This window comes from Streptomyces sp. NPDC014882 (genome assembly GCF_043081325.1).
Classification (GTDB): domain Bacteria; phylum Actinomycetota; class Actinomycetes; order Streptomycetales; family Streptomycetaceae; genus Streptomyces.
This window is the reverse complement of sequence record NZ_JBIBWL010000010.1, coordinates 138,867-186,897: the sequence shown is the minus strand read 5'-3', so window position 1 is coordinate 186,897 and position 48,031 is coordinate 138,867. Positions and strand designations below refer to the sequence as shown.

Genomic DNA, 48,031 nt, shown 5'->3' with positions numbered 1-48,031 from the left:
CCGGGGGGCGGCGGTGTGGTGGGCGGCCCCCGCCCCCCCCCCCCCCGGGGGCGGGGCCCCCGCCCCCCCGGGTGGGGGGGGGGGGGGGGGCGCGCCCCCCCCCCCCCCGCCGCCCCGGGAAGAACCCGGGGCGCCGCCACGCCCCGGGGGACCCACGCATGTCCGACACGGCCCGCTCCCAGCTCGCCGACGCCCGTCTCTACCTCTGCACGGACGCCCGTGAGCGCCAGGGCGACCTTCCGGAGTTCCTGGACGCGGTCCTCGCGGGCGGCGTCGACATCGTGCAGCTGCGCGACAAGGGCATGGAGGCGGCGGCGGAACTGGAGCACCTCGAGGTGTTCGCCGACGCCTGCGCACGCCACGGCAGGCTGCTCGCGGTCAACGACCGGGCGGACGTCGCCCACGCCGCCGGCTCCCAGGTCCTCCACCTCGGCCAGGGCGACCTGCCGGTCCCCGCCGCCCGCGCCCTCCTCGGCGACGACGTGCTGATCGGCCGCTCCACGCACAGCGCGGCGGAGGCGGACGCCGCGGCCGTCCAGGACGGCGTCGACTACTTCTGCACGGGCCCCTGCTGGCCCACCCCCACCAAGCCCGGCCGCCCGGCCCCCGGCCTCGGCCTGGTCCGTCACACGGCGGCGCTGGGCACCGGGCGTCCCTGGTTCGCGATCGGCGGCGTCGACCTCGGCAACCTCGACGAGGTGTTGGAGGCGGGCGCCCGTCGCGTCGTGGTCGTCCGGGCCCTCACGGAGGCCGACGATCCGGGGGCCGCGGCGGCGGAGTTCGCCAAGCGGCTGCGCGCGGTCTGAGCCGAAGCCCGGACGGCGGCCCGTTCACCCGTCCGGCCCCCTTCCCCCGGCCCCTTTCCCCGAGTCGCCCCGCCTGTCCAAGGGGTGGACAACAAGCCGACAATTCGGGCAAATTTCCGGGTTTCGGTTGGGGGAGGTCCCTGCCCTGGTTAACCTGCGGGTATGGCCCTCGGAACCGCCTCCACCAGGACCGACCGCGCCCGCACCGTGCGCGACATCCTGGCCGCAGGCAAGACGACGTACTCGTTCGAGTTCTACGCGCCGAAGACCGTCCAGGGCGAGCGGAACCTGTGGAACGCGCTCCGGCGGGTCGAGGCCGTCGCCCCCGACTTCGTCTCCGTCACCTACGGCGCCGGCGGCACCACGCGGGCGACCACGGTCAAGGAGACCCAGCAGATCGTCGTCGACACCACCCTCACCCCGGTCGCGCACCTCACGGCCGTGGACCACTCCGTCGCCGAACTCCGCAACATCATCGGGCAGTACGCCGACGCCGGGATCCGCAACATGCTCGCCGTGCGCGGCGACCCGCCGGGCGACCCCATGGGGGAGTGGGTGCCGCACCCGCAGGGCCTCACCTACGCCGCCGAACTCGTCCAGCTGATCAAGGAGTCGGGCGACTTCTGCGTCGGCGTCGCCGCCTTCCCCGAGATGCACCCGCGTTCCAGCGACTGGGACACCGACGTCGCGCGCTTCGTCGACAAGTGCCGGGCCGGCGCCGACTACGCCATCACGCAGATGTTCTTCGAGCCCGACTCCTACCTGCGGCTGCGGGACCGGGTGTCGGCGGCCGGCTGCGCGACCCCGGTGATCCCCGAGATCCTGCCGGTGACGAGTGTGAAGATGCTGGAGAGGCTGCCCAAGCTCAGCAACGCCCGCTTCCCGGCGGCGCTGAAAGAGCGGATCCTCACAGCCAAAGACGACGCGGCCGCTGTACGCTCCATTGGCATCGACTTCGCCACGGAGTTCTGCGCTCGGCTGCTCGCCGAGGGAGTGCCAGGACTGCACTTCATCACGCTCAACAACTCCACGGCGACGCTGGAAATCTACGAGAACCTGGGCCTGCACCACCCACCGCGGGCCTAGACCGGTCGCCACGCCTTACGGAACACTGCGCAGCGGCCGAGGGGAGAGGGGCGTACATGGGCTGGACGGTCCTCTACATCGCGTTCGGCATCGTCGCGCTGTGGCTGCTCGGTGAGGTGCTGCTGCAGTACAAGGCACGGCTGCGCTGGCGGCTGCTCGCCTTCGGCGGCTTCCTCGGCGTGGTGGTCGGTGTCCTGATCCCGTCCGTCGTCGTCATCGGTGTGGGGGCGGCCGCCTTCGCGGTCGGCCAGACCTACGTCACGCTGTCGTTCCGCCGCGGCTTCGCCGAGGGCTGGGCCGTCGGGCGCCCCGGCGCCGAGGACACCAAGCGCCGCCGCGGCAGGGGCGAGCGCCGGGACCCGGCCCTGGAGGTCTCCGGCCTGGAGGAGAACGGGGACGGCCCCGGCCCGTACGGCGGGGACGCGGGCACGCCGTACGGCGGCGGCGACGTCGCGTACGGCCGGGACGAGAGCGCCTACGGCGACGACGACCGCGACGACGTGTTCACGCCCCCCGCGCGCGGCGCCGACGCCACGGCGGCCGCCTCCGTCTACGAGCCGCAGCCCCTGCCCGACGACACCGGCTCCTACGGCGTGTACAGCGACACCGCCTACGCGTCCGCCACCCAGCCCCAGCCTCAGGACCAGTACGCGGGCGCCGCCCAGGGCACCGACCAGGGATACGGCTACGACGGCTACTCCGGATACGGCCAGCAGCAGTACGGCTACGACGCCTCCGGAGAGCAGCAGTACGCGGCCTACTCCGACCCCTACATCGGCACCCAGACCTACGGCGGCGGCTCCTACGACGCCGGGTACGACCAGCAGCAGTACCCGCAGCAGGGCTACGGCCAGGACCAGTACGGCACCGGCGGCCACGACGGGACCCCGGCCGGCGGCGTCTGGGTCCCGCAGCAGCGCAGCACCGACGACCCGCTCGCCGGCGAACTCCCGCCCGAGCAGCCGTATCCCCACCAGGGCGACGGACAGCGGCAGGGCAACGGCTACGACGAGCAGTACCGCTTCTGACGGACGCTCACGACCGCCGCCGCCCCGAGCGGCGGCACGGGCGGTGGCATCACGGACGGTGACGGCACCGGCGGTGGCGCGGGTGGCGGTGGCGCAAGCGACGGCAGGGGCTCACTGCGAGCCGCGGAACCCCGGCCCCTCCACGATGAGTCCGGACACCAGCGCGCCCGACATGCCCGCGTGGGGAAGCCCGCCGCCCGGATGCGCCCAGCCGCCCGCGGTGAACAGGCCCGCCAGAGCGGTCGAGTTGGCCGGGTGCAGCAGCCGGCCCCCCGCCGCCGCCAGCGCCGGAGCCGGGACGGACCCGCCCTCCGCGCCGGTCTCCCGCGCGATGTCCGCCGGGGTGCGCACCTCCCGCCACAGGACGCGGTCCCGCAGACCCGGCAGGGCGCGCTCGGCGACGTCGAGCACCGCCTCCACCAGGTCGGTCCCCGGCTCGGTCCCGGCCGGGACGACGGCACTCAGGGTGACCGCCTCGTGGTCGGGGTCCGGGACGAGACCCGGGTCCCCGGGCCGCAGCACCGTGACCGTCGGATCGGCGGCCGGCGCGGGCGCCGTACCGAACAGGGCCTCCAGCTCGCCCTCGCGGTCCCGCGCGTGCACCACCGTCCGGTGCGCGGTCCCCTCCGGACGCCCGCCGCGCAGTGCGAGCAGCACGGTGAGCCGGCTCGGCAGGCCCCGCTGGGGCACGACCTCGCCCGGGCCGCGCGGCGGCAGCCCCCCGAAGCCGCCGGCCCCCGGCGCGACCACGAAGTCCGCCTCCGCCACACCGCCCCCGGCCGGCTCCACGCCCGCCACCCGGCCGTCCTTCTCCACGATCCGGATGACCTCGGCACCGAACTCGAACACGACCCGGCGGTCCAGGCACCTCTCGTACACCGCGCGGGCCAGCTCGCGCACGCCCCTGCGCACGGACCACGTGCCGAAGGCGTGCTCCATGTACGGCAGCACGGCCGCGCTCGCCGGGGTGACCCGTGGATCGAGGCCGTGGGCGAGCGCGTGGCTCTCCAGGAGGGCGGCGAGCCGGGGGTCGCGCAGTTCCCAGGCGCCGACCTCGGCGAGCGTGCCGGCCCGCCGGGTGCGCAGCAGGCGCTTGTGCGGCACCGCCGGGTAGGGCTCGCGGTCGGCGAGCACCGTCCAGTCCGGCCACAGCGGCTCCTCCAGGAGCGGGCGGCGCGTGCGGTCCCAGGCCTCGCGGGCCCGGACCAGGAAGTCGCCCCACCGCCCGCCGGCCCCCGGGCCCAGCGCCCCGTCCAGGGCGGCGACGACACCCGCGCGTGAGGCGTTCGGCAGCACGGCCTCGGTGCCGTCGGCGAACACGTGCCGCGCCGACGGGTCGACCTGGACCAGCTCGATACGGTCCTCCAGCGGTTCCCTGCCGGTCTTGACGAAGAGGTCGCGCCAGACCGCGGGCAGGGTCAGCAGGCCGGGGCCCGTGTCGAAGCGGAACCCGTCCCGCTCGAAGCGGCGCACCGCGCCCCCGTACGTCTCCGTCCGCTCGTACACCGTCACCCGGTGGCCCGCGACGGCCAGCCGGGCGGCAGCCGCCAGCGCGCCCATCCCGGCGCCGATCACCGCAATCCGTGCCATGCCCGCGACTTTATCGGCCGCCACCGGCGGTGACGGCGCGGGCCCGGCCGCCCGGCTGCCCGGCTGCCCGGCTGCCCGGCCGCCCGGCCGCCTGGCGGCCTGGGGCCGGGCACCCAGGGTCTGAGTAGCCGTACCTAGCCGCCGAGATGAGTACGCGCGCGGATGGGCCGCGACCCGGGCGGACGGAAGAGTGGAGCTCACGGAAAGGGGCCCGGCACCGCACCGCCGACACGGGGCGGCGGAACGGTGCCGGTCCTGGACCGCTCCTTCCGCCGGCCCGGCCGGCGGAGGCGAGGCACGGGGGCTGTCCGGGAACGACCGGACGGGGGAACACGGGGGAGTACGGGGGAAGTACCAGGGAGCGCCGGTCCGCGGTGGCACACGGGGGACGTGGCCACCGCGGACCGGCGCTCCCGTGTCCGCTCCGGCGGCCGGTCGCGCCACCTCCCGCGGAGTGCTCAGCGCCCGCTGACCCGGCCCTGGAGCAGCCGGGACAGGGCCGCGTGGACGTCGTCCAGGGACCGCTCCGGCTGGAAGGCCTGCCAGTCCAGGGCGGCCACCAGGACCATGCCGACCAGCGCGGCCGCGGTCAGCGGGACGTCGATCTCGTCGCTGAACTCGCCGTGTTCGATGCCCTCGCGCAGCACGCCCTCGACGACGGCCACCGCCTGCTGCCGCACCACCATGAGCGTGGCCTGCCAGGCCCGGTTGGTGCGCCAGAGCTCGGCCACGTAGAGCTGGGTGAACGCCGGGTAGCGGTCGATGAAGACCAGGCCCGCGCGGATCATCGCGTCCAGCGCGTCGACCCGGCTGCCGCCGCGGCGCTCCGTGCTCTCGGCGGCCTCCCGGAGGGACGCCGTGAGCAGCCCCACGCCGTGCCGCAGCAACTCCTCGAAGAGGACCGACTTGCTCGCGAAGTTGTAGTAGACCGTTCCCTTCGCGACGCCCGCCCGCTCGGCGATCTCGTCCACGGTGGTCGCGGAGAAGCCCTGCTCGGCGATGAGCGTGACGGCTGCCTCGTAGAGCTTCTGCCGGGTGGCCTCGCGGCGGGTGCGGCCGGTCGGCGTGGTGGTGCTGTCCATGCCCCCGATTGTCACAGGAAGCCGCCCCGCCGAAGGCCCCGGCCGCCCGGTCGCAGGGTCAGCTCCGGGTGCAGCCGGTCCGGCGTCCCCACCTGGCGGCGGCGAGCGGACAGCGAGGTCGGCGCCGGGGCGCCCGCCGTGAAGGCGGTCAGCGCACCGGGCACGCGTGCGACACCGGTTCCAGGCCGCCGCCCGTGACGAGCCGGCGCGGCGCCTCGGCGACGTGGCTCGTCGGCAGGAAGGGGTGCAGGACGTCGAAGAGGCCCGGACCCGTCTGCACCGGGTAGGTGCCGCCCGCCGACGTGCGGTGCCGACGGCCGCCGTGCCCTCGGTGGCCCTCGTCCGGCCGGTGAGCGCGAGCAGCAGGCCCCTCCGGCCGGAGCCGGAGGGGCCCTCGGCCGCGATCAGCGAGCCGGGCCCCGCGTCGAGACCGACGTCCCGGAAGGCCCGGCCGCGCGGCCCCCGCAGCCCGAAGCCCTCGGCGGTGACGGTGGCTCCGCGCACGGTTCCCCACCGTGGCAATTTTTGAACTGACTGGTCAGTGCAAAAAATAACTCGAACTTTCGATCGAGGCAAAAGCCCAGGTCGCAACGGATTGTCAGTGGTATGGCGCACGATGAGCGCATACGGCACCACCGGACAGGATCGTGCCGTCACCCAGACGACAGGAGGTTCGTCATGGCCAACTCCCACGCAGCAGCCGCACGTCGGCGACGCGCCACCGGCCCTGCCCCCTCACTGACCGGCCCGGCGAGCGACGTGCACCCCGTGCTGCGCCGGACCACGGCCCCGCCCGCCGCCCTCGACCTGCTCGCCCAGGCCCACGCCGGGCTGGACGAGGCCACCGTCCTCGACGCCCCCAACGAGCGGTACGCCACGGCCCACCTCGCCGCGCTGCGCACCGCCGCCGCGGTCCTCGCGGCCCGGGGACGCCCGGAGACCACTCCCCGGCGCCGGGCCCGGATCAGGAGCGCGTGGGAGGTGCTCCCCGAGATAGCGCCCGAACTGGCGGAGTGGAGCGCGCTGTTCGCCTCCGGGGCCGGGCGCCGCGCCCGTGCCGAGGCAGGCATCCGGGGCGCGGCCAGTCGGCGCGACGCCGACGACCTGATACGCGACGTGGCCATGTTCCTCCGCCTCGTCGAACGCATGCTGGTCCTCCAGCCCGTCCTGCCTCCGCCCCGCCAGGAGGGCGCCGCGGCGGACGGCCCGAGCGCGGGGGCGGACATGCCGGACGCGGGATGAGCCCCGCCGCCGGCGGGACCGGCCGGGCCGACGCTCGAGCCGTCCTGGCCGGCGGGCACCCGCCGGGTCGGCGGGCCGCCCGTTCGGGAGGCGCGCACGGGCGGCCCGGTGAGGGCGGTGGACCCCGCTGCCCAGGCGGGCCTCGGTGACCGGGCAGGCCTTGGTGACCGGGCGTACCGCGGTGACCAGGTGCGCCACGGTGACCGGGCGTGCCGGGGCGACCGGGCGCGGGGGCGGAGTCAATGCGGTGGAGGCAATAGGGTGGACAGCGCCTGAAGCCTTCCCCCGCCGTCGTCCTGGCCGGGAAGGCGCCCCGTTCGCTCCGCCGCGCCAGAGGCGGTGCCGCGCCGAGGAGTCAACTGCCGTGCCGGACCCCATGCGCCCGTCCGTCTCCCACCGCCACTCCCACACGGCGTCGCTGCGTTCCGGCCCCTCCCGCCCCCGCGCCTCGCTCCGCACCGCCGTGGTCTGGGAGGTCCTCCAGGACGCCCTCGACCGCCAGGTCAAGGTCACCGGGCGCGAGTCCCTGGACGTGCTGGACACCGGGGGCGGCAGCGGCAACTTCGCGGTGCCGGTCGCCCGCCTCGGGCACCGGGTCACCGTCGTCGACCCCAGCCCCAACGCGCTGTTCGCGCTGGAGCGCCGCGCCGCCGAGGCCGGAGTCGCCGACCGCGTGCAGGGCGTCCAGGGCGACGCCCACGGCCTCTTCGACGTGGTCCGGCGCGACGGCTACGACGCCGTCCTGTGCCACGGCGTCCTGGAGTACGTCGACGACCCCGCCGAAGGCCTCCGCAACGTGGTGGCCGCGCTGCGCTCCGAGGGGGTCCTCAGCCTGCTCGCCGCCGGCCTCGGCGGCGCCGTCCTGGCCCGCGCGCTCGCCGGACACTTCACGGAGGCCCACCAGGCCCTCACCGACCCGGACGGCCGCTGGGGCGAGGGCGACCCCGTGCCGCACCGTTTCACCGCCGACCAGCTCACCGCGCTGGTCGAGGGCGCCGGCCTGCGGGTGGGCGCCGTGCACGGGGTGCGGGTCTTCGCCGACCTCGTGCCCGGCGTGCTCGTGGACACCGAGCCCGGCGCCCTGGAGGCACTGCTGAAGCTGGAGGAGGCGGCGGCCGAACTGCCCGCCTTCCACTCCGTGGCGACACAGCTCCACGTGCTCGGCGAGACCCGCGGTCCCGATGAGGCCGCCGCCCACTCCTGAGGCGCGCCGCTGATCAGGCGCGCGGCCGCACATGGAGTACGCCACAGGCCCCCCGTTCGGCCGAAGCGCGCCGTATGATCGAGGGAGACCGCCCGGCATGACGGGTCGGCCGCCGGGGAATGGAACCCCCAGCGGACCCGAGACGCTCATGGCGGGCTCCGGTTGGCCAATTGGCGCAGAGGGGCGGGTTTCACGGGGGCGATTCCCTGCCTATCCTGAAGGGACCCCCCGGGTCGCCCCGGCGACTGCACGATGAGGAGGACTCCGTGCCGCTCTCTGAGCACGAGCAGCGCATGCTCGAGCAGATGGAGCGAGCGCTGTACGCCGAAGATCCTAAATTCGCGTCGGCGCTTGAGGGAAGCGGGCTGCGTACGTACACCCGGCGCCGGGTCTACCAGGCCGTCGCGGGCTTCCTCGTGGGTATCGCGCTCCTCATGGCGGGTATGGTCGCCAAGCAGGTCTGGCTCAGCGTGGTGGGCTTCCTCGTCATGCTCGGGTGCGCGGTCCTCGCGGTCACCGGCTGGCGCAAGGCCCCCAAGCCGGGCGAACAGCCGGCCGGCACCCCCCGGGCGGGCAGGCAGGGACGGCCGAAGCGCTCGGTGATGGACCGGATCGAGGAGCGCTGGCAGCGCCGCCGCGACGAGCAGGGCGGCGCACCGGGCCACTGAGGCACCACCGGGGCTGTGCCGGGCCCGCGCCCGGCCGGTGGCCGGTGAGACGCCGGAGCCGCACAAAGACGTGGTGAGGGGGTGACCGCCCGACCGGGTGGTCACCCCCTCACACATGCCCTCTCACGGCACCTCCGCGCGCGGAGGGGATGCTCCCGCCGACCCGCCGACCCGCCGACCCGCCACGGAACAGCGATCGACCCCCGCTGCGGGATCTCTCCCGAGCGGGGGCCACACGCGTCGTCACCGGCCGCACAGCGCCGGCCCTGCGGGAGCCTTGCCGGGGCCTTGCCGAGTGGCAGCGGCCTCGGTGGCCGGACGGAGTCCGAGCCGCGTCGCCCGTCGCGGCCCCGGACGCCGTCCGGGCCTCAGCCGCCTGTCCGGGCGCCGGCCGCACGGCCGCCCGGTCGTACCCGACGGGCCAGGGCCGCCAGGCGGGCCGAGCAGGTCGCCCTGGCCGCCGTCGAGCGGTCGCTGAGGTCCCACACCACGCGGACGGCCGAACGCGGTGCCACGACCGCGCGCAGCCGGGCCCGCCGGCCGACCCGCGCCCGCAGGGCCACTCGCACCGTGCGCACCTCCTCGGCCAGCCCGGCCTCGGCCCGCGGCCGCGGGGCGAACAGGACCTGCTCCACGGCGCCCGCCACCCGGTGCACGGATCCGGCCGCCGCCGGGTCCAGCTCGCCGAGCCGGACGATCCGGGCAGCCGCCCGGCGGGGCGTCAGCGCGTCGTCGGGCGGAATCCCGTAGTCCCACGCCGTGTCGGTCAGCTCGCGCCACACCCCCAGGACGTGGGCCACGGCAGCCTCGGTGACCTCCTCCGGCGGCGGGTCCAGCAGCACCGCGGGACCGGAGACGTCCGCCGGCCGCGCGACGCTCGTCCGGCCCGCCGCCGCGGAACCGGTGTGCCGGGCCGAGGCCAGCCGCACCGACCGCCGTCTCAGCCGCCACACCATCGGCAGCAGGGGCAGCACCAGCACCACGAGCCCCAGGGCCGTCCAGCCGGCGATCCGGTACCAGGGCGGGCCGCCGCCGCCCTGATCCGCCCGGTCCAGCGGCAGCGCGTCGTCGCAGACCTGGAGCCTCTTGTCCTCCGCGGTGCAGCTCGTACTCGCCGACGGCTCGGCCGACGGCGCCGCGCCCGCCGACCGCGAAGCCTGCGGCAGGTCCGGGACGGCGCTGCCCGAGGTCTCCGGCACCGTGTACGGGGGCGTCGTCCCCCGGGTCGGGGTCGGCTCGAAACGGGTCCAGCCCACGCCCTCGAAATACAGTTCCGGCCAGGCGTGCGCGTCCTTCAGGCTCACCGCCACCGAACCGTCGGACTGCGGGGAACCGGGCGCGAAGCCCACCGCCACCCGGGCCGGAACGCCCAGCGTGCGGGCCATCGCCGCCATCGCGAACGAGAAGTGCACGCAGAAGCCCTGCTTGTCCCGCAGGAAGCGGGCGAGCGCGTCCTTCCCGCTGCCGACCTCGACCTCGGTGTCGTACTCGAAGCCGCCCGTCACCGCGAACCAGTCCTGGAGCTTCACCGCCCGCTCGTAGTCGTTCGACGAGCCTGCGGTGATCTCGCGGGCCGTCCGCGCCACCACCGTCGGCAGCGTGTCCGGCACCTCCGTGTACTCCTCGCGCAGCGAACCGCGGGCCTCCGGGGCGGCGGCCAGCTGTTTCGCGGTCGGCCGCACCTGGAGGCTGTTCACCTCGTAGGTCTTGCCGCGGGTGGTCTGGCGGTGGTCGCCGACCACGGTCATGCCGACCGGCTCGTACCGCCACCTGCCGCTGACCTGCACACCGCTCGGCGGGTACGGCATCGGCAGCCAGTCCTGGGCGTACCAGTCGGCGGCGGACACCCGGGTGGTGATCTCCGCGCGCCGCACCCCCGGACTCAGGCCGGGCGGGGTGGGCAGCTCGTCGGGCACGGCGACGACGCCGCGCTTCGAGGGCTTCCACGTGGTGCCGTCGAAGTCGTCCAGGGAGACGATCCGCAGGTACAGGTCCGAGATGTCGCCGCTGTTCGTGCGCAGGGTCAGGACCGTGCGGTCCTCGTTCACGTTCAGGCTGTCGCGCAGCGACACCAGGGGGTTGACCGCGGAGATCGTGCCCCCGCCGCCGGTGCCCTGGCCGACCCCGGCGCCCGCGTCGCCCAGCAGACCGCCGTCGATCGCGGGCAGCGGCAGCAACGGCACCGCGAGCGCCACGCCCAGGGCTGCCGCACCGATGCGCCGCCCGGTGCGCACCGGGGCCACCGGGCCGGACCGCTCGCCCGGGGCGCCCGGGCCGCGCGGGGCGCCTCCGAAGACGCGGCCCCACTGCGAGAGCCGCTCCCGGCCCTCGGCGAGCAGCAGCATCAGGTAGCCGCCGCCGGCCACCAGGAACCAGAGCCAGTCGGTCCCGGCGTCGGAGAGTCCCGCGGCGACCGAGTACAGCGCCAGCAGGGGCAGGCCGGCCGGCGCGGCGTTGCGGTAGGTCACCGCGAGGGTGTCCACCGCGAGCCCGATCAGCAGCACACCGCCGACCATCATCAGCCGGATGCCGTCGGAGAGCGGCGCCGGTATCGCGTACCGCCCCACGTCGTCGGTGCCCGCGCGGAGCAGGTCGGCGAAGTGCTGGAAGGCCTGCGGGCCGGGGACCAGCCCGACGAGGGCCTGCTCCCGGGCGAAGACCAGGGTGAGCAGCATCAGCGTGACCAGGGCCTGGGCCAGCACGGTCAGCGGCCGGGCCAGCGGCACCCGCCGGGTGGCCGCGCCGACCCCGCACTGGACGGCCAGCAGGACGGCCGCCGTCAGGATCCACGAGATCTGCTCGACCAGGGGCAGCAGGGCGGAGGCGGCCATCAGCGTGGCCGCCGCGGCGCACAGCGTCAGCCGGGCCCGACCGCTCATGATCCCGTCCCCCTTCCGCTCGGTCCGCCGGCCGTCACGACCCCCGAACGCTCCCGGTCCGCCTGCCGCCACAGCTCCTCCAGCGAAGCGCCCCGCGGCACGCTCACGGCCGTCCAGCCCGCCTCGCGCAGCATCCGCAGCCGCTCTTGGTGCCTGTTCATCGGATGAGGCACGTCATTCGGTTCACGCACCCAGCTGTCCCCGTCCAGGAGGAAGGCGACGGCGGCCCCGCTGCGCCGGCGCATCTTGGCGATCACCGCCGCCTCCTCCTCGTCGAGGTCGCCGAGGAAGGCCACCAGCAGCCCCTCGTTGCCCCCGCGCAGCACGTCGTGGGCCGGCGACAGGCTCGTGCCGTCGGAGTGGTCGATCACCGCGAGGGTGTCCATCATCAGCCCGGCCGCGTCGGCCGATCCCTGGCCGGACCCGGCGAAACCCTCGGTGCCCTCGCCCGGCACCGAGCTGCCGGTGTCCGTCAGCAGCCGGACGGAGAAGCCCCGCTCCAGCAGGTGCACCAGGACGGACGCGGCGCCCGAGACCGCCCACTCGAAGGCCGAGTCGGGGCCCGCGCCCCGGTGGGCGGGTCCGCGGGTGTCCAGCAGCACCGTGCAGCGGGAGCGCTGGGGCTGCTCCTCACGGCGCACCATCAGCTCGCCGTAGCGGGCGGTGGAACGCCAGTGGACGCGGCGCAGGTCGTCGCCGTAGCGGTAGCCGCGCGGGATCGCGTCGTCCTCGCCGGCCAGCGCCAGCGAGCGCTGCCGCCCGTCGCCGTACCCCTTCGCCTCGCCGCCCAGCCGGACCGCCGGCAGCGCCTCCACGCGCGGTACGACCGTCAGGGTGTCGTACGTCGAGAAGGAGCGGGTCAGCTCGCACATGCCGAACGGGTCGTTCAGCCGCAGCTGCAGGGGGCCCAGCGGATAGCGGCCGCGCAGGTCGGAACGGACCCGGTAGGACACCTCGCGCCGGCCGCCCGCCTCGACCCGGTCCAGGATGAAGCGGGGGCGCGGGCCGAGGACGTAGGGCACCCGGTCCTGGAGCATCAGCAGGCCCGTGGGCAGACGGGAGACGTTGTCCATCCGCAGGTGGACGCGGGCCTCGCTGCCGGCGGGCACGCGCGCGGGGGAGAGCCGGCGGCTGCCGGCCACCCGGTAACGGGTGCGGTACACCACGGCCGCGCAGACCAGCGGCAGCGCGGCCAGCAGCAGCCCGACGCGCAGCAGGTCCGGCTGGCCGAGGACGTAGGCGCAGACCGCGGCGGCGACCCCGGCCGCCAGGAAGGAGCGGCCACGCGTGGTGAGACCGGCCAGGGCGGTGCGCGCGCCACCCCTCGCCCCGCCGCCCCTCGCCCCGCCGTCCGCCTCCGCCGGTCCGGCCGCGCCGAGGGTCATCCGAGCCTCCGCGGCGGCTGCCGGCCGTACGCCTGGGGACCGCCGCCCAGGCCGTAGCCGCGCTGCTGCTGCGAGCCGGTGGGTACCGGGGTGCGCTGGATGATCTCCTCGACGACCTGCTCCGAGGTGCGGCGGTTCAGCTGGGCCTGCGCGGTGGGCAGCAGCCGGTGGGACAGGACGGCCACGGCGAGGTTCTGCACGTCGTCCGGCAGCGCGTAGTCCCGGCCGCCGAGGGCGGCGGACGCCTTCGCCGCGCGCAGCAGGTGCAGGGTCGCGCGCGGGGAGGCGCCGAGTCTGAGGTCGGGGTGGGTGCGGGTGGCGGAGACCAGGTCGACCGCGTACCGCCGGACCGCCTCGGCGACGTGGACCCCGCGGACCGCCTCGATCAGCTTCAGGATCTCGTGCGCGTGGGCCACCGGCTGGAGGTCGTCCAGGGGGTTCACCCCGCCGTGGACGTCGAGCATCTGCAGCTCGGCCTCCGGGCTGGGATAGCCGATGGAGACCCGGGCCATGAAGCGGTCGCGCTGGGCCTCGGGCAGCGGATAGGTGCCCTCCATCTCCACCGGGTTCTGGGTGGCCACCACCATGAAGGGGCTGGGCAGCTCGTAGGTCTGCCCGTCCGTGGTGACCTGGCGCTCCTCCATCGACTCCAGCAGCGCGGACTGGGTCTTGGGCGAGGCGCGGTTGATCTCGTCGCCGATCACGATCTGCGCGAAGATCGCGCCCGGCTTGAACTCGAAGTCCCGGCGCTGCTGGTCCCAGATGGACACGCCGGTGACGTCCGACGGCAGCAGGTCGGGCGTGAACTGGATGCGCCGGACCGAACAGTCGATGGACCGGGCCAGCGCCTTGGCCAGCATCGTCTTGCCCACGCCGGGGACATCCTCGATCAGAAGATGTCCCTCGGCGAGAAGCACCGTCAGAGAAAGCCGTACGACCTCGGGCTTGCCCTCGATCACTCCCTCCACCGAACTGCGGACGCGCTCCACAGTGGCGGTCAGATCAGTGAGGCTCGCACGCTCGTCATAGGTCGTCACCCGGCCCTCCTCGGCCCGTTCTTTCCGGGCCGACGCGCTGTCGTGCGGACCGGCCCACCCCGAAACACGGACACCACGCGGGAAATGCTCAGCGCGACGCCACTCCCGCATTCTTGCTGCCGTTACCGTTTCGTGTCACTCGCCCGTGGACAACTGACGGCGATATGTCAGGTCTTAGGACTGTTCGGCCGGGTCGATCTCCCTCAGCAGCCCCGTCCGCACGTCGAAGACGAAGCCCCGCACGTCGTCGGTGTGCAGCAGGAACGGCGAGGTGCGCACGCGCTGCATCGACTGCCGCACGTCCTGGTCGACGTCCCGGAAGGCCTCCACCGCCCATGCCGGACGCTGCCCCACCTCCATCTCCAGATCGTGGCGGAACTCCTCGGTGAGGCTCTCCAGGCCGCAGCCGGTGTGGTGGATCAGCACCACGCTGCGGGTGCCCAGGGCGCGCTGGCTGATCGTGAGGGAGCGGATCACGTCGTCGGTGACGACGCCACCCGCGTTGCGGATGGTGTGGCAGTCGCCGAGTGCCAGGCCGAGGGCGTCGTGCAGGTCGAGTCGGGCGTCCATGCAGGCCACCACGGCCACGTGCAGGACGGGGCGCGCGTCCATTCCCGGGTCGCTGAACGCGGCGGCGTAGCGCCGGTTCGCGTCGACCAGGCGTTCGGTGACCGAGCCGCCAGTGGGCATGGCGGCCTCGGAGCCGGTGGGTACCGATGCGGAAGTCGTCATACCCATGACGTTACTGGTCACAAGCTCTCCGGTCTCGTGGTGAGAGGGGGTGAAGAATGTCATCCCGGTCTTGTGTGAGGTAACCCACACGAGTGGCGGAAGGAAGTCCGTAGGAGTGATTTTCCCGTAATCGCCGCTTCACACGCCAGCCGGAGCACGACGCGCAGGCCGGTTGATTGACCGCGAGACAGGGTGGACTAAAGTGACGCGAAGCGGGAGGCGGTGATCTCCCCGCTGGACTGAATTCCCCGAGAGACCCCGGCGCGGCCGCCGGGGATCTCCCCGCGTGCGCGGCGCGTACGTACGGCTCGGCCTCCTCCCGCTCCCGGTCGGCTGACGCTTCCGGCGCCGGCGGACCTCCCCTTCTTCGAGCGGGCGGGGACCCGGCGGTGCGTACGGGATCCGCCGGATCTGAGAGGGCCCAGGACCGATGGGGCGCGAAGCGCATTCGAACGAGGGTGACGACGGGCGGCGCGAGGGACGGAGCCGGCACGTCCCGGTGATGCTCCAGCGATGCCTGGACCTGCTGGCCCCCGCCCTCCAGCAGCCCCGGGCGGTGGTCGTCGACTGCACGCTCGGCCTCGGCGGACACAGCGAGGCCCTGCTCACCCGGTTCCCCGAGGTCCGCCTCGTCGCCCTCGACCGCGACAAGGAGGCCCTGCGGCTGTCCGGCGAGCGCCTCGCCCCCCACCAGGACCGCGCCACCCTCGTGCACGCCGTGTACGACGAACTCCCCGACGTGCTGGAGCGGCTCGGCATCCCCCGCGTGCAGGGCGTCCTGTTCGACCTCGGCGTCTCCTCCATGCAGCTCGACGAGGCGGACCGGGGGTTCGCCTACGCGCAGGACGCCCCCCTCGACATGCGCATGGACCAGACGACCGGCATCAGCGCCGCCGAGGTCCTCAACACCTATCCGCCGGGCGAACTGGTGCGCATCCTGCGGGCCTACGGCGAGGAGAAGCAGGCCAAGCGGATCGTCTCCGCGATCGTGCGCGAACGGGAGAAGGAACCCTTCACCAACAGCGCCCGGCTCGTCGAGCTCATCCGCGACGCCCTGCCGCAGGCGGTCAAGCGCACCGGCGGCAACCCGGCCAAGCGCACCTTCCAGGCGCTGCGCATCGAGGTCAACGGCGAGCTGTCCGTCCTGGAACGGGCGATCCCGGCCGCCGTGAAGGCCCTCGACGTCGGCGGACGGATCGCCGTGCTGTCGTACCACTCGCTGGAGGACCGGCTGGTCAAGCAGGTGTTCGCGGCCGGCGCCGCCACCACCGCGCCGGCCGGGCTGCCCGTCGTCCCCGAGCGCTACCAGCCGCGCCTCAAGCTGCTCACCCGTGGTGCCGAACTTCCCACGGAGGAGGAGATCGCCGAGAACCGGCGGGCCGCCCCGGCGCGGCTGCGCGGGGCCGAGCGCATCAGGGAGGACGTCGAGTGACGGGCGTGCGGCGGGCGGACCGGGGGACACTCCGGCCCAGCGGGTTCGTGACGGACGGCCCAGGGGAGGGCGAGTGAGCAGGAAACCCCGGCTGAAGGGGCGGGCCGCCCGGCTCGCGCGGCTCTTCCCGGCCCGGCCGCGACAGGCGGCCCGCACACCGTTCGTCCTGCTCGTCGTGCTGCTCCTCGGCGGTGGCCTGATCGGCCTGCTGGTGCTGAACTCCGCGCTCAGCGAGGGCTCGTTCGAGATGGACGACCTCCAGAAGGACACCAAGAACCTCACCGACGAGGAACAGGCGCTCCAGCGGGACATCGACTCCTACTCCGCCCCGGACGCCCTCCAGCGCCGCGCGCGGGAACTGGGCATGGTCCCCGGCGGCGACCCGGCCTTCCTCGAACCCGACGGCACCGTGAAGGGCGTCCCCTCGGCCGCCCCCGGCGTCCCGGCGGAGACCCCGCTCGCCGCACGGCCCCCCGAGGCCATCGCGACCCTGCCGGCCCTCCCGGCGGCCACCGCCCCCGCCGCCCCCGATGCCTCCCCGACCGCCGCGGCCGCGCCCGGCCCGGCGGCGACCGCCCCCGGCGGGTCCGCGACCGCAGCCACTCCCACGACTCCCGGCAGGTGACGGAAGTGTCCGACAGGGAACCGCCGCGCCGGCGCGTGCCCGGCCCCGCCCGCCCGGCCCGGCCGGCCGGCCCCGCGTCGGCCCGGCGCCGACCGGGACCCGGGGCCCGCCCCGCCCGCCGCCCGGCCGCACGGCCCGCGGCCCCCCGCGTCATCCGGCTCGGCAGCCCGCGCCCGCGGCTGCGCATGGTCGGCCTCGCGCTGACCCTGGTGATGATCGCCTTCGTGATCCGGCTGCTCCAGGTGCAGGCCGTGGACGCCGGCACCTATGCCGCCAAGGCCGAACAGAACCGCTATGTCGGCCAGGTCCTGACGGCCGAGCGCGGCGAGATCACCGACCGCTCCGGCGTGGCCCTCGCCTCCAGCGAGGACGCCTACGACATCACGGCCGACCCGACCATGTTCGCCCGCGGGCAGCTGAAGATCGACGACGGGCCCGAACAGGCGGCCGCCCTCCTCGCGCCGATCCTCGGCCAGGAGCAGTCCGCGCTCGTCGGGAAGCTGCGCCCCGGCGACGCGAACGTCCGCTACACCAAGCTGGCCGGGCGGCAGACCCCGCAGGTCTGGAAGCAGATCAAGGACCTGAAGTCCGCGCTCGCCGCCAAGGCCGAGTCGGACCCCGCCACGGCCAACGTCCTGGCCGGCGTCTTCTCCGTCCCGAGCAGCAAGCGCGTGTACCCCAACGGTGAGCTGGCCGCCGGGATACTGGGCTGGGTCAACGCCGAGGGCACGGGCGGCGGCGGCATCGAGCAGAAGCTGAACACCACCCTGGCCGGCCAGGACGGCAAGATCCGCTACGCCCAGTCCGGCGGCCGTCAGGTGCCCACCGCGGGCTCCACCGAGACGCCGGCCGTGCCCGGCTCCGACGTCGAGCTGACGATCGACCGGGACATCCAGTGGGCCGCGCAGAACGCCATCACCGAGCAGGTGAAGGCCTCCAAGGCGGACCGCGGCTACGTCATCGTCCAGGACACCCGCACCGGCGAGATCCTCGCCCTGGCCAACTCGCCCGGCTTCGACCCCAACGACCTGTCCGACGCGCGCCCCGAGGCCCTCGGCAACGCGGCCCTCCAGGACGCCTTCGAGCCCGGCTCCACCGCCAAGGTCATGTCGATGGCCGCCGTGCTGGAGGAGGACGCCGCCACGCCGCTCACGCACGTCACCGTGCCCAACCGGCTGCACCGCGGCGACCGGCTGTTCCAGGACGACATCGACCACCCCACCTGGTACCTCACGCTCAACGGCGTGCTCGCCAAGTCCAGCAACATCGGCACGATCCTGGCGACCGGCCAGCTCGGCAGGACCCAGGCGCAGGCGAACCGGATCCTCTACTCCTACCTGCGCAAGTTCGGCATCGGCGGCTACACCGGGCTCGACTTCCCCGGCGAGACCAAGGGCATCCTCGCGGCCCCCGGCGACTGGTCGACCTCGCAGCAGTACACGATCCCCTTCGGCCAGGGCGTCTCCATCAACGCGCTCCAGGCGGCCTCCGTCTACTCGACGATCGCCAACGGCGGCGTGCGCGTCGAACCGAGCCTGGTGCGCGGCACCAAGGGACCCGACGGCCGCTTCACCCCCGCCGAGGCCCCCCGCAAGACCCGGGTGGTGAGCCAGAAGACGGCCAAGTCCCTCGCGCAGATGCTGGAGTCGGTGGTGGACGACGAGGAGGGGACCGGCACCAAGGCGCGCATCCCCGGATACCGCGTCGCGGGCAAGACGGGTACCGCGAACCGCGTGGATCCGGCCACCGGCAAGTACCGCGGCTACACCTCGTCGTTCGCCGGGTTCGCGCCCGCCGACAACCCCCGGGTGACGGTCTACTGCGCGATCCAGAACGCCACCGAGGGCAGCTACTTCGGCGGCCAGATCTGTGGCCCCATCTTCAAGCAGGTCATGGAGTTCTCCCTGAAGACGCTCCAGATCCCGCCGACCGGGGGGAAGCCCGCGAACCTCCCGGTCTCCTTCGCTCCCTGACCCAGCCCGCCCCGCCCGCCAGTCAGCCGTCCCGCCCGCCGTCCCGTCCGCCGCCCGTGTTCAGCGCCGAACCAGCCAGGGAACCAGCCCGTGACCATGATCACCCCCGACCCCGCGAACCAGGCACCACCCGCCGCCTCACTTCGCTCCCGACCAGCCCCGCCCGGTACGCTCACCGCCGTGCCACACGCTGATCAGTCCCCCACCACCCCGAAGGGCGCTTCCGTGACGTACCCGGGACCGCCGCGACCGGTCCACGTCGCCGCCACACCCCTGGCGGAGCTGGCCGGACAGCTGGGTGCCGAGCAGCCGGAGAGCGCCGCGCGGGTCACGGGCATCACCCACGACTCGCGCGCCGTCCGCCCCGGCGACCTCTACGCCGCCCTCCCGGGCGCCCGCCTGCACGGCGCCGACTTCGCCACCCAGGCCGCGGGCCTCGGCGCGGTCGCCGTGCTGACCGACCCGGCCGGCGCCGAACGCGCCGCCGCCACCGGCCTGCCGGTCCTGGTCGTCGACGACCCGCGCGGACGGATGGGCGAACTGGCGGCCACCATCTACGGCCACCCCGGCCGCGAGCTGCTCCAGATCGGCATCACCGGCACCTCCGGCAAGACCACCACCGCCTACCTCGTCGAGGGCGGCCTGAGGAAGGTCAGGGCGACCGGCCTCATCGGCACGGTCGAGATGCGCATCGGCGACGAGCGCATCAAGTCCGAGCGCACCACCCCGGAGGCCACCGACCTCCAGGCCCTGTTCGCCGTCATGCGCGAACGCGGCGTCGAGGCGGTCGCGATGGAGGTCTCCAGCCACGCCCTGGTCCTCGGCCGGGTCGACGGCTGCGTCTTCGACATCGCCGTGTTCAACAACCTCAGCCCGGAGCACATGGAGTTCCACTCCGACATGGAGGACTACTTCCGGGCCAAGGCGCAGCTGTTCACCCCGCGGCGCAGCAGGCTCGGGGTGGTCAACCTCGACGACGAGTACGGCCGCCGGCTGGCCGGCGAGGCCACCGTCCCCGTCGTCACGTTCTCCGCCGAGGGCCACCCCGACGCCGACTGGCGGGCCGTGGACGTCCGGGTCGGCCCGATGGACTCGACGTTCACCGTCCTCGGCCCCCGGGGCGAGCGGATCGCGGCCAGGTCGCCGATCCCCGGCCCCTTCAACGTGGCCAACAGCCTCGGTGCCGTCGTCGCCCTCGCCGCCGCCGGACTCGACCCGCAGACCGCCGCCGACGGCGTGGCCGCCGTACCGGGCGTGCCGGGCCGGCTGGAGCGCGTGGACGCCGGACAGGACTACCTCGCGGTCGTCGACTACGCGCACAAGACGGACGCCGTGGAGTCGGTGCTCAAGGCGCTGCGCAAGGTCACCGAGGGCCGGCTGCACGTGGTGCTCGGATGCGGCGGCGACCGCGACACCACCAAGCGGGCCCCGATGGGCGCCGCCGTGGCCCGGCTCGCCGACACCGCCGTACTGACCTCCGACAACCCCCGCTCCGAGGACCCCCTCGGGATCCTCGCCACGATGCTCCAGGGCGCCGCGTCCGTACCGGCCCACGAGCGCGGCGAGGTGCAGCTGTTCGAGGACCGGGCCGCCGCGATCGCCGCCGCCGTCGGCCGGGCGCGGCCCGGGGACACCGTGCTGGTCGCGGGCAAGGGCCACGAGCAGGGCCAGGACATCGCCGGTGTGGTCCGTCCCTTCGACGACCGCCAGGTGCTTCGCGAAGCTATCCAGAAGACCCAGGGATGAACTTGTGATCGCCCTCTCCCTCGCCGAGATCGCAGCAGTCGTCGGCGGGCAGACGTACGACATACCGGATCCGTCCGCGCAGGTCACCGGAGCCGTCGTCCGGGACTCCCGCGAGGTGGAGCCCGGCAGCCTCTTCGTCGCCTTCGTCGGCGAACGGGTGGACGGCCACGACTACGCGCGGGCGGTCGTCGAGGCGGGTGCGGCGGCCGTGCTGGCCTCGCGGCCCGTCGGCGTGCCCGCGATCGTCGTGGACGACGTCCAGACGGCGCTCGGCGCCCTCGCCCGGCACGTCGTGCGCAGGCTCGGCGCGACCCTCGTCGCCCTGACCGGCTCGGCCGGCAAGACCAGCACCAAGGACCTCGTCGCCCAGGTCCTGCGGCGCAAGGCGCCGACGGTGTTCACGCCCGGCTCCCTCAACAACGAGATCGGGCTGCCGCTGACCGCCCTGTCCGCCACCGAGGAGACCCGGTTCCTCGTCCTGGAGATGGGCGCCCGCGGCATCGGCCACATCCGCTACCTCGCCGGTCTGACGCCGCCGCGGATCGGCCTCGTGCTCAACGTCGGCACCGCCCACATCGGCGAGTTCGGCGGCCGCGAGCAGATCGCCCAGGCGAAGGGCGAACTCGTCGAGAGCCTCCCGCCCGCGGACGAGGGCGGCGTGGCGGTCCTCAACGCCGACGACCCCCTGGTCCGCGCCATGGCCTCCCGTACGAAGGCGAAGGTGGTCCTTTTCGGAGAGTCCGACGAAGCGGACGTACGCGCCGAGAACGTGAGACTCACGGACACCGGACAGCCCGCCTTCAGGCTTCACACACCCTCCGGTGCAAGCGATGTGACCATGCGCCTGTACGGTGAGCATCACGTGTCGAACGCGCTCGCCGCGGCCGCCGTCGCCCATGAGCTGGGTATGTCCGCGGAAGAGATCGCCACCGCTCTCTCCGAGGCGGACTCCCTCTCCCGCTGGCGGATGGAGGTCACCGAGCGCCCGGACGGCGTGACGATCGTCAACGACGCCTACAACGCGAACCCCGAGTCCATGCGAGCCGCCCTGCGCGCGCTCGCCGCAATGGGCAGAGCCTCACAGGCGAAGGGGGGCCGTACGTGGGCGGTGCTCGGCAAGATGGCCGAGCTGGGGGACGAGGCGCTCGCCGAGCACGACGCGGTCGGACGGCTCGCCGTCCGGCTCAATGTCGGCAAGCTCGTCGCGGTCGGGGGCAGGGAAGCCGCCTGGCTGCAACTGGGCGCATACAACGAGGGTTCGTGGGGTGAGGAGTCGGTGCACGTGTCCGACGCACAGGCGGCTGTCGACCTGTTGCGCAGCGAGTTGCGCCCGGGAGACGTCGTACTCGTGAAGGCGTCCCGTTCGGTCGGTCTGGAGAGCGTCGCGCAGGCGCTGCTCGAGACCGGTGCCGAGGGTGAGGTCGCCGCCCGATGATGAATCAGATCCTGTTCGCGGGCGTCATCGGCCTCTTCCTGACGCTGGTCGGCACCCCGCTGCTGATCAAGCTGCTCGCACGCAAGGGGTACGGCCAGTACATCCGCGACGACGGCCCGCGCGAGCACGCCAGCAAGCGCGGTACGCCGACCATGGGCGGCATCGCCTTCATCCTGGCGACGGTCGCGGCGTACTTCCTGTCCAAGGTCATCACGGGCAAGCCGCCGACCTACTCCGGCCTGCTGGTGCTCGGCCTGATGTGCGGCATGGGCCTGGTCGGCTTCCTCGACGACTACATCAAGATCGTCAAGCGGCGTTCGCTGGGCCTGCGGGCCAAGGCGAAGATGGCCGGCCAGCTGATCGTCGGCATCGCCTTCGCGGTGCTCTCGCTCCAGTTCTCCGACCAGCGCGGCAACACCCCCGCCTCCACGAAGCTGTCGTTCATCACGGACTTCGGCTGGACGATCGGCCCGGTGCTGTTCGTCGTCTGGGCGCTGTTCATGATCCTCGCCATGTCCAACGGCGTGAACCTGACGGACGGTCTGGACGGCCTCGCCACCGGCGCCTCCGTCCTCGTCTTCGGCGCCTACACCTTCATCGGCGTCTGGCAGTTCCAGGAGTCCTGCGCCAACGGCGAGACCCTGACCAACCCCAGCGCCTGCTACGAGGTGCGCGATCCGCTGGACCTCGCGGTCATCGCCTCCGCGCTGATGGGCGCCTGCCTCGGCTTCCTGTGGTGGAACACCTCGCCGGCCAAGATCTTCATGGGCGACACCGGTTCGCTGGCGCTCGGCGGCGTGCTCGCCGGTCTCGCGATCTGCTCCCGCACCGAACTGCTCATGGCCATCCTGGGCGGCCTGTTCGTCCTCATCACCATGTCGGTGGTCATCCAGGTCGGCTCCTTCCGGATGACCGGCAAGCGCGTCTTCCGGATGGCACCGCTCCAGCACCACTTCGAACTCAAGGGCTGGTCCGAGGTCCTCGTCGTGGTCCGCTTCTGGATCATCCAGGGCATCTGCGTGATCGTCGGACTGGGTCTCTTCTACGCGGGATGGGCAGCAGAAAAGTGACCGACTGGCAGGGGAAGAACGTCACCGTCGCCGGGCTCGGCGTCTCCGGCATCCCGGCGGCCAAGGTGCTGCACGGCCTCGGCGCGCACGTCACCGTCGTCAACGACGGCGACGACGCACGCGCGCGCGAGCAGGCCGCGGAGCTGCTGGAGCTGGGCGTCACCGTGCGCCTCGGCGACGGGGCGACCCTGCCCGAGGGCACCGAACTGATCGTCACCGCGCCCGGCTGGAAGCCGGACAAGCCGCTGTTCACGGCGGCCGCCGCGGCCGGTGTGCCGGTGTGGGGCGACGTCGAACTCGCCTGGCGGCTCAGGGGACCCGACGCGGCCCCCTGGCTCTGCGTCACCGGCACCAACGGCAAGACCACCACCACGCAGATGCTGGCGTCGATCCTGACGGCGGCCGGCCTGCGCACGGCGGCCGTCGGCAACATCGGCGTCTCGCTGCTGGACGCCGTCCTCGGCGAGGAGCACTACGACGTCCTCGCCGTGGAGCTCTCCAGCTACCAGCTGCACTGGGCGCCCTCCCTGCGCGCCCACTCGGCCACCGTGCTCAACCTGGCCCCGGACCACCTCGACTGGCACGGCTCCATGGAGGCGTACGCCAAGGACAAGGGCCGGGTGTACGAGGGCAACCGGGTCGCCTGCGTCTACAACGTGGCCGACAAGGCCACCGAGGACCTGGTGCGCGAGGCGGACGTCGAGGAGGGCTGCCGGGCCGTCGGCTTCACGCTGGGCACCCCCGGCCCCTCCCAACTCGGCGTCGTGGACGGCATCCTGGTCGACCGCGCCTTCGTCGAGAACCGGCAGAAGAACGCCCAGGAACTGGCAGAGGTCTCCGACGTCCGCCCGCCGGCCCCGCACAACGTCGCCAACGCCCTTGCCGCGGCGGCCCTGGCGCGCGCCTTCGGGGTGCCCGCCACGGCCGTGCGGGACGGGTTGCGGGCCTTCACACCCGACGCCCACCGGATCGCCCACGTGGCGGACCTGGACGGCGTCGCGTACGTCGACGACTCCAAGGCCACCAACACCCATGCCGCGCAAGCCTCGTTGGCGGCGTACGAGTCGATCGTGTGGATCGCGGGCGGCCTGGCCAAGGGGGCGACCTTCGACGAGCTGGTCGCGGTGTCGGCGAAGCGGCTGCGCGGGGTCGTGCTCATCGGCGCCGACCGCGCCCTGATCCGGGAAGCCCTGACGCGACACGCCCCGCAGGTACCGGTCGTCGAGCTCGACCGGACCGACACTGGGGCCATGCTCGCGGCTGTCCGGGAGGCCCGCGCACTCGCCGCCGAGGGCGACACGGTGCTGCTCGCCCCGGCCTGCGCCTCCATGGACATGTTCGTCAACTACAACCAGCGCGGTGACGCGTTCGCGGAGGCCGTTCGCGAACTCGGCGCCTGACCCGGCCGCCTGCCGGGCGGACCTTGGGAGGGACGCGTGCGACCGTCGAGGCCGATGCTCACCGGAGGCTGCGGTGCCCGGTAGCCGTACCGGGCGGCCGCCCGTCCAGCGGGCCGTCCGCAGACCCGCCGCGGGGCCGCCGCGCGACAACCCGGCGCTGCGGCTCTACACGCGTGCCCGCAAGGCCTGGGACCGGCCGCTGACCGCCTACTACCTGATCCTCGGCGGCAGCCTGCTGATCACCGTGCTGGGCCTGGTGATGGTCTACTCGGCCTCGCAGATCACCGCGTTGCAGATGTCGTTGCCGGGCTCGTTCTTCTTCCGCAAGCAGTTCCTCGCCGCCGCCATCGGCGGGCTGCTGATGCTGGCCGCCTCCCGGATGCCGGTGAAACTGCACCGGGCGCTGGCCTACCCGATCCTCGCGGGCGCCGTCTTCCTGATGATCCTGGTGCAGGTGCCGGGGATAGGGATGGCCGTCAACGGCAACCAGAACTGGATCTCGCTCGGCGGCTCGTTCCAGATCCAGCCCAGCGAGTTCGGCAAGCTCGCGCTGGTGCTCTGGGGCGCCGACCTGCTGGCCCGCAAGCAGGACAGGGCGCTGCTGAGCCAGTGGAAGCACCTGCTGGTGCCGCTCGTGCCGGGCGCGTTCATGCTGCTCGGACTGATCATGCTCGGCGGCGACATGGGGACGGCGATCATCCTCACGGCCATCCTGTTCGGCCTGTTGTGGCTGGCGGGCGCGCCCACCCGCCTCTTCGCCGGTGTGCTCTCGGTCGCCGCCCTGATCGGCGTGGTCCTCATCAAGACCAGTCCGAACCGCATGGCGCGGCTCGCCTGCATCGGCGCCACCGAACCGAAGTCCGGGGCGGCCGACTGCTGGCAGGCCGTGCACGGGATCTACGCCCTCGCCTCGGGCGGCATCTTCGGGTCCGGACTCGGTGCGAGTGTGGAGAAATGGGGACAACTCCCCGAGGCGCACACCGACTTCATCTTCGCCGTCACCGGTGAGGAACTGGGTCTCGCGGGGACGCTGTCGGTGCTCGCCCTGTTCGCGGCTCTAGGCTATGCGGGTATCCGCGTGGCCGGACGCACGGAGGACCCCTTCGTCAGGTATGCCGCGGGAGGCGTGACCACCTGGATCACGGCCCAGGCCGTGATCAACATCGGTGCGGTGCTCGGCCTGCTGCCGATCGCCGGTGTCCCCCTCCCGCTGTTCTCCTACGGGGGATCCGCCCTGCTGCCGACCATGTTCGCCATCGGGCTGCTGATCGCCTTCGCACGCGACGAGCCCGCTGCGCGGGCGGCGCTTGCGATGCGGCCCCGCCGCTTTGGTAGAAAGCGGGGAGCCGGGGGTCTCACGGGGCCCCGGAGATGGAACACGATGCGACGGCGCGCCTCGGCGGCGCGTACGTCCGGAGAGCGGTGAATTTCGGTGCATGTCGTACTCGCTGGTGGGGGGACCGCCGGCCACATCGAGCCCGCGCTCGCCCTCGCGGACGCCCTGCGCAGGCAGGACCCCTCGGTGGGGATCACGGCCCTGGGCACGGAGCGCGGTCTGGAGACCACGCTCGTACCCCAGCGGGGTTACGAGCTGGCGCTGATCCCCGCGGTGCCGCTGCCGCGCAAGCCGACCCCCGAACTGATCACCGTCCCGGGCCGGCTGCGCGGCACGATCAAGGCGACCGAGCAGATCCTGGAGCGCACCAAGGCCGACGTGGTCGTGGGCTTCGGCGGATACGTGGCGCTGCCCGCCTACCTGGCCGCCAAGCGCCGGGGCGTGCCGATCGTCATCCACGAGGCCAACGCCCGCCCGGGCCTGGCCAACAAGATCGGCTCGCGGTACGCCGCCCGCGTCGCCGTCTCCACGCCCGACAGCAAGCTCCGCGACGCCCGCTACATCGGCATCCCGCTGCGCCGTTCCATCGCCACGCTGGACCGGGCCGCCGTGCGCCCCGAGGCGCGGCACGCCTTCGGGCTCGACCCGAACCTGCCGACGCTGCTCGTCTCCGGCGGCTCGCAGGGCGCCCGCCGCCTCAACGAGGTGGTCCAGCAGGTCGCCCCGTGGCTCCAGCAGGCCGGCATCCAGGTCCTGCACGCGGTCGGCCCGAAGAACGAACTGCCGCAGGTCCAGCAGATGCCGGGAATGCCCCCGTACATCCCGGTACCGTACGTGGACCGGATGGATCTCGCGTACGCCGCGGCCGACATGATGCTCTGCCGCGCGGGCGCGATGACCGTCGCCGAACTCTCCGCCGTCGGGCTCCCCGCCGCCTACGTCCCGCTGCCCATCGGCAACGGCGAGCAGCGGCTGAACGCCCAGCCGGTGGTCAAGGCCGGCGGCGGCCTCCTGGTCGACGACGCGGAACTGACCCCGGAGTGGATCCGGGAGAACGTCCTGCCGGTGCTGGCCGACCCGCACCGGCTGTACGAGATGTCCCGCGCCGCCGGTGAGTTCGGCCGCCGGGACGCCGACGACCTGCTCGTCGGCATGGTGCACGAGGCGATCGCCGCCGGCCGTGCACACCACTAGGGAACGCATCGGCGAGTGAGCCGAAGGGGCGTCGTCGGCGCCGAGCGGTCGGGGACCTCCCGCCGTTCGGCGCCGGCCGCGGCGCCCCGGAGGCGAACCGGGCCAGGAAAGGGAGTGCGCGTGGCCGGATCCGCCACCGCCGAGCGCGGTGCACGCCAGCAGGAGTCGTCCGGCCCGCCCCTCGTCCGGCGGCTCGGCCCGCGCCGGCTCCGCAGGGCCCTCGTCGTCGCGCTCGTGGCCGTCCTCCTCGGCGGCGGCGCCGGCTGGCTCCTGTACGGCTCCCCGTGGCTGCGCGTGGAGCGGGTCTCCGTCTCCGGCACGGCGGTTCTGACCCCGGCCCAGGTCCGCGAGGCCGCCGCCGTCCCCGTGGGGTCACCGGTGGTCTCCGTCGACACCGGTGCGATCGAGGCGAGGCTGAGGGAGAAGCTGCGCCGGATCGACTCGGTGGCCGTGACGCGTTCCTGGCCCGACGGAATCGATCTGGAGGTGACCGAGCGCACGCCCGTCCTGCTGGTTCCGCAGGGGCGGAAATTCGTCGAAGTGGACGACGAGGGTGTCCGTTTCGCCACCGTCTCCCGGGCGCCGAAGGGCGTCCCGCTGCTGGAGGCGGAGCCCTCCCCGTCGAGTTCGGCCGCCGCGAGCCTGCGCCGCTTCGGAGAGGACCGCCTCGTCCGTGAGGCGGTGCGGGCCGCCGGCGGTCTGCCGTCCGCGGTCGCCCGGGCCACCCGTGTCGTCAAGATCCGTTCCTACGACGACATCTCGCTGGAGCTGAGCGGTGGCCGGACCGTCGCGTGGGGCAGCGCCGAGGACGCGGCGGCGAAGGGTCGTACCATCCTCGCCCTGATGAAGGCCTCTCCGGACGCGCGGCACTTCGATGTGAGTGTCCCCACGGCCCCCGCGTCAGTGGGCAGTTGACGCACATCGGTGCAGGCCAGCACCCTGGTTGGGCAGCGACATGGCTGATCACATAGGGTGAAAAGAAAAACGGGAGGTTCGGCGTGTTCGTTGAACGGGCGCCACTTGTCGACTTAGTGTCCTGTTCAGAAGACTTCAAGGAACAGGCACACTGGTAACCCTAAACTTCAACGTTAGGGTTCGGGTCGGCGAAACGGACCGTCCCATTCGGCATCAGTCGCCGGATCGTGGAGCGCAGAGCGTCTCGCGAACCAGCGACACGTAACTCGAGGCGAGAGGCCTTCGACGTGGCAGCACCGCAGAACTACCTCGCAGTCATCAAAGTCATCGGTGTCGGCGGCGGTGGTGTCAATGCCATCAACCGGATGATCGAGGTCGGTCTCAAGGGTGTCGAGTTCATCGCCATCAACACGGACGCCCAGGCTCTGTTGATGAGCGACGCCGACGTCAAACTCGACGTCGGCCGCGAACTCACCCGCGGACTCGGCGCCGGAGCCAACCCGGCCGTCGGCCGCAAGGCCGCCGAGGACCACCGCGAGGAGATCGAGGAGGTCCTCAAGGGGGCCGACATGGTCTTCGTGACGGCCGGTGAAGGCGGTGGCACCGGTACCGGCGGCGCACCCGTCGTGGCCAACATCGCGCGCTCCCTGGGCGCCCTCACCATCGGCGTGGTCACCCGCCCGTTCACCTTCGAGGGACGGCGCCGCGCGAACCAGGCCGAGGACGGCATCGCCGAACTCCGCGAAGAGGTCGACACCCTCATCGTCATCCCCAACGACCGGCTGCTGTCCATCTCGGACCGCCAGGTCTCCGTCCTCGACGCGTTCAAGTCGGCGGACCAGGTCCTGCTCTCCGGTGTCCAGGGCATCACCGACCTCATCACCACGCCGGGTCTGATCAACCTCGACTTCGCCGACGTCAAGTCGGTCATGTCCGAGGCGGGTTCGGCCCTCATGGGCATCGGCTCGGCCCGCGGCGACGACCGCGCGGTGGCCGCCGCCGAGATGGCGATCTCCTCGCCGCTGCTCGAGGCGTCCATCGACGGCGCCCGGGGTGTGCTCCTGTCCATCTCCGGCGGCTCCGACCTCGGCCTGTTCGAGATCAACGAGGCCGCCCAGCTGGTCAGCGAGGCCGCCCACCCCGAGGCCAACATCATCTTCGGCGCCGTCATCGACGACGCGCTCGGCGACGAGGTCCGGGTCACCGTGATCGCGGCCGGCTTCGACGGGGGCCAGCCCCCGGCCCGCCGGGACAACGTCCTCGGCTCGGCCTCCGGCTCCTCGTCGGCCTCCTCGGCCCCGTCCTCGGCCTCGGCCTCCTCGGCCTCGCACCGCCGCGAGGAGCCCGCTCCGGTACGGCAGCCCGAGAGCCGCCCGACCTTCGGCTCGCTCGGCAGCGTGACCCCGAAGGAGGCGCCGGAGCCGGCACCCGAGCCGGTGGCCGACATCCCGGTCGCCCCGCCGGTGCCGCCGTCGCGCAGCTACTCGGACAGCGCGGCCGAGGAACTGGACGTGCCGGACTTCCTGAAGTGATAGGACAGCGCGGACACGCGAGCGGCGCGCACTTCGCCTTCACCGACCGGTGGGGCGGGGTGAGCGCCGCTCCGTACGAGGAGCTCAACCTCGGCGGCGCGGTGGGCGACGATCCCGGGGCCGTACGGGCCAACCGGAAGTCCGCGGCCGAGTCGCTGGGGCTCGAGGCGGACCGGGTCGTCTGGATGAACCAGGTGCACGGCGCGGACGTCGCCGTCGTCGACGGTCCGTGGGATGAGCGCCGGGTGCCCGAGGTCGACGCGGTCGTCACCCGGGAGCGGGGGCTCGCGCTCGCCGTCCTCACCGCCGACTGCACGCCCGTCCTGCTCGCCGACCCGGTCGCCGGTGTCGTGGCCGCGGCCCACGCCGGCCGCCCCGGAATGGTCGCGGGGATCGTCCCCGCCGCCGTACGGGCCATGGTCGGCCTCGGCGCCGAGCCGTCCCGGATCGTCGCCCGCACCGGCCCCGCCGTCTGCGGCCGGTGCTACGAGGTGCCGGAGGCGATGCGGGCCGAGGTGGCCGCCGTCGAGCCGGCCGCGCACGCCGAGACCTCCTGGGGCACTCCCGCGGTCGACGTGACCGCCGGGGTGCACGCGCAGCTCGACCGGCTCGGGGTGCACGACCGGGAGCGGTCGCCGGTGTGCACGCGCGAGTCACAGGACCACTTCTCGTACCGCCGCGATCGCACCACGGGGCGACTCGCGGGATATGTCTGGCTGGGCTGAGGGGCATGACGGACCGCAAGGAAGAACTCGCCGGGAATCTGGCGGAGGTGGAGCAGCGCATCACGGCCGCGTGCGCCGCGGCCGGGCGCGCGCGGGATGAGGTGACCCTGATCGTGGTCACCAAGACCTACCCGGCGAGCGACGTGCGGGCACTGTCGGAACTCGGTGTGCGGCACGTCGCCGAGAACCGTGACCAGGACGCGGCGCCCAAGGCCGCCGCCTGCTCGGATCTGCCCCTTTCCTGGCACTTCGTGGGGCAGTTGCAGACCAACAAGGTGCGATCCGTGGTCGGTTACGCGGATGTCGTGCAGTCCGTGGACCGCTCCCGCCTGGTCACGGCCCTGTCGAAGGAGGCGGAGCGCGCCGGGCGCGAGGTCGGCTGCCTCATCCAGGTCGCTCTCGACGCGGGCGAGCCCTCGGCGGGAGGGGGCGCGCGCGGGGAGCGGGGCGGTGTCGCGCCCGGCGGGATCGCGGAGTTGGCCGACCTCGTGGCGGACGCTCCGGGCCTCCGGCTCGACGGGCTGATGACGGTCGCACCTCTGACCGGGGAGTACGCCGGACGTCAACGGGAGGCGTTCGACCGGCTGATGGATTTGTCGACCGACCTGCGCCGGACCCATCCTGCTGCGAACATGGTCTCGGCAGGGATGAGCGCGGACCTCGAACAGGCCGTGGCGGCCGGGGCGACACATGTACGCGTCGGCACCGCGGTACTCGGAGTCCGCCCCAGGCTCGGGTAACGTCGCCAGGAAGTCGGACCACAGTAGAAAATATGGTCATTACCGCCGGAAAGGCGACATAAGGGCCACGTGGATCGCGGGACTTGGCAGTCGTCAGCGGATCCACCACAGAGCGGAGGACTCAGAGAATGGCCGGCGCGATGCGCAAGATGGCGGTCTACCTCGGCCTCGTGGAGGACGATGGGTACGACGGCCGGGGTTTCGACCCCGACGACGACTTCGAACCCGAGCTCGACCCTGAGCCCGAGCGTGACCACCGACGGCACGAGCCGTCACACCAGTCACATGGAGCACATCAGTCCCAAAGGGACGAAGAGGTGCGAATCACCCAACCGCCCGTGCCGCGCGAGCCGGTGGCCAGATCCGTTTCGCCAGGCGCGGAATCCGGGCGGCCGGCGCGGATCGCGCCCGTGGCATCCATCACACAAGAACGTCAGTCCCTGGAGAAGAACGCACCGGTGATCATGCCCAAGGTCGTGTCCGAACGAGAGCCGTACCGGATCACCACGCTCCACCCCCGGACCTACAACGAGGCCCGTACCATCGGGGAACACTTCCGTGAGGGCACCCCGGTGATCATGAATCTGACCGAGATGGATGACACAGACGCGAAGCGACTTGTCGACTTTGCGGCCGGTTTGGTGTTTGGTCTTCACGGCAGCATCGAGCGGGTGACGCAGAAGGTGTTCCTGTTGTCGCCTGCTAACGTCGATGTCACGGCGGAGGACAAGGCCCGCATCGCAGAGGGCGGGTTCTTCAACCAGAGCTGAGACGCAAGACCGGAAACAGCAGTACAGAGAAGCGCGGAACAGGGGAGAGGGAAGCACCGAACATGAGCGTGGTCCTGGATGTCGTCTACATCGCGCTGATGGTCTTCCTCATCGTGCTCATCTTCCGGCTGGTCATGGACTACGTCTTCCAGTTCGCCCGCTCATGGCAGCCCGGCAAGGCGATGGTGGTCGTTCTGGAGGCCACCTACACTGTCACCGATCCACCGCTCAAGCTTCTGCGGCGGGTGATCCCTCCGTTGCGTCTCGGGGGCGTGGCGCTCGACCTGTCCTTCTTCGTACTGATGATCATCGTCTACGTCCTGATCTCGATCGTGAGCCAGGTGTGAGCGATGTGAACTACCGTCTTGCCGAATGCCGACGACTACGTTGAGGTGAAGAGATGCCGTTGACCCCCGAGGACGTGCGGAACAAGCAGTTCACGACCGTCCGCCTCCGAGAAGGCTATGACGAGGACGAGGTCGATGCCTTCCTCGACGAGGTCGAAGCCGAACTGACCCGCCTGCTGCGGGAGAACGAGGACCTGCGCGCCAAGCTGGCCGCTGCCACGCGTGCTGCTGCCCAGAACCAGCAGAACATGCGCAAGCCGCCGGAGCAGCAGGACCAGCAGCAGCAGGGGATGCCCCCGCAGCAGCAGGGTATGCCCCAGCAGGGTATGCCCCAGCAAGGGATGCCGCAGCAGGGTATGCCGCAGGGTATGCGCGGCGGTCCGGTGCCCGCCGGCATATCGGGCCCGCCGCAGCAGCAGATGGGTGGCCCCATGGGTGGCCCGCCCCAGCTGCCGAGCGGTGCCCCGCAGCTTCCCGCCGGCCCCGGCGGTGGTCAGGGCGGTCCGCAGGGTCCCGGTCAGATGGGTCAGGGCCAGATGGGCCCCGGTCCGATGGGTCAGGGGCAGATGGGCCAGGGGCAGATGGGTCCCGGTCCGATGGGTCAGGGCCCCATGGGTCAGGGCCCGATGGGTCAGGGCCCCATGGGTGGCCACCCCATGCAGCAGCAGATGGGCGGCCCCATGGGCGGCCCCGGTCAGGGCCCCGGTGGCGACAGCGCCGCCCGTGTCCTCTCGCTGGCCCAGCAGACCGCCGACCAGGCGATCGCCGAGGCCCGCTCCGAAGCCAACAAGATCGTCGGTGAGGCGCGTTCGCGTGCCGAGGGTCTCGAGCGCGACGCCCGTGCCAAGGCCGACGCCCTGGAGCGGGACGCGCAGGAGAAGCACCGCGTCGCGATGGGCTCCCTGGAGTCCGCCCGCGCCACGCTGGAGCGCAAGGTCGAGGACCTGCGCGGCTTCGAGCGCGAGTACCGCACGCGCCTGAAGTCGTACCTCGAGTCCCAGCTCCGTCAGCTGGAGACCCAGGCCGACGACTCCCTCGCCCCGCCGCGCACCCCGGCCGCGGCCTCCCTGCCGCCGTCCCCGTCGCCCTCGATGGCTCCGGCCGGCGCGAGCGCCCCGTCCTACGGCGGCGGCAACCCGGGCATGGGCGGACCGGGCCAGACCGGCCCGTCCTACGGCGGTCAGCAGCAGATGTCCCCGGCGATGACCCAGCCGATGGCGCCGGTGCGTCCGCAGGGCCCCTCCCCGATGGGGCAGGCGCCCTCGCCGATGCGCGGTTTCCTCATCGACGAGGACGACAACTGACGGGCGCCACCACGCCTCAGGCGTCGGCAGCGTAGAAGGGCGGGGCCCCGGATTCTCTCCGGGGCCCCGCCCTTTTTACGCGTGTTGCGGGGCCGGTCCCCGCGGGCCGCGTGCGGACCGCACGCGGCCCGCGGGGAGGCGGGCGGCAGACGCCGGCGGCGACGCCGGGCGTGCGGAAGGGCCCGGCCCCCAGGGGGACCGGGCCCTTGCGGGCGCCGGGGCGTTACGCCTTGCGCAGGCGGAACGTCAGGGTCAGGCCCTCGTCCGTGAACGGGGCGCCGTAGGCGTCGTCCGCCTCGCCCCGCGCGAAGTCGGTGGCGAGGACCTCGTCGGCGATCAGGGCCGCGTGGCCGGTCAGCGCCTCGGCGGTTCCCGGGTCGGTCGCGGTCCAGCGGAGCGCGATGCGGTCGGCGACGTCGAGGCCGCTGTTCTTGCGGGCCTCCTGGATCAGGCGGATCGCGTCCCGGGCCAGGCCGGCGCGGCGCAGCTCCTCGGTGATCTCCAGGTCGAGGGCGACGGTCGCGCCCGAGTCGGACGCCACCGACCACCCCTCGCGCGGGGTCTCCGTGATGATCACCTCGTCCGGGGCGAGGGTGACCGTCTCGCCGTCGACCTCCACCGACGCCGTGCCCTCGCGCAGGGCGAGGGAGAGCGCGGCCGCGTCGGCGTTCGCCACGGCCTTGGCCACGTCCTGGACGCGCTTGCCGAACCGCTTGCCCAGGGCGCGGAAGTTGGCCTTGGCGGTCGTGTCGACGAGGCTGCCGCCGACCTCGGCGAGCGACGCGAGGGACTCGACGTTCAGCTCCTCCGTGATCTGCGCGTGCAGCTCGGGGGAGAGCGCGTCGAAGCCGGAGGCCGCGATGAGCGCCCGGCGCAGCGGCTGGCGCGTCTTCACGCCCGACTCGGCGCGGGTGGCACGGCCCAGCTCGACCAGGCGGCGCACCAGGGCCATCTGCCGCGACAGCTCCGGGTCGATCGCGGAGAGGTCCGCCTCCGGCCAGGACGCCAGGTGCACCGACTCGGGGGCGTCGGCGGAGACCGGCACGACCAGGTCCTGCCAGACCCGCTCGGTGATGAACGGGGTCAGCGGGGCCATCAGCTTCGTGACCGTCTCGACGACCTCGTGCAGGGTGCGCAGCGCGGCCTTGTCGCCCTGCCAGAAACGGCGGCGGGAGCGGCGCACGTACCAGTTGGACAGGTCGTCGACGAACGCCGAGAGGAGCTTGCCGGCGCGCTGGGTGTCGTAGGCCTCCAGCGCCTGGGTCACCTGGTCGGTGAGCGCGTGGAGTTCGGACAGCAGCCAGCGGTCGAGGACGGTGCGGTCGGCGGGGGCCGGGTCGGCGCCGGACGGGGCCCAGCCGGAGGTGCGGGCGTACAGGGCCTGGAAGGCGACCGTGTTCCAGTAGGTGAGGAGGGTCTTGCGCACCACTTCCTGGATGGTGCCGTGGCCGACGCGGCGGGCCGCCCAGGGGGAGCCGCCGGCCGCCATGAACCAGCGCACCGCGTCGGCGCCGTGCTGGTCCATCAGCGGGATCGGCTGGAGGATGTTGCCCAGGTGCTTGGACATCTTGCGGCCGTCCTCGGCGAGGATGTGGCCGAGGCAGACGACGTTCTCGTAGGAGGACTTGTCGAAGACCAGGGTGCCGACCGCCATCAGCGTGTAGAACCAGCCGCGGGTCTGGTCGATGGCCTCGCTGATGAACTGCGCGGGGTAGCGGGACTCGAAGAGTTCCTTGTTCTTGTACGGGTAGCCCCACTGCGCGAACGGCATCGAACCCGAGTCGTACCAGGCGTCGATGACCTCGGGCACGCGCGTGGCCGTCTGCGCGCACTCGGGGCAGTCGAAGGTGACCGCGTCGATGTAGGGGCGGTGCGGGTCCAGTCCGGACTGGTCGGTCCCGGTCAGCTCGGTCAGCTCCGCGCGCGAGCCGACGACGGTGAGGTGGCCGTCCGCGCAGCGCCAGATCGGCAGCGGGGTGCCCCAGTAGCGGCTGCGGGAGAGCGCCCAGTCGATGTTGTTGTTCAGCCAGTCGCCGAAGCGGCCGTGCTTGACGGTGTCCGGGAACCAGTTCGTCTTCTCGTTCTCCGCCAGGAGGCGGTCCTTGACGGCCGTGGTGCGGATGTACCAGGACGGCTGCGCGTAGTAGAGCAGCGCGGTGTGGCAGCGCCAGCAGTGCGGGTAGCTGTGCTCGTACGGCAGGTGCTTGAAGAGGAGGCCGCGCTGCTGGAGGTCCTCGGTGAGCTTTTCGTCCGCCTTCTTGAAGAAGACGCCGCCGACCAGCGGGACGTCCTCCTCGAAGGTGCCGTCCGGGCGGACGGGGTTGACGACGGGCAGGCCGTAGGAGCGGCAGACCTTGAGGTCGTCCTCGCCGAAGGCGGGGGACTGGTGGACCAGACCCGTGCCGTCCTCGGTGGTGACGTACTCGGCGTTCACCACGTACTGGGCGGGCTCGGGGAACTCCACCAGTTCGAACGGCCGCTGGTAGGTCCAGCGCTCCATCTCGGCGCCGGTGAAGGTCTGCCCGGTGCTCTCCCAGCCCTCGCCGAGGGCCTTGGCGAGCAGCGGCTCGGCGACGACGAGCTTCTCCGTGCCGTCCGTGGCGACGACGTAGGTGACCTCGGGGTGCGCGGCGACCGCGGTGTTGGAGACCAGCGTCCAGGGCGTGGTCGTCCAGATCAGCAGCGCGGCCTCGCCGGCGAGCGGACCGGAGGTGAGCGGGAAGCGGACGTACACGGACGGGTCGACGATCGTCTCGTAGCCCTGCGCCAGCTCGTGGTCCGACAGGCCCGTCTCGTCGCGCGGGCACCAGGGGGCCACGCGGTAGTCCTGCACCAGCAGGCCCTTGTCGAAGATCTCCTTGAGCGACCACCACACGGACTCGATGTACTCGGGGTCCATGGTCCGGTACGCGTCGTCCAGGTCGACCCAGTAGCCCATGCGGTGGGTCAGCTCGGTGAACGCGTCGGTGTGCCGGGTCACGGAGGCGCGGCACTTGTCGTTGAACTCCGCGATGCCGTACGCCTCGATGTCCTGCTTGCCGGTGAAGCCGAGCTCCTTCTCCACCGCCAGCTCCACCGGGAGGCCGTGGCAGTCCCAGCCGGCCTTGCGGCCCACGTGGTAGCCGCGCATGGTGCGGAACCGGGGGAAGACGTCCTTGAAGACGCGCGCCTCGATGTGGTGGGCCCCCGGCATGCCGTTGGCGGTGGGCGGGCCCTCGTAGAACACCCATTCGGGGCGGCCCTCGGACTGCTCCAGGGTCTTGGCGAAGATCTTCTGCTCGCGCCAGAAATCGAGCACGGCGTGCTCGAGGGCGGGCAGGTCGACCTGGGCGGGTACCTGTCGGTACTGCGGCTGCGTGTTCAACGAGCTTCCTCCGGCGGATGTGCTGCCTTCCGTCGGAGGGACGAGAGCCTTGTCCACGCCGTGTGCGGCGCGCTCCCGCGGTACCACCCTCCTTGGCCCTCCGGTGCGCCGTACGCTCCGGGGAGCCCCCTCATTGGGGTCGCGATGCCGGTTCTACTCGCCGCCGTCGGGCTGCGGCTTTCTTCCGGCGGCTCCGGGGTGATCTTCACGTCGCGCTCGCCCCCGGGCTTCCACCGTCCCCGGGTCGCTCTGGGCTGCGTACGCCGCTACTCGTCCCCATCCACGCTTCTCGCTCCGCCCAGTGTACGGCGCCGCGCGGACGGCGGCGGACCGGTTTTCCGGCTTCGCGGGCGGCGGTCCGGGGGCGGTCCGGGATGACCCGAACGGCGAGGCGCGCGGATTCCGGCTCCCGGACCGCCGGCCGGCCGGAATACCTGGCGGGGAGCTGGGCACAACGGATGCAGGCCTGCCGCGCGACGTGCGCGAGGCGGCGAATCGGGCGGTGTGCCCCGTTGCCGCGGGACTCGAGTCGATTTATCGTCCCAGCACGATTCGCGTGCAAGATCACAATATGTGAAGGGGCCGCGGCCATGGTGGCGAAGAAGACCGCCGTACAGCAGTCGGCGTCCGGCAGTTCCACCGGCGCCCCCGGCGGTGCGGCCGAGGACGCCGGTGCGAAGAGGGGCACGCGGGGCAGTGGTACGGCGGGGGCCGCGAAGCCGGCGAGGCGGGCCGGGAGGACGGTGTCCGGGAAGGCGGTGGCCGGGAAGGCGGCGAAGGCGGCGCCCGAGGAGGCGGTGCCCCGGAAGAGGACCGCGGCCTCGGAGAAGGCCGCCGAGGAGGCGCCCGCCGGGAGGGCTCCCGTCGAGGAGGAGGCGGTCGGGAAGAAGGCCGCCGGGAGGAAGGCCGCTTCGAAGGGGGCGGCCGCGGGCAGGAAGACGGCCGGGGCCCGGCAGGGGGCGGTCCGCGCGTCGGAGGCCGGTCCGCGGGACACGGTCGACGAGGTGGACGCCGGTACGGAAGGGACCGGCGGCGGGGGCGGTGCGGCCGGGAAGGGGACCGCCCGCAGGAGTGCTCCCGGCGGGAGCACGGCCAAGGACGAGAAGGTGGGCGCGGCCACGGCCGCGGAACAGACGGGAGCCACGACGGTGGTTGCGAAGAAGACTGACACGGCCCCGGCGGCGCAGACCGCTGTTCCCAAGGCGCGCTTCGCCGCGGCGGAGCCCGGCGAACTGGCGGTACGCCCCGGTGAGGACCCCTGGACCCCCGAGGAGGCCGGGGAGGCCCGCGCCGAACTGGACTCCGAGCGGGACCGGCTGCGCGCCGAGCTGGCCTCCTCGGAGGCGGCCCTGGTCGGGCTGATGCGGGACTCGGGGGACGGCGCGGGCGACGACCAGGCGGACACCGGGACGAAGAACATCACGCGCGAGCACGAGCTGGCGCTGGCGGCCAACGCGCGCGAGATGCTGATCCAGACCGAGCACGCCCTGGAGCGGCTGGACGCGGGCACCTACGGCCTGTGCGAGAACTGCGGCGATCCCATCGGCAAGGCCCGCATGCAGGCCTTCCCGCGGGCCACGCTGTGCGTCGAGTGCAAGCAGAAGCAGGAGCGGCGGTACTGATCACCCGGCCCTCGCGAGGCGTGCCGTACCCTCGTCCTCAGTCAGGTACCTAGGTCGAGGGACTCACGTGGCAGAGGCGGAGCGCATCATCGGTACGCCGGACACTCCAGAGGCGGCGGGAGCCGGGCCGGAGCCGTCCGACGGGGACACCGGGCAGCCGGCGTCGGGCGAGTCGCCCGGTGCGGACGGGGCCGCGGCGCCCGCCGCCGGGCAGCGGCCCCGCGGCAGGCGCCGGATCGCCGTGCTGTTCACGGTCGCCGCGTTCGCCTACGCCCTCGACCTGATCAGCAAGATGATCGTGGTGGCGAAGCTGGAGCACCACCAGCCGATCGAGATCGTCGGCGACTGGCTGCGGTTCGAGGCGATCCGCAACGCGGGCGCCGCCTTCGGCTTCGGCGAGGCCTTCACCGTGATCTTCACGGTGATCGCGGCGGCGGTGATCGTGGTCATCGCCCGGCTCGCCCGCAAGCTCCACAGCCTGCCCTGGGCGATCGCGCTCGGCCTGCTGCTCGGCGGCGCGCTCGGCAACCTCACCGACCGGATCTTCCGGGCGCCGGGCGTCTTCGAGGGCGCGGTGGTCGACTTCATCGCGCCGAAGCACTTCGCCGTCTTCAACCTGGCCGACTCGGCGATCGTCTGCGGCGGCATCCTGATCGTCCTGCTGTCCTTCAAGGGCCTCGACCCGGACGGCACCGTCCACAAGGACTGAGCGTGTGTCCGTGGGCGCCGGGCCCGTCCGGCATACTCGACGGGTGAGCACGATTCCCGAGATCCGCACCCTGCCCGTGCCCGACGGCCTGGAGGGCGAGCGCGTCGACGCCGTCATCTCCCGCATGTTCGGCTTCTCCCGTACCAAGGCCGCCGAACTCGCGGCCGCGGGGAAGGTCACGGTCGACGGGTCGGTGGTCGGGAAGTCCGAGCGGGTGCACGGCGGGGCCTGGCTCGAGGTCGAGATGCCGCAGGCGCCCGCCCCGGTGCAGGTGGTCGCCGAGCCCGTCGAGGGCATGGAGATCGTGCACGACGACGAGGACGTGGTCGTGATCGTCAAGCCGGTCGGGGTGGCCGCCCACCCGTCGCCCGGCTGGAGCGGCCCCACCGTCATCGGCGGACTCGCCGCCGCCGGGTACCGCATCTCCACCTCCGGCGCCGCCGAGCGCCAGGGCATCGTGCACCGCCTCGACGTGGGCACCTCCGGCCTGATGGTGGTCGCCAAGTCGGAGCGCGCGTACACCTCGCTGAAGCGCCAGTTCAAGGAGCGCACGGTCGACAAGCGCTACCACACGCTCGTCCAGGGGCACCCGGACCCCACCAGCGGCACCATCGACGCGCCCATCGGCCGGCACCCCCAGCACGACTACAAGTGGGCGGTCACCGCCGAGGGCAAGCCCTCCGTCACGCACTACGACCTGATCGAGGCCTTCCGCTCCGCCTCCCTGCTGGACGTCAAGCTGGAGACCGGCCGCACGCACCAGATCCGCGTCCACATGGCCGCCCACCGCCATCCGTGCGTCGGTGACCTGACCTACGGCGCCGACCCGACGCTCGCCAAGCGGCTGAACCTGACCCGGCAGTGGCTGCACGCGGTCCGGCTGGGCTTCGAGCACCCCGGGGACGGCCGGTGGGCCGAGTTCTCCTGCGTGTACCCGGACGACCTCCAGCAGGCCCTCGACCAGGTCCGCGAGGAGACCTACGGATGAGCGGCACGCGCGCGTACGTGATCCGCGTCGCCGAGGACCCCGCCGACCGTGAGGCCTGCTTCGCGGTCCGCAAGGAGGTCTTCGTCGGCGAGCAGGGCGTTCCCGAGGACATCGAGTACGACGCCCACGACGCCGGCGCGGTGCACGTGCTGGCGGTCCGGGAGGACGGCGTACCGCTCGGGACCGGGCGGCTGCTGTACGGCGCCGGGGCCGCGGCGAAGACCGGCGGGGACCCGGCGGTCGGGTCGCTGGGGCGGCTCGCCGTCACCCGGGAGGCGCGCGGGCTCGGGGTCGGGGCCGCGCTGGTGCGGGCCGTCGAGGACGCGGCACACGCGCGTGGGCTCACGGCCGTGGACCTGCACGCGCAGACCCACGCCCTCGGGTTCTACGAACGGCTGGGGTACCGGGCGTACGGCCCCGAGTTCCCGGACGCGGGGATCCCGCACCGCGCGATGCGGCGGGCGCTCCCGCGCTAGCCGGGCCGGCGGGGCGACGGGGCGCTGGGCCGGCGGGCCGCCGGGGCGCCGAAAGGGCTGGTGGCGGGGGTGACGTGGCAGGCTTGAAGTCCGCCGTGTGACGTCTCAGCCCCCCGGAGCACCGACCGTGGACCAGTTGGCCCTGTTGTTCGTCCTGTTGCTCGGGGCCGTGGTGAGCGTCCCGCTGGGGGACCGGTGGAACCTGCCGGCGCCGGTCCTGATGACCCTGCTCGGGATCGCGCTCGCGGTCGCCGACTTCGTGCCCGACGTGAACGTCCCGCCGGACCTGATCCTCCCGCTGCTGCTGCCGCCCCTGCTCTACGCGGCGGTACGGCGCACCTCCTGGCGGCAGTTCACCGCCAACAAACGGCCGATCTTCCTGCTCGCCGTGGCGCTGGTGTTCGTCACGATGCTGTGCGTGGCCGCCGTCGCCCACGCGATCGTCCCCGGACTGCCGATCGCCGCCGCCGTGGCCCTCGGGGCGCTCGTCGCGCCGCCGGACCCGGTGGCCGCCACCGCCGTGGCGGGACAGCTCGGGCTGCCGCGCCGGCTGGTGTCCATCCTGGAGGGCGAGGGGCTGTTCAACGACGTCACCGCCATCGTGCTCTACCACGTGGCCATCGCCGCCGTCGTCAGCGGGACCTTCTCGCCCTGGAAGGCCGGTCTCGACTTCGTGCTGTCCGCCGTCGTCGCGGTCGCGGTCGGGCTGGCGCTCGGCTGGGGCGCGAACCGGCTCCTGGACCTGCTCGGGGACGCGACCCTGCAGATCGGGCTCACCCTGCTGGTGCCGTACGCCTCCTACGTGCTCGCGGAGGAGTTCCACGGGTCCGGGGTCCTCGCCGTGCTCACCTCCGCGCTGTTCCTCGCCGAGTACGCCACCGATCCCGACGACGTGATGACCCGCCTGGCCGGGCACACTTTCTGGGACATCATCGACACCCTGGTCACCGGGGTGGCGTTCGGGCTGGTCGGCCTGGAACTGCACATGGCGATCCGGACGGCGTCCGGACGGTGGGGGGAGATGCTCGGGTGGGCCGCGGCGGTGACGGCCGTCGTGATCCTCGTCCGGCTGCTGTGGCTGCTGCCGGCGACCTGGCTCGCCCAGCGGATGCACGCCCGGCGGGACCACGACGAGGACATCCCGACGAGCTGGCGGGAGACCGTCGTGATGTGGTGGTCGGGGATGCGCGGGGTCGCCTCGGTGGCGCTGGCGCTCGCGATCCCGCTGAAGACCGACGAGGGGTCCGCCTTCCCGGACCGGGACGAGATCGTGTTCGTCGCCTTCGGCGTCATCATGGTGACGCTCGTCCTCCAGGGACTGACCCTGCCGTGGCTGGTCAAGCGGCTGGGGGTGCAGGCCGACACCGGCCGCGAGAAGGAGTTCGAGAAGGAACTGGCCGTGCGGGCGGCCAAGGCGGCGAAGCGCAGGCTGCGGGAGATCGAGGCCGAGGAGGACCTGCCGGAGGAGCTCTCCGAGCAGATGAGCCGGCGCGCCCTCGACATCGGGCTGCGGATCAGCCCGGACCTCGGCGAGGACGAGCGGCGGGAGGGGCACGAGCACCGCGTGCGCCGGCTGAAGCGGGTGCGGCGGATCCAGGGCGAGATGCTGAGCGCGGCCCGGCACGAGGTGGTCGCGGCGCGCAGCGAGCCCGGGGCCGACCCCGAGATCGTGGACCGGGTGCTGCGCCACCTCGACGTGCGCAGTCTGCGCTGATGCCGCGCCGGCGGGCGTCGGGCGTGTCGGGCCCGGCCGCGCGCGGGTGCCGCCGCGCGGGCGCCGCCGCCCGTGGACGGCGGCCTCGTGCGGCCGGACGCGGTGCCGCGGTGCCGTGGGACGCCGGCCGGGCGCACGAGGCGGCCCGGCCGGTGTCGGCGGTTCAGCGGCTCACCGGTTCAGCGGTCCGCCCGCGGCGACTCGTGGGCCCGGCGCTGGGGCCCTATGCCGTGGGACACCCGCCCGTTGGAGCCGTTGGAGCCGTTGGAGCCGTTGGAGCGGTGCGAGCGCACGATCGCGTCGGCGGTGTTGACGCGCGGCAGCGCGTACGGGTGCTCCTCGGACAGCCAGCGGATCATCTGCTCGCGGACGGTCACGCGGACCGTCCAGACGTCGTCGGCGTCCTTCGCGGTCACCAGGGCCCTGACCTCCATGGTGTTGGGGGTGGTGTCCGTCACGGTCAGGTTGTAGGCGCGACCGTCCCAGGCCGGGCACTCGCGCAGGACGTCGCGGAGCTTCTCCCGCATCGCGTCCAGCGGCGCCGAGTGGTCGAGGTGCCAGTAGACGGTGCCGGTCATCTGCGGGGTGCCGCGCGACCAGTTCTCGAACGGCTTCGACGTGAAGTACGAGACGGGCATGGTGATCCGGCGCTCGTCCCAGGTCCGCACGGTGAGGAAGGTCAGCGTGATCTCCTCGACCGTGCCCCATTCGCCGTCCACCACCACGGTGTCGCCCATCCGCACCATGTCGCCGAAGGCGATCTGGAAGCCGGCGAACATGTTGCTCAGCGTCGACTGGGCGGCGACACCGGCGACGATGCCGATGATGCCCGCGGAGGCCAGCAGCGAGGCGCCGGCCGCGCGGAACGCCGGGAACGTCAGCAGCATCGCCGCCACCGCGACCACCCCGACCACCGCGGAGACGACCCGCATGATCAGCGACACCTGGGTGCGCACCCGCCGTACCCGGGCCGCGTCCTGGTGCACGCGTGCGTAGCGGCGGTACGAGGTCTCGACGACCGCGGCGGCGATCCGGATCGCCAGCCACGCGGTCGACCCGATCAGCACGAGGGTGAGCGTCTGGCCGATGCCGACGCGGTGGCCCTCCAGCACCTCCGCCTTGTCGAACGATCCTCTCAGCAGGGCGGCGCACAGCACGAGCTGGTACGGGATGCGGCCGCGGCGCAGCAGCCCCCACAGGGGCGTCTCGGAATGCCGTCGGTCGGCCTTGGACAACAGTCGGTCGGTGGCCCAGCCGATGAACAACGTCAGCACGACCGAACCGCCGACCACGATCAGTGGGCGGAGCAGGTTCTCCATGCCTTCGAACGTAACCGGCCCGGCGGGGTCGTGAACATGAGCATCGTGTGAAGAGGCCCACCCGCGGCCCGCACACGCCGTGCCGGGGGCCGCCCCGTGGGGTGTTGTCGGTGCCGGCTGGCACCATGGCCCCATGAACATCATGCTCTTCCATTCGGCCTTCGGACTGCGTCCCGCGGTGCGCGCGGCGGCGGACCGGCTGCGCGCCGCCGGCCACGAGGTGTGGACCCCGGACCTCTTCGACGGGCGCACCTTCGACACGGTCGAGGAGGGCATGGCCCACAACGAGGGGATCGGCAAGGACGAGCTGCTGAGGAGAGCCGTCCTGGCCGCCGCGCCCTACTCCGAGCGGGGGCTGGTGTACGCCGGGTTCTCGCTGGGCGCGTCGATCGCGCAGACCCTCGCCCTCGGGGACGAGCGGGCGCGCGGTCTGCTGCTCCTGCACGGCACCTCCGACCTCGCGCCGAACGCCTCGGCGGACGGCCTGCCGGTGCAGCTGCACGTGGCCGAGCCGGACCCGTTCGAGACCGACGACTGGCTGAGCGCCTGGTACCTCCAGATGCGCAGGGCGGGCGCCGACGTGGAGATCTACCGGTACGCCGGGGCCGGCCACCTCTACACCGACCCCGACCTGCCCGACCACGACGCGGAGGCCGCCGAGGCCACCTGGCGGGTGGCGCTCGGCTTCCTCGGCAGCCTGTAGGCGGGACTTCCGAAACACCCCCTACACGGGGTCGTACGTCCGCTCGACCTTCTGGGTGCCGGTGCGGGTGCGGTAGGAGCGGGACCAGGACGAGGTCGCGTCCGCCCTGGTGCGGCTGGACACCACGTAGTAGTCCATCTGCGCGCGGTCGGCGGTGATGTCCAGGACGCCGTAGCCGTGCCGGTCGGTGTCCACCCAGTGGACGTGGCGGTTGGCGGCCCTGATGACCGGCGCGGCGATCGCGGAGACCGTGCCCTCGGGGACCTTCACCAGGTCGTCGAGGTTGTCGGAGGTCACCGAGGTGACCACGAACTCCGTGGCGGCCGAGGCGGACAGCGGGTAGGTCCCGGCGTCCACGGGCACGTCGTTGGCCCACGCCATGTGGATGTCGCCGGTGAGGAAGACGGTGTTGCGGATGGCGTTCGCCCGCAGGTGGGCGAGGAGTTCACGGCGGTCGTCCGTGTAGCCGTCCCACTGGTCGGTGTTGAGGGCGAGGCCCTCCTGCGGCAGGCCGAGCAGCTTGGCGAGCGGCTTGAGCAGGTCCGCGGAGAGGGAGCCGATGGCGAACGGCGAGATCATCACCGAGTTGCCGACCAGCCGCCAGGTGGTGTCGGACGCCTTCAGGCCGGTCTTGAGCCAGTCGAGCTGGGCGCGGCCGGTGAGGGTGCGGTCCGGGTCGTCGACGCCGCCGTTGCCGACGGAGACCTGCTGGGAGCGGAAGGAGCGCAGGTCCAGCAGGGAGAGGTCGGCGAGCTTGCCGAAGCGCAGCCTGCGGTAGGTGGTGCCCGCCAGCGCCGGGCGGACCGGCATCCACTCGAAGTAGGCCTGCTTGGCGGCGGCCTGACGGGCCGCCCAGCCGCCCTCGGCGCCCTCGGTGTGGTTCTCGGCGCCGCCCGACCAGGTGTCGTTGGCGATCTCGTGGTCGTCCCAGATCGCGACGACGGGCGCCTTGGCGTGCAGGGCCTGGAGATCGGGGTCGGTCTTGTACCTGCCGTGCCGGGTGCGGTAGTCGGCGAGGGTGAGGATCTCGTGCGCGGGCGCGTGCTGCCGTACGACGGTGCCGCGGGTGCCGTACTCGCCGGTGCCGTACTCGTAGATGTAGTCGCCGAGGTGCAGCCAGGCGTCGAGGTCGCCGCGGGCGGCGAGGTGGCGGTAGGAGGAGAAGTATCCGGCCTCCCAGTTGGCGCAGGACACCACGCCGAAGCGCAGGCCCGCCACGGACGCGTCCGCCGCCGGTGCGGTGCGGGTGCGCGCCACCGGGGAGTCGGTCCCGCCCGCCGAGAAGCGGAACCAGTAGTCCGTGGCCGGGGCGAGACCGCGGACGTCGGCCTTGACGGTGTGGTCGGAGGCGGCGGTCGCGGTGACGGACCCCTTCGCCACGACGTTCGTCAGCGCCCTGTCCCGGGCGATCACCCACTCGACCTCGGTGTCCGGGCCGAGCCCGGAGCCGGGTGTCGCCTCGGCGGCCGGCGTCACCCGGGTCCACAGCAGGACGCCGTCGGGCAGCGGGTCGCCGGAGGCGACACCGTGCAGGAACGCGGGGGCCTCGTCGGCGGCCCGCGCGGGCAGCGCGGCGGCGAGCGGCCCGGCCAGCACGGCGGTGGCGGCGGCGGCCTTGACGACCGTACGGCGGCGCGGGGTGTGCGCGGCGGGACGGTCCGACGGCGCGTCGGCACTCTCTGTTGATCTGTATCGACTGGTCACGGGGGGTCAGATTACTGACCGGTAAGCCGAAGAGCGGGCGAACTGACAAATGTTCGCCCGCTCTTCGGTTCTCCGTCTCCCGGACCGCCGTCAGGCGGCGGCCGTTCAGGCCTTGAGGGCGGCCTCGAGCGCGGTGGTGAAGTCGGCGACCGTCATCGGGGCGTTCTGACTGCCGGGCGAGGTCAGCGCCTTCCCGTCCATCTTCAGGGTCGGGGTGCCCGACACGCCGCTCTTGTCGAACGTCTCGGACATCTCCAGCGCCCACCTGTCGTACGTGCCGTCCTTCACGGCCTTCTGGAACGCGGCGTTGCCCTTCAGCGCGGAGACGGTGTCGGCCGCCTTGATCAGGTAGCTGTCGTCCTTGAACTTGTCGTCGGACTCCTCGGGGTGCCACTTCGCCGAGTACAGCGCCGTCTTGTACTCGAGGAACGCCTCCGGGCTGACGTCGAGCGCGGCGCCCAGCGCGCTCAGCGCGTTCTTGGAGCCCTCACCGGACAGGCCGTTGTCGAGGAAGGTGGCGCCGACGAACTGGAGCTTGAACTTGCCGGCGTCGTAGTCCGACTTCAGCTTGGGGCCCACGGTCTGCTCGAACTGGGCGCAGACCGGGCAGCGCGGGTCCTCGTACATCACGAGGGTCTTCTCGGCGGTGCTCTTGCCCATCACGACGGTCGTGCCGTTCGTGCCGGTGGTGTTGGCCGGCTTGACCAGCGGCTTGTCCTCGGCCTCCTCCCAGTACGTGGGCTTGTTGTTCTGGACGACCGCGTAACCTATGCCGCCGGCCGCCGCCAGCACCGCGACGACCGAGCAGGCCACGACGACCTGCCGCTTGACCTTGGCCCGCTTGGCCTGGCGTTCGCGCTCGAGGCGCAGTCGCTCGCGGGCCGCCGTCTTCGCCGCCGCGCTGTTGCGCTTGCTCATGGTGATGTTCTCCAGGTGGGACGCGCACGGGGGGCGTGCGCGGGATACGTGTGTGGGGACTGTCGTGCTCCGGGGCCGCGCGGGGCGATCGGGCCGGCGACCGGCCCGGTGACCGGACCTGTCGGACCGGAACCGGTGCGCCGGACGCGCGGTGCGTCCGACCCGACGCGTCGGGCCCGGTGCGCCGGACCGGGCGGTCCGGTGTCGCTCAGGCGGCGGCCTGGTGCGGGGGGCCGCGGCGTCCCGGGGAGTGCACGAGGATCCGGTCGCGGCTGGTGGTGGCCGGACGGCGCGCGGGCAGCGGCAGGCGGCGGGCGGCCGGGGTGCCGCGTACGGTCACGGCGGCCACGGCCAGCAGCAGCGGCCGGAACGTGGTCGCGGTCGCCGCGCACAGCAACTGGCCCAGCGCGCGTTCGCCCCGCCGCAGCCAGGCCGCGGCGAGGAGGCCGACGCCGACGTGCGCGCCCAGCAGCAGCCAGGCCGTCGAGGGGTCGGCGTGGGCGAGGAGGCCGCCGACCCGCTCGGGGTCGGTGCCGGTCATGCGGGCCAGCGGGGCGCCGACACTGGTGCCGTCGCCGCACAGGACGTCGAGGCCGACGGAGCGCAGCGGACCGGCGACCGGGCCGCCCGCCCGGCCGTAGCAGACGTGCTGGCCGGTGGTGAAGACGGTGTCGGCCGCCAGCTCCAGCGGGATCAGCAGGGCGGCGATCCGCCCGAAGCCGCGCTCCCGGCCCGCCAGCGCGTACGCCAGGAGGAACACGCCGGCCGCGAGGGCGGCCACCGTGTTCAGCGGCAGCGGGACCCGCGACAGCAGCACGTGCGACGCGGTGCTGAGCGTCACGACGAAGGCCGTGAACAGCGCCGCGCGTACGGCTCTGAGGCGGGTCCCGGATATGTCCATAGCGGAGGAGAGTGTGTCACGCGCGCCGGTAAGAGACCCCTAAAGGTTCGCTGTGAGCGCCCTTTTCGTTATCGATTCCGTCGTGGAGCCCGGCATGGAGCCCGTCGTCGAGTCCGGCACGGCGTCCGTCACAGACCCGGGATCCGGCCGTTGCGGAACAGGTCGAGGAAGATCTGGTGGTCCGCACGCGCGCGTGCGCCGTAGGAGTGCGCGAAGTCGACCAGGAGCGGCGCGAAGCCCTCCTCGTCGCCGGCGATCGCCGCGTCGATGGCCCGCTCGGTCGAGAACGGCACCAGCGACTCGCCGGAGGTGTCGTCCGCCGCCGCGTGC

At 73.0% G+C, this 48,031-nt stretch carries 40 protein-coding genes and 1 pseudogene (1 of these 41 running past the window's edge); 28 read left to right on the top strand and 13 right to left on the bottom strand.

What is annotated here, in order from left to right; genetic code table 11:
• Positions 1–158 precede the first annotated feature (158 nt).
• The 3 genes from thiE to ACF09K_RS23160 all read left to right on the top strand — a co-directional run bounded on the left by thiE (position 159) and on the right by ACF09K_RS23160 (position 2,920).
• Positions 159–806, top strand: coding sequence for a thiamine phosphate synthase (gene thiE / locus ACF09K_RS23170; RefSeq protein ID WP_392246279.1), 648 nt, complete (start codon positions 159–161; stop codon positions 804–806).
• A gap of 162 nt (positions 807–968) precedes the next feature.
• On the top strand, positions 969–1,892 hold the full coding sequence (gene metF / locus ACF09K_RS23165; RefSeq protein WP_392246277.1) for a methylenetetrahydrofolate reductase [NAD(P)H]: 924 nt from the start codon (positions 969–971) through the stop codon (positions 1,890–1,892).
• 56 nt (positions 1,893–1,948) lie between these two features.
• Positions 1,949–2,920, top strand: coding sequence for a hypothetical protein (locus ACF09K_RS23160; protein ID WP_392246276.1), 972 nt, complete (start codon positions 1,949–1,951; stop codon positions 2,918–2,920).
• Positions 2,921–3,031: 111 nt separating this feature from the next.
• On the opposite strand, the gene ACF09K_RS23155 is transcribed toward ACF09K_RS23160, so the two are convergent.
• The 3 genes and pseudogenes from ACF09K_RS23155 to ACF09K_RS23145 form a co-directional block, all read right to left on the bottom strand.
• Positions 3,032–4,510, bottom strand: a complete 1,479-nt coding sequence (locus ACF09K_RS23155; protein WP_392246275.1) for a phytoene desaturase family protein — start codon at positions 4,508–4,510, stop codon at positions 3,032–3,034.
• Positions 4,511–4,968: 458 nt separating this feature from the next.
• Complete coding sequence (locus ACF09K_RS23150; protein WP_392246273.1) at positions 4,969–5,592, bottom strand: TetR/AcrR family transcriptional regulator; 624 nt, start codon at positions 5,590–5,592, stop codon at positions 4,969–4,971.
• An 11-nt stretch (positions 5,593–5,603) separates the two neighbouring features.
• Positions 5,604–5,896, bottom strand: a pseudogene (locus ACF09K_RS23145) (hypothetical protein); the annotation flags it as partial.
• Between the two features lie 374 nt (positions 5,897–6,270).
• Between ACF09K_RS23145 and ACF09K_RS23140 the strand changes: the two are divergent.
• From ACF09K_RS23140 to ACF09K_RS23130, 3 genes are all read left to right on the top strand, one after another.
• On the top strand, positions 6,271–6,834 hold the full coding sequence (locus ACF09K_RS23140; RefSeq protein WP_392246272.1) for an SAV_6107 family HEPN domain-containing protein: 564 nt from the start codon (positions 6,271–6,273) through the stop codon (positions 6,832–6,834).
• Positions 6,835–7,198: 364 nt separating this feature from the next.
• The gene (locus tag ACF09K_RS23135; RefSeq protein ID WP_392246270.1) at positions 7,199–8,038 is read left to right on the top strand and encodes a methyltransferase; all 840 of its coding nucleotides are present in this window, start codon (positions 7,199–7,201) and stop codon (positions 8,036–8,038) included.
• A 266-nt stretch (positions 8,039–8,304) separates the two neighbouring features.
• Positions 8,305–8,706, top strand: a complete 402-nt coding sequence (locus ACF09K_RS23130) for a DUF3040 domain-containing protein (RefSeq protein ID WP_392246268.1) — start codon at positions 8,305–8,307, stop codon at positions 8,704–8,706.
• Positions 8,707–9,074: 368 nt separating this feature from the next.
• On the opposite strand, the gene ACF09K_RS23125 is transcribed toward ACF09K_RS23130, so the two are convergent.
• From ACF09K_RS23125 to ACF09K_RS23110, 4 genes are all read right to left on the bottom strand, one after another.
• Positions 9,075–11,585 (bottom strand): DUF3488 and DUF4129 domain-containing transglutaminase family protein, encoded by a 2,511-nt coding sequence (locus ACF09K_RS23125; protein WP_392246266.1) that lies wholly within the window; start codon positions 11,583–11,585, stop codon positions 9,075–9,077.
• Complete coding sequence (locus ACF09K_RS23120; protein WP_392246264.1) at positions 11,582–12,970, bottom strand: DUF58 domain-containing protein; 1,389 nt, start codon at positions 12,968–12,970, stop codon at positions 11,582–11,584. The genes ACF09K_RS23125 and ACF09K_RS23120 overlap by 4 nt, the downstream gene beginning before the upstream one ends.
• Positions 12,967–14,007: an AAA family ATPase gene (locus ACF09K_RS23115; RefSeq protein ID WP_392246262.1), complete on the bottom strand. Its 1,041-nt coding sequence runs from the start codon at positions 14,005–14,007 to the stop codon at positions 12,967–12,969. Before ACF09K_RS23115 ends, ACF09K_RS23120 begins: the two co-directional genes overlap by 4 nt.
• A 174-nt stretch (positions 14,008–14,181) precedes the next feature.
• Positions 14,182–14,739 (bottom strand): beta-class carbonic anhydrase, encoded by a 558-nt coding sequence (locus tag ACF09K_RS23110; RefSeq protein WP_392246261.1) that lies wholly within the window; start codon positions 14,737–14,739, stop codon positions 14,182–14,184.
• 430 nt (positions 14,740–15,169) lie between these two features.
• Between ACF09K_RS23110 and rsmH the strand changes: the two genes are divergently transcribed.
• From rsmH to ACF09K_RS23030, 16 genes are all read left to right on the top strand, one after another.
• Positions 15,170–16,171, top strand: coding sequence for a 16S rRNA (cytosine(1402)-N(4))-methyltransferase RsmH (gene rsmH, locus ACF09K_RS23105; RefSeq protein ID WP_392246258.1), 1,002 nt, complete (start codon positions 15,170–15,172; stop codon positions 16,169–16,171).
• 73 nt (positions 16,172–16,244) lie between these two features.
• Complete coding sequence (locus ACF09K_RS23100; protein ID WP_392246256.1) at positions 16,245–16,796, top strand: septum formation initiator family protein; 552 nt, start codon at positions 16,245–16,247, stop codon at positions 16,794–16,796.
• A 5-nt stretch (positions 16,797–16,801) separates the two neighbouring features.
• Positions 16,802–18,769: a peptidoglycan D,D-transpeptidase FtsI family protein gene (locus tag ACF09K_RS23095; protein WP_392246255.1), complete on the top strand. Its 1,968-nt coding sequence runs from the start codon at positions 16,802–16,804 to the stop codon at positions 18,767–18,769.
• A 225-nt stretch (positions 18,770–18,994) separates the two neighbouring features.
• A complete protein-coding gene (locus ACF09K_RS23090; RefSeq protein ID WP_392246438.1) occupies positions 18,995–20,515 on the top strand; it encodes a UDP-N-acetylmuramoyl-L-alanyl-D-glutamate--2,6-diaminopimelate ligase in 1,521 nt (506 codons plus the stop codon).
• Positions 20,516–20,519: 4 nt separating this feature from the next.
• A complete protein-coding gene (murF, locus tag ACF09K_RS23085) occupies positions 20,520–21,950 on the top strand; it encodes a UDP-N-acetylmuramoyl-tripeptide--D-alanyl-D-alanine ligase (RefSeq protein WP_392246253.1) in 1,431 nt (476 codons plus the stop codon).
• A complete protein-coding gene (gene mraY / locus ACF09K_RS23080; RefSeq protein WP_363087225.1) occupies positions 21,947–23,020 on the top strand; it encodes a phospho-N-acetylmuramoyl-pentapeptide-transferase in 1,074 nt (357 codons plus the stop codon). The genes murF and mraY overlap by 4 nt, the downstream gene beginning before the upstream one ends.
• Positions 23,002–24,420 carry a UDP-N-acetylmuramoyl-L-alanine--D-glutamate ligase gene (gene murD, locus ACF09K_RS23075; protein WP_392246250.1) on the top strand — a complete coding sequence of 473 codons (1,419 nt, stop codon included), beginning with the start codon at positions 23,002–23,004 and terminating at the stop codon, positions 24,418–24,420. Before mraY ends, murD begins: the two co-directional genes overlap by 19 nt.
• A 73-nt stretch (positions 24,421–24,493) precedes the next feature.
• Complete coding sequence (gene ftsW / locus ACF09K_RS23070) at positions 24,494–25,846, top strand: putative lipid II flippase FtsW (protein ID WP_392246249.1); 1,353 nt, start codon at positions 24,494–24,496, stop codon at positions 25,844–25,846.
• A 6-nt stretch (positions 25,847–25,852) separates the two neighbouring features.
• Positions 25,853–26,950, top strand: coding sequence for an undecaprenyldiphospho-muramoylpentapeptide beta-N-acetylglucosaminyltransferase (gene murG, locus ACF09K_RS23065; RefSeq protein WP_392246248.1), 1,098 nt, complete (start codon positions 25,853–25,855; stop codon positions 26,948–26,950).
• Between the two features lie 120 nt (positions 26,951–27,070).
• Positions 27,071–27,865, top strand: coding sequence for a cell division protein FtsQ/DivIB (locus tag ACF09K_RS23060; protein ID WP_392246246.1), 795 nt, complete (start codon positions 27,071–27,073; stop codon positions 27,863–27,865).
• Between the two features lie 287 nt (positions 27,866–28,152).
• Complete coding sequence (gene ftsZ, locus ACF09K_RS23055) at positions 28,153–29,397, top strand: cell division protein FtsZ (RefSeq protein ID WP_392246245.1); 1,245 nt, start codon at positions 28,153–28,155, stop codon at positions 29,395–29,397.
• The gene (pgeF, locus tag ACF09K_RS23050; RefSeq protein WP_392246243.1) at positions 29,394–30,122 is read left to right on the top strand and encodes a peptidoglycan editing factor PgeF; all 729 of its coding nucleotides are present in this window, start codon (positions 29,394–29,396) and stop codon (positions 30,120–30,122) included. Before ftsZ ends, pgeF begins: the two co-directional genes overlap by 4 nt.
• Before the next feature lie 5 nt (positions 30,123–30,127).
• Positions 30,128–30,862 carry a YggS family pyridoxal phosphate-dependent enzyme gene (locus tag ACF09K_RS23045; protein WP_392246242.1) on the top strand — a complete coding sequence of 245 codons (735 nt, stop codon included), beginning with the start codon at positions 30,128–30,130 and terminating at the stop codon, positions 30,860–30,862.
• 128 nt (positions 30,863–30,990) lie between these two features.
• Positions 30,991–31,632 carry a cell division protein SepF gene (sepF, locus tag ACF09K_RS23040; RefSeq protein WP_363087233.1) on the top strand — a complete coding sequence of 214 codons (642 nt, stop codon included), beginning with the start codon at positions 30,991–30,993 and terminating at the stop codon, positions 31,630–31,632.
• Between the two features lie 62 nt (positions 31,633–31,694).
• The gene (locus ACF09K_RS23035) at positions 31,695–31,979 is read left to right on the top strand and encodes a YggT family protein (RefSeq protein WP_392246241.1); all 285 of its coding nucleotides are present in this window, start codon (positions 31,695–31,697) and stop codon (positions 31,977–31,979) included.
• Between the two features lie 53 nt (positions 31,980–32,032).
• Positions 32,033–33,283 (top strand): DivIVA domain-containing protein, encoded by a 1,251-nt coding sequence (locus ACF09K_RS23030; protein WP_392246239.1) that lies wholly within the window; start codon positions 32,033–32,035, stop codon positions 33,281–33,283.
• 223 nt (positions 33,284–33,506) lie between these two features.
• Here the strand turns inward: ACF09K_RS23030 and ileS are convergent, their stop codons facing one another.
• Positions 33,507–36,647, bottom strand: a complete 3,141-nt coding sequence (gene ileS, locus ACF09K_RS23025) for an isoleucine--tRNA ligase (RefSeq protein ID WP_392246237.1) — start codon at positions 36,645–36,647, stop codon at positions 33,507–33,509.
• Positions 36,648–37,237: 590 nt separating this feature from the next.
• Between ileS and ACF09K_RS23020 the strand changes: the two genes are divergently transcribed.
• From ACF09K_RS23020 to ACF09K_RS23000, 5 genes are all read left to right on the top strand, one after another.
• Positions 37,238–38,269 carry a TraR/DksA family transcriptional regulator gene (locus ACF09K_RS23020; RefSeq protein ID WP_392246235.1) on the top strand — a complete coding sequence of 344 codons (1,032 nt, stop codon included), beginning with the start codon at positions 37,238–37,240 and terminating at the stop codon, positions 38,267–38,269.
• A gap of 67 nt (positions 38,270–38,336) precedes the next feature.
• Positions 38,337–38,978: a signal peptidase II gene (lspA, locus tag ACF09K_RS23015; protein ID WP_392246233.1), complete on the top strand. Its 642-nt coding sequence runs from the start codon at positions 38,337–38,339 to the stop codon at positions 38,976–38,978.
• A gap of 43 nt (positions 38,979–39,021) precedes the next feature.
• Complete coding sequence (locus ACF09K_RS23010) at positions 39,022–39,966, top strand: RluA family pseudouridine synthase (protein WP_392246231.1); 945 nt, start codon at positions 39,022–39,024, stop codon at positions 39,964–39,966.
• Positions 39,963–40,442, top strand: a complete 480-nt coding sequence (locus tag ACF09K_RS23005; protein WP_392246229.1) for a GNAT family N-acetyltransferase — start codon at positions 39,963–39,965, stop codon at positions 40,440–40,442. Before ACF09K_RS23010 ends, ACF09K_RS23005 begins: the two co-directional genes overlap by 4 nt.
• A gap of 127 nt (positions 40,443–40,569) precedes the next feature.
• On the top strand, positions 40,570–42,156 hold the full coding sequence (locus ACF09K_RS23000; protein WP_392246437.1) for a Na+/H+ antiporter: 1,587 nt from the start codon (positions 40,570–40,572) through the stop codon (positions 42,154–42,156).
• A gap of 179 nt (positions 42,157–42,335) precedes the next feature.
• Here ACF09K_RS23000 and ACF09K_RS22995 read toward each other — a convergent pair whose 3' ends face one another.
• Positions 42,336–43,475, bottom strand: coding sequence for a mechanosensitive ion channel family protein (locus ACF09K_RS22995; RefSeq protein ID WP_392246227.1), 1,140 nt, complete (start codon positions 43,473–43,475; stop codon positions 42,336–42,338).
• Between the two features lie 133 nt (positions 43,476–43,608).
• Between ACF09K_RS22995 and ACF09K_RS22990 the strand changes: the two genes are divergently transcribed.
• On the top strand, positions 43,609–44,178 hold the full coding sequence (locus ACF09K_RS22990) for a dienelactone hydrolase family protein (RefSeq protein ID WP_392246225.1): 570 nt from the start codon (positions 43,609–43,611) through the stop codon (positions 44,176–44,178).
• Positions 44,179–44,199: 21 nt separating this feature from the next.
• Here ACF09K_RS22990 and ACF09K_RS22985 read toward each other — a convergent pair whose 3' ends face one another.
• The 4 genes from ACF09K_RS22985 to ACF09K_RS22970 all read right to left on the bottom strand — a co-directional run.
• Positions 44,200–45,882 (bottom strand): alkaline phosphatase D family protein, encoded by a 1,683-nt coding sequence (locus tag ACF09K_RS22985; RefSeq protein WP_392246223.1) that lies wholly within the window; start codon positions 45,880–45,882, stop codon positions 44,200–44,202.
• A gap of 105 nt (positions 45,883–45,987) precedes the next feature.
• Positions 45,988–46,800, bottom strand: a complete 813-nt coding sequence (locus ACF09K_RS22980; protein ID WP_392246221.1) for a thioredoxin domain-containing protein — start codon at positions 46,798–46,800, stop codon at positions 45,988–45,990.
• A 208-nt stretch (positions 46,801–47,008) separates the two neighbouring features.
• A complete protein-coding gene (locus ACF09K_RS22975) occupies positions 47,009–47,701 on the bottom strand; it encodes a hypothetical protein (protein ID WP_392246220.1) in 693 nt (230 codons plus the stop codon).
• Between the two features lie 128 nt (positions 47,702–47,829).
• On the bottom strand, positions 47,830–48,031 hold the 3' end of the coding sequence (locus ACF09K_RS22970) for a DUF2252 domain-containing protein (RefSeq protein ID WP_392246218.1). It continues 1,148 nt past the right edge of the window; the window shows 202 of its 1,350 coding nt (coding positions 1,149–1,350); its start codon lies beyond the right edge, outside the window; the stop codon is at positions 47,830–47,832.

Coding starts and splice junctions, on each gene's coding strand:
- ACF09K_RS23120 (WP_392246264.1), bottom strand. CDS start 12,970: ATGACCCTCGGCGCGGCCGGACCGGCGGAGGCGGACGGCGGGGCGAGG.
- ACF09K_RS22975 (WP_392246220.1), bottom strand. CDS start 47,701: ATGGACATATCCGGGACCCGCCTCAGAGCCGTACGCGCGGCGCTGTTC.
- murD (WP_392246250.1), top strand. CDS start 23,002: ATGGGCAGCAGAAAAGTGACCGACTGGCAGGGGAAGAACGTCACCGTC.
- ACF09K_RS23030 (WP_392246239.1), top strand. CDS start 32,033: ATGCCGTTGACCCCCGAGGACGTGCGGAACAAGCAGTTCACGACCGTC.
- ACF09K_RS22990 (WP_392246225.1), top strand. CDS start 43,609: ATGAACATCATGCTCTTCCATTCGGCCTTCGGACTGCGTCCCGCGGTG.
- metF (WP_392246277.1), top strand. CDS start 969: ATGGCCCTCGGAACCGCCTCCACCAGGACCGACCGCGCCCGCACCGTG.
- ACF09K_RS23005 (WP_392246229.1), top strand. CDS start 39,963: ATGAGCGGCACGCGCGCGTACGTGATCCGCGTCGCCGAGGACCCCGCC.
- ACF09K_RS23150 (WP_392246273.1), bottom strand. CDS start 5,592: ATGGACAGCACCACCACGCCGACCGGCCGCACCCGCCGCGAGGCCACC.
- ACF09K_RS23125 (WP_392246266.1), bottom strand. CDS start 11,585: ATGAGCGGTCGGGCCCGGCTGACGCTGTGCGCCGCGGCGGCCACGCTG.
- ACF09K_RS23035 (WP_392246241.1), top strand. CDS start 31,695: ATGAGCGTGGTCCTGGATGTCGTCTACATCGCGCTGATGGTCTTCCTC.
- sepF (WP_363087233.1), top strand. CDS start 30,991: ATGGCCGGCGCGATGCGCAAGATGGCGGTCTACCTCGGCCTCGTGGAG.
- ACF09K_RS22980 (WP_392246221.1), bottom strand. CDS start 46,800: ATGAGCAAGCGCAACAGCGCGGCGGCGAAGACGGCGGCCCGCGAGCGA.
- rsmH (WP_392246258.1), top strand. CDS start 15,170: ATGGGGCGCGAAGCGCATTCGAACGAGGGTGACGACGGGCGGCGCGAG.
- ACF09K_RS23020 (WP_392246235.1), top strand. CDS start 37,238: ATGGTGGCGAAGAAGACCGCCGTACAGCAGTCGGCGTCCGGCAGTTCC.
- mraY (WP_363087225.1), top strand. CDS start 21,947: ATGATGAATCAGATCCTGTTCGCGGGCGTCATCGGCCTCTTCCTGACG.
- ACF09K_RS22995 (WP_392246227.1), bottom strand. CDS start 43,475: ATGGAGAACCTGCTCCGCCCACTGATCGTGGTCGGCGGTTCGGTCGTG.
- ACF09K_RS23110 (WP_392246261.1), bottom strand. CDS start 14,739: ATGACGACTTCCGCATCGGTACCCACCGGCTCCGAGGCCGCCATGCCC.
- ACF09K_RS23045 (WP_392246242.1), top strand. CDS start 30,128: ATGACGGACCGCAAGGAAGAACTCGCCGGGAATCTGGCGGAGGTGGAG.
- thiE (WP_392246279.1), top strand. CDS start 159: ATGTCCGACACGGCCCGCTCCCAGCTCGCCGACGCCCGTCTCTACCTC.
- ACF09K_RS23160 (WP_392246276.1), top strand. CDS start 1,949: ATGGGCTGGACGGTCCTCTACATCGCGTTCGGCATCGTCGCGCTGTGG.
- ACF09K_RS23155 (WP_392246275.1), bottom strand. CDS start 4,510: ATGGCACGGATTGCGGTGATCGGCGCCGGGATGGGCGCGCTGGCGGCT.
- ACF09K_RS23140 (WP_392246272.1), top strand. CDS start 6,271: ATGGCCAACTCCCACGCAGCAGCCGCACGTCGGCGACGCGCCACCGGC.